The organism is Acidaminococcus massiliensis, from assembly GCF_900095825.1.
GTDB classification, from domain to species: domain Bacteria; phylum Bacillota; class Negativicutes; order Acidaminococcales; family Acidaminococcaceae; genus Acidaminococcus; species Acidaminococcus massiliensis.
Map to the genome: position 1 here is coordinate 1,381,787 of NZ_LT608315.1, position 55,961 is coordinate 1,437,747.

The 55,961-nt window shown below is 52.8% G+C and carries 63 protein-coding genes and 1 pseudogene (2 of these 64 running past the window's edge); 55 read left to right on the forward strand and 9 right to left on the reverse strand.

Annotated elements, in window-relative coordinates:
- From BQ2657_RS06700 to tsaD, 11 genes are all read left to right on the forward strand, one after another.
- A protein-coding gene (locus BQ2657_RS06700; RefSeq protein ID WP_075579942.1) for a DUF819 family protein crosses the window boundary here: on the forward strand, positions 1 to 235 show its 3' end. The gene continues 947 nt to the left of window position 1, outside the view; the window shows 235 of its 1,182 coding nt (coding positions 948-1,182); its start codon lies beyond the left edge, outside the window; its stop codon occupies positions 233 to 235.
- 116 nt (positions 236 to 351) lie between these two features.
- Positions 352 to 672 carry a DUF3870 domain-containing protein gene (locus tag BQ2657_RS06705; protein WP_075579943.1) on the forward strand — a complete coding sequence of 107 codons (321 nt, stop codon included), beginning with the start codon at positions 352 to 354 and terminating at the stop codon, positions 670 to 672.
- Positions 673 to 1,011: 339 nt separating this feature from the next.
- Positions 1,012 to 2,910 (forward strand): type I glutamate--ammonia ligase, encoded by a 1,899-nt coding sequence (locus BQ2657_RS06710; protein ID WP_075581012.1) that lies wholly within the window; start codon positions 1,012 to 1,014, stop codon positions 2,908 to 2,910.
- A 27-nt stretch (positions 2,911 to 2,937) separates the two neighbouring features.
- Positions 2,938 to 3,522: a 3D domain-containing protein gene (locus tag BQ2657_RS06715; RefSeq protein WP_083236194.1), complete on the forward strand. Its 585-nt coding sequence runs from the start codon at positions 2,938 to 2,940 to the stop codon at positions 3,520 to 3,522.
- A gap of 12 nt (positions 3,523 to 3,534) precedes the next feature.
- On the forward strand, positions 3,535 to 4,002 hold the full coding sequence (locus BQ2657_RS06720; protein ID WP_075579944.1) for a PaaI family thioesterase: 468 nt from the start codon (positions 3,535 to 3,537) through the stop codon (positions 4,000 to 4,002).
- Between the two features lie 59 nt (positions 4,003 to 4,061).
- Complete coding sequence (locus BQ2657_RS06725) at positions 4,062 to 5,195, forward strand: acyl-CoA dehydrogenase family protein (protein WP_075579945.1); 1,134 nt, start codon at positions 4,062 to 4,064, stop codon at positions 5,193 to 5,195.
- 203 nt (positions 5,196 to 5,398) lie between these two features.
- Entirely contained in the window at positions 5,399 to 6,958 is a 1,560-nt protein-coding gene (pckA, locus tag BQ2657_RS06730; protein WP_075579946.1) for a phosphoenolpyruvate carboxykinase (ATP), read from the forward strand.
- 102 nt (positions 6,959 to 7,060) lie between these two features.
- Entirely contained in the window at positions 7,061 to 7,537 is a 477-nt protein-coding gene (gene tsaE, locus BQ2657_RS06735) for a tRNA (adenosine(37)-N6)-threonylcarbamoyltransferase complex ATPase subunit type 1 TsaE (RefSeq protein ID WP_075579947.1), read from the forward strand.
- A 4-nt stretch (positions 7,538 to 7,541) separates the two neighbouring features.
- Positions 7,542 to 8,243 (forward strand): tRNA (adenosine(37)-N6)-threonylcarbamoyltransferase complex dimerization subunit type 1 TsaB, encoded by a 702-nt coding sequence (tsaB, locus tag BQ2657_RS06740; protein ID WP_075579948.1) that lies wholly within the window; start codon positions 7,542 to 7,544, stop codon positions 8,241 to 8,243.
- Positions 8,213 to 8,668, forward strand: a complete 456-nt coding sequence (gene rimI / locus BQ2657_RS06745) for a ribosomal protein S18-alanine N-acetyltransferase (protein WP_075579949.1) — start codon at positions 8,213 to 8,215, stop codon at positions 8,666 to 8,668. Before tsaB ends, rimI begins: the two co-directional genes overlap by 31 nt.
- Positions 8,669 to 8,680: 12 nt before the next feature.
- Entirely contained in the window at positions 8,681 to 9,700 is a 1,020-nt protein-coding gene (gene tsaD / locus BQ2657_RS06750; protein WP_075579950.1) for a tRNA (adenosine(37)-N6)-threonylcarbamoyltransferase complex transferase subunit TsaD, read from the forward strand.
- Between the two features lie 80 nt (positions 9,701 to 9,780).
- On the opposite strand, the gene BQ2657_RS13640 is transcribed toward tsaD, so the two are convergent.
- From BQ2657_RS13640 to BQ2657_RS06765, 3 genes are all read right to left on the reverse strand, one after another.
- Complete coding sequence (locus tag BQ2657_RS13640; protein WP_408607743.1) at positions 9,781 to 10,656, reverse strand: IS3 family transposase; 876 nt, start codon at positions 10,654 to 10,656, stop codon at positions 9,781 to 9,783.
- Entirely contained in the window at positions 10,623 to 11,201 is a 579-nt protein-coding gene (locus tag BQ2657_RS13645) for a helix-turn-helix domain-containing protein (protein WP_075578809.1), read from the reverse strand. The genes BQ2657_RS13640 and BQ2657_RS13645 overlap by 34 nt, the downstream gene beginning before the upstream one ends.
- Positions 11,202 to 11,281: 80 nt before the next feature.
- Complete coding sequence (locus tag BQ2657_RS06765; protein ID WP_187119181.1) at positions 11,282 to 12,064, reverse strand: helix-turn-helix transcriptional regulator; 783 nt, start codon at positions 12,062 to 12,064, stop codon at positions 11,282 to 11,284.
- 379 nt (positions 12,065 to 12,443) lie between these two features.
- On the opposite strand from BQ2657_RS06765, the gene BQ2657_RS06770 reads away from it, so the two are divergent.
- The 3 genes from BQ2657_RS06770 to pta all read left to right on the forward strand — a co-directional run bounded on the left by BQ2657_RS06770 (position 12,444) and on the right by pta (position 16,876).
- Positions 12,444 to 14,093, forward strand: coding sequence for a tryptophanase (locus BQ2657_RS06770; RefSeq protein ID WP_075579952.1), 1,650 nt, complete (start codon positions 12,444 to 12,446; stop codon positions 14,091 to 14,093).
- A gap of 175 nt (positions 14,094 to 14,268) precedes the next feature.
- Complete coding sequence (locus BQ2657_RS06775) at positions 14,269 to 15,639, forward strand: sodium-dependent transporter (protein WP_198524528.1); 1,371 nt, start codon at positions 14,269 to 14,271, stop codon at positions 15,637 to 15,639.
- A 223-nt stretch (positions 15,640 to 15,862) separates the two neighbouring features.
- The gene (gene pta / locus BQ2657_RS06780; protein ID WP_075579953.1) at positions 15,863 to 16,876 is read left to right on the forward strand and encodes a phosphate acetyltransferase; all 1,014 of its coding nucleotides are present in this window, start codon (positions 15,863 to 15,865) and stop codon (positions 16,874 to 16,876) included.
- 54 nt (positions 16,877 to 16,930) lie between these two features.
- On the opposite strand, the gene BQ2657_RS06785 is transcribed toward pta, so the two are convergent.
- Positions 16,931 to 17,485: a hypothetical protein gene (locus BQ2657_RS06785; protein ID WP_075579954.1), complete on the reverse strand. Its 555-nt coding sequence runs from the start codon at positions 17,483 to 17,485 to the stop codon at positions 16,931 to 16,933.
- Between the two features lie 143 nt (positions 17,486 to 17,628).
- On the opposite strand from BQ2657_RS06785, the gene BQ2657_RS06790 reads away from it, so the two are divergent.
- Positions 17,629 to 18,276, forward strand: coding sequence for an HAD family hydrolase (locus BQ2657_RS06790; RefSeq protein WP_075579955.1), 648 nt, complete (start codon positions 17,629 to 17,631; stop codon positions 18,274 to 18,276).
- Positions 18,277 to 18,325: 49 nt separating this feature from the next.
- Here the strand turns inward: BQ2657_RS06790 and BQ2657_RS06795 are convergent, their stop codons facing one another.
- From BQ2657_RS06795 to speD, 3 genes are all read right to left on the reverse strand, one after another.
- Positions 18,326 to 19,072, reverse strand: coding sequence for a pentapeptide repeat-containing protein (locus tag BQ2657_RS06795; protein ID WP_075579956.1), 747 nt, complete (start codon positions 19,070 to 19,072; stop codon positions 18,326 to 18,328).
- Positions 19,073 to 19,076: 4 nt separating this feature from the next.
- A complete protein-coding gene (locus BQ2657_RS06800) occupies positions 19,077 to 19,766 on the reverse strand; it encodes an HAD family hydrolase (RefSeq protein ID WP_075579957.1) in 690 nt (229 codons plus the stop codon).
- A 158-nt stretch (positions 19,767 to 19,924) separates the two neighbouring features.
- Positions 19,925 to 20,389: an S-adenosylmethionine decarboxylase gene (gene speD / locus BQ2657_RS06805; protein WP_075579958.1), complete on the reverse strand. Its 465-nt coding sequence runs from the start codon at positions 20,387 to 20,389 to the stop codon at positions 19,925 to 19,927.
- A 142-nt stretch (positions 20,390 to 20,531) separates the two neighbouring features.
- Between speD and recD2 the strand changes: the two genes are divergently transcribed.
- From recD2 to BQ2657_RS06850, 9 genes are all read left to right on the forward strand, one after another.
- A complete protein-coding gene (gene recD2, locus BQ2657_RS06810; RefSeq protein WP_075579959.1) occupies positions 20,532 to 22,697 on the forward strand; it encodes an SF1B family DNA helicase RecD2 in 2,166 nt (721 codons plus the stop codon).
- 158 nt (positions 22,698 to 22,855) lie between these two features.
- Positions 22,856 to 23,437: a ComF family protein gene (locus BQ2657_RS06815; protein ID WP_075579960.1), complete on the forward strand. Its 582-nt coding sequence runs from the start codon at positions 22,856 to 22,858 to the stop codon at positions 23,435 to 23,437.
- Between the two features lie 599 nt (positions 23,438 to 24,036).
- Positions 24,037 to 24,231, forward strand: a complete 195-nt coding sequence (locus tag BQ2657_RS06820; protein ID WP_075579961.1) for a hypothetical protein — start codon at positions 24,037 to 24,039, stop codon at positions 24,229 to 24,231.
- Positions 24,232 to 24,549: 318 nt separating this feature from the next.
- Entirely contained in the window at positions 24,550 to 25,125 is a 576-nt protein-coding gene (locus BQ2657_RS06825) for an RNA polymerase sigma factor (RefSeq protein ID WP_075579962.1), read from the forward strand.
- A 127-nt stretch (positions 25,126 to 25,252) separates the two neighbouring features.
- Positions 25,253 to 25,438 carry a hypothetical protein gene (locus tag BQ2657_RS06830; protein ID WP_075579963.1) on the forward strand — a complete coding sequence of 62 codons (186 nt, stop codon included), beginning with the start codon at positions 25,253 to 25,255 and terminating at the stop codon, positions 25,436 to 25,438.
- On the forward strand, positions 25,404 to 25,715 hold the full coding sequence (locus BQ2657_RS06835) for an rRNA biogenesis protein rrp5 (protein WP_075579964.1): 312 nt from the start codon (positions 25,404 to 25,406) through the stop codon (positions 25,713 to 25,715). Before BQ2657_RS06830 ends, BQ2657_RS06835 begins: the two co-directional genes overlap by 35 nt.
- Complete coding sequence (locus tag BQ2657_RS06840) at positions 25,705 to 26,853, forward strand: DUF2800 domain-containing protein (RefSeq protein ID WP_075579965.1); 1,149 nt, start codon at positions 25,705 to 25,707, stop codon at positions 26,851 to 26,853. Before BQ2657_RS06835 ends, BQ2657_RS06840 begins: the two co-directional genes overlap by 11 nt.
- Entirely contained in the window at positions 26,846 to 27,412 is a 567-nt protein-coding gene (locus tag BQ2657_RS06845) for a DUF2815 family protein (RefSeq protein ID WP_075579966.1), read from the forward strand. Before BQ2657_RS06840 ends, BQ2657_RS06845 begins: the two co-directional genes overlap by 8 nt.
- Positions 27,413 to 27,475: 63 nt before the next feature.
- Positions 27,476 to 29,464, forward strand: coding sequence for a DNA polymerase (locus BQ2657_RS06850; protein ID WP_075579967.1), 1,989 nt, complete (start codon positions 27,476 to 27,478; stop codon positions 29,462 to 29,464).
- Between the two features lie 55 nt (positions 29,465 to 29,519).
- On the opposite strand, the gene BQ2657_RS06855 is transcribed toward BQ2657_RS06850, so the two are convergent.
- The gene (locus tag BQ2657_RS06855) at positions 29,520 to 30,236 is read right to left on the reverse strand and encodes a hypothetical protein (protein WP_075579968.1); all 717 of its coding nucleotides are present in this window, start codon (positions 30,234 to 30,236) and stop codon (positions 29,520 to 29,522) included.
- Between BQ2657_RS06855 and BQ2657_RS13250 the strand changes: the two genes are divergently transcribed.
- The 15 genes and pseudogenes from BQ2657_RS13250 (at position 30,216) to BQ2657_RS06925 (ending at position 41,336) form a co-directional block, all read left to right on the forward strand.
- Positions 30,216 to 30,533 (forward strand): hypothetical protein, encoded by a 318-nt coding sequence (locus BQ2657_RS13250; RefSeq protein WP_143224849.1) that lies wholly within the window; start codon positions 30,216 to 30,218, stop codon positions 30,531 to 30,533. The genes BQ2657_RS06855 and BQ2657_RS13250 overlap by 21 nt on opposite strands.
- 256 nt (positions 30,534 to 30,789) lie before the next feature.
- On the forward strand, positions 30,790 to 31,020 hold the full coding sequence (locus BQ2657_RS06860) for a hypothetical protein (RefSeq protein ID WP_075579969.1): 231 nt from the start codon (positions 30,790 to 30,792) through the stop codon (positions 31,018 to 31,020).
- Positions 30,992 to 31,390 carry a DUF7768 domain-containing protein gene (locus BQ2657_RS06865; protein ID WP_075579970.1) on the forward strand — a complete coding sequence of 133 codons (399 nt, stop codon included), beginning with the start codon at positions 30,992 to 30,994 and terminating at the stop codon, positions 31,388 to 31,390. The genes BQ2657_RS06860 and BQ2657_RS06865 overlap by 29 nt, the downstream gene beginning before the upstream one ends.
- Positions 31,391 to 33,634, forward strand: a complete 2,244-nt coding sequence (locus BQ2657_RS06870; protein ID WP_075579971.1) for a phage/plasmid primase, P4 family — start codon at positions 31,391 to 31,393, stop codon at positions 33,632 to 33,634. It begins immediately after the preceding gene.
- A gap of 138 nt (positions 33,635 to 33,772) precedes the next feature.
- On the forward strand, positions 33,773 to 34,081 hold the full coding sequence (locus BQ2657_RS06875) for a VRR-NUC domain-containing protein (RefSeq protein WP_075579972.1): 309 nt from the start codon (positions 33,773 to 33,775) through the stop codon (positions 34,079 to 34,081).
- A pseudogene (locus BQ2657_RS06880) lies at positions 34,078 to 35,432 on the forward strand (SNF2-related protein). The gene BQ2657_RS06875 and the pseudogene BQ2657_RS06880 overlap by 4 nt, the downstream one beginning before the upstream one ends.
- Positions 35,429 to 35,881 carry a hypothetical protein gene (locus BQ2657_RS06885; protein ID WP_075579973.1) on the forward strand — a complete coding sequence of 151 codons (453 nt, stop codon included), beginning with the start codon at positions 35,429 to 35,431 and terminating at the stop codon, positions 35,879 to 35,881. The pseudogene BQ2657_RS06880 and the gene BQ2657_RS06885 overlap by 4 nt, the downstream one beginning before the upstream one ends.
- Positions 35,882 to 35,991: 110 nt before the next feature.
- Positions 35,992 to 36,378, forward strand: coding sequence for an HNH endonuclease (locus BQ2657_RS06890; RefSeq protein ID WP_075579974.1), 387 nt, complete (start codon positions 35,992 to 35,994; stop codon positions 36,376 to 36,378).
- A gap of 158 nt (positions 36,379 to 36,536) precedes the next feature.
- Complete coding sequence (locus BQ2657_RS06895) at positions 36,537 to 37,064, forward strand: P27 family phage terminase small subunit (RefSeq protein WP_390621268.1); 528 nt, start codon at positions 36,537 to 36,539, stop codon at positions 37,062 to 37,064.
- Between the two features lie 12 nt (positions 37,065 to 37,076).
- Positions 37,077 to 38,333 (forward strand): site-specific DNA-methyltransferase, encoded by a 1,257-nt coding sequence (locus tag BQ2657_RS06900; protein ID WP_075579976.1) that lies wholly within the window; start codon positions 37,077 to 37,079, stop codon positions 38,331 to 38,333.
- Between the two features lie 88 nt (positions 38,334 to 38,421).
- The gene (locus tag BQ2657_RS06905) at positions 38,422 to 39,180 is read left to right on the forward strand and encodes a virulence (protein ID WP_075579977.1); all 759 of its coding nucleotides are present in this window, start codon (positions 38,422 to 38,424) and stop codon (positions 39,178 to 39,180) included.
- On the forward strand, positions 39,164 to 39,397 hold the full coding sequence (locus BQ2657_RS06910; RefSeq protein ID WP_075579978.1) for a DUF4314 domain-containing protein: 234 nt from the start codon (positions 39,164 to 39,166) through the stop codon (positions 39,395 to 39,397). The genes BQ2657_RS06905 and BQ2657_RS06910 overlap by 17 nt, the downstream gene beginning before the upstream one ends.
- 100 nt (positions 39,398 to 39,497) lie before the next feature.
- The gene (locus BQ2657_RS06915; protein ID WP_075581015.1) at positions 39,498 to 40,394 is read left to right on the forward strand and encodes an amidoligase family protein; all 897 of its coding nucleotides are present in this window, start codon (positions 39,498 to 39,500) and stop codon (positions 40,392 to 40,394) included.
- A 172-nt stretch (positions 40,395 to 40,566) separates the two neighbouring features.
- Complete coding sequence (locus BQ2657_RS06920) at positions 40,567 to 40,746, forward strand: hypothetical protein (RefSeq protein ID WP_075579979.1); 180 nt, start codon at positions 40,567 to 40,569, stop codon at positions 40,744 to 40,746.
- A 146-nt stretch (positions 40,747 to 40,892) separates the two neighbouring features.
- Positions 40,893 to 41,336 (forward strand): DUF7698 family protein, encoded by a 444-nt coding sequence (locus BQ2657_RS06925; protein WP_075579980.1) that lies wholly within the window; start codon positions 40,893 to 40,895, stop codon positions 41,334 to 41,336.
- A gap of 249 nt (positions 41,337 to 41,585) precedes the next feature.
- Here the strand turns inward: BQ2657_RS06925 and BQ2657_RS06930 are convergent, their stop codons facing one another.
- The gene (locus BQ2657_RS06930) at positions 41,586 to 42,416 is read right to left on the reverse strand and encodes a class I SAM-dependent methyltransferase (RefSeq protein WP_075579981.1); all 831 of its coding nucleotides are present in this window, start codon (positions 42,414 to 42,416) and stop codon (positions 41,586 to 41,588) included.
- 150 nt (positions 42,417 to 42,566) lie between these two features.
- Between BQ2657_RS06930 and BQ2657_RS06935 the strand changes: the two genes are divergently transcribed.
- From BQ2657_RS06935 to BQ2657_RS07010, 16 genes are all read left to right on the forward strand, one after another.
- Positions 42,567 to 44,168 carry a terminase large subunit gene (locus tag BQ2657_RS06935; protein ID WP_075579982.1) on the forward strand — a complete coding sequence of 534 codons (1,602 nt, stop codon included), beginning with the start codon at positions 42,567 to 42,569 and terminating at the stop codon, positions 44,166 to 44,168.
- Positions 44,169 to 44,180: 12 nt separating this feature from the next.
- Positions 44,181 to 45,446, forward strand: a complete 1,266-nt coding sequence (locus BQ2657_RS06940) for a phage portal protein (protein WP_198524529.1) — start codon at positions 44,181 to 44,183, stop codon at positions 45,444 to 45,446.
- Positions 45,436 to 46,149: a head maturation protease, ClpP-related gene (locus BQ2657_RS06945; RefSeq protein WP_075579983.1), complete on the forward strand. Its 714-nt coding sequence runs from the start codon at positions 45,436 to 45,438 to the stop codon at positions 46,147 to 46,149. Before BQ2657_RS06940 ends, BQ2657_RS06945 begins: the two co-directional genes overlap by 11 nt.
- 12 nt (positions 46,150 to 46,161) lie before the next feature.
- Positions 46,162 to 47,358 carry a phage major capsid protein gene (locus BQ2657_RS06950; RefSeq protein ID WP_075579984.1) on the forward strand — a complete coding sequence of 399 codons (1,197 nt, stop codon included), beginning with the start codon at positions 46,162 to 46,164 and terminating at the stop codon, positions 47,356 to 47,358.
- 21 nt (positions 47,359 to 47,379) lie between these two features.
- Positions 47,380 to 47,664, forward strand: coding sequence for a head-tail connector protein (locus BQ2657_RS06955; RefSeq protein WP_075579985.1), 285 nt, complete (start codon positions 47,380 to 47,382; stop codon positions 47,662 to 47,664).
- Positions 47,664 to 47,984, forward strand: a complete 321-nt coding sequence (locus BQ2657_RS06960; RefSeq protein WP_075579986.1) for a phage head closure protein — start codon at positions 47,664 to 47,666, stop codon at positions 47,982 to 47,984. The genes BQ2657_RS06955 and BQ2657_RS06960 overlap by 1 nt, the downstream gene beginning before the upstream one ends.
- A gap of 3 nt (positions 47,985 to 47,987) precedes the next feature.
- Positions 47,988 to 48,431: an HK97-gp10 family putative phage morphogenesis protein gene (locus BQ2657_RS06965; protein WP_075579987.1), complete on the forward strand. Its 444-nt coding sequence runs from the start codon at positions 47,988 to 47,990 to the stop codon at positions 48,429 to 48,431.
- Positions 48,428 to 48,832 carry a DUF3168 domain-containing protein gene (gene gp17 / locus BQ2657_RS06970; protein WP_075579988.1) on the forward strand — a complete coding sequence of 135 codons (405 nt, stop codon included), beginning with the start codon at positions 48,428 to 48,430 and terminating at the stop codon, positions 48,830 to 48,832. Before BQ2657_RS06965 ends, gp17 begins: the two co-directional genes overlap by 4 nt.
- 1 nt (position 48,833) lies before the next feature.
- Positions 48,834 to 49,316, forward strand: coding sequence for a phage tail tube protein (locus BQ2657_RS06975; protein ID WP_075579989.1), 483 nt, complete (start codon positions 48,834 to 48,836; stop codon positions 49,314 to 49,316).
- An 18-nt stretch (positions 49,317 to 49,334) separates the two neighbouring features.
- Positions 49,335 to 49,709, forward strand: coding sequence for a hypothetical protein (locus tag BQ2657_RS06980; protein ID WP_075579990.1), 375 nt, complete (start codon positions 49,335 to 49,337; stop codon positions 49,707 to 49,709).
- Between the two features lie 56 nt (positions 49,710 to 49,765).
- On the forward strand, positions 49,766 to 50,056 hold the full coding sequence (locus tag BQ2657_RS12825) for a hypothetical protein (RefSeq protein ID WP_075579991.1): 291 nt from the start codon (positions 49,766 to 49,768) through the stop codon (positions 50,054 to 50,056).
- Positions 50,040 to 53,138 (forward strand): tape measure protein, encoded by a 3,099-nt coding sequence (locus tag BQ2657_RS06990; RefSeq protein ID WP_075579992.1) that lies wholly within the window; start codon positions 50,040 to 50,042, stop codon positions 53,136 to 53,138. Before BQ2657_RS12825 ends, BQ2657_RS06990 begins: the two co-directional genes overlap by 17 nt.
- A 367-nt stretch (positions 53,139 to 53,505) precedes the next feature.
- Positions 53,506 to 53,784: a hypothetical protein gene (locus tag BQ2657_RS06995; protein ID WP_075579993.1), complete on the forward strand. Its 279-nt coding sequence runs from the start codon at positions 53,506 to 53,508 to the stop codon at positions 53,782 to 53,784.
- Between the two features lie 34 nt (positions 53,785 to 53,818).
- Positions 53,819 to 54,604 (forward strand): phage distal tail protein, encoded by a 786-nt coding sequence (locus BQ2657_RS07000; RefSeq protein ID WP_075579994.1) that lies wholly within the window; start codon positions 53,819 to 53,821, stop codon positions 54,602 to 54,604.
- 73 nt (positions 54,605 to 54,677) lie between these two features.
- Positions 54,678 to 54,971 carry a hypothetical protein gene (locus BQ2657_RS07005; RefSeq protein ID WP_075579995.1) on the forward strand — a complete coding sequence of 98 codons (294 nt, stop codon included), beginning with the start codon at positions 54,678 to 54,680 and terminating at the stop codon, positions 54,969 to 54,971.
- 95 nt (positions 54,972 to 55,066) lie between these two features.
- On the forward strand, positions 55,067 to 55,961 hold the 5' portion of the coding sequence (locus BQ2657_RS07010) for a hypothetical protein (protein WP_075579996.1). It continues 350 nt past the right edge of the window; the window shows 895 of its 1,245 coding nt (coding positions 1-895); it begins with the start codon at positions 55,067 to 55,069; its stop codon lies beyond the right edge, outside the window.

The following is a 55,961-nucleotide window of genomic DNA, read 5'->3' on the forward strand; positions in this document are numbered from 1 at the left end:
CTTGGCAGTCCATGTGATCGGGATGTATGTGCTCTCTAAACTCTTCCACTGGGATCTGTGCATGGTGTCCACTGCTTCCCTGGCCAATATCGGCGGGGCCGCTTCGGCACCCATTGTGGCTTCGGCCTACAACGAATCCTATGCCGGCATCGGGGTCCTGATGGGGGTCCTGGGGGCGGCCATCGGGAATTTTGCCGGGCTGCTCTGCGGGTATGTTTTGAAAATGATGGCGTAATTGGTATAATGAAAGGGACTGTTGTATGAGCAACAGCCCCTTTTTTGAGGTCTCGAGACGGGGTGCTGCACAGAACGTGCAGCACCCTCACAATCACACCAAAGGAGCATAGGAATATGGACAAACGGACCCTTTACATTACCGGAGAAGCACGGACCAATATGGACAATGCCATCACCAAGATCTATGGGGTGTTCTATATGGCTTTCGAAGTGGTGGAGGAGACCGGAGAAATCGTTGATGTAGACTGCAATGCCACCCTGAAGCTGACCCGGAGTTTCATCCGGAAACTCTTCCTCTGCCATTCCATCCTGGAGGAATCCCAGTTCTTGGAACAGGAAGTGGCCCAACGGTATTTCGGTTCTTCAGGGAAAGCCATCCTAGCCGCTTACCGGGATGCCCGGCAGCATTACCGGCAGATCGTGGGGAAATCTTAAAAGGGGTGTTGCATGTTCTGTGCAGCATCCTCTTTTACTGTACTAAAGTTCGGGAAAACTCATTTATGTAACCTTTTTATCAGTAAAGAATGGAAAAAACATCTTACAAAAGACATAAAATCGAACGATAGAAAAATACCATATAAAAATATTCGAAAAAAGTCCATTTTCCTCTAGGCGATGGAAAAGTTTTGTGCTATAATAAACCACGTAATCGAAGAGAAAAGGATACAGGTTTTGCAAAGGCAAGAGCAAAGGGACCTGCGGCAGGATCTGCCAAAGTCCCAGTCAAAGCCAGGTATTCAAAAAGAGCTATCGAGGGGAAAGGGGTACATGATTATGTACGAAAAAGATTTGCTTTACGTGATTAAACCCAGCGAATTAACACCGGAAACCTTACGCGTTTTACTCAGCCAACATCCTGAGATTAAATTTGTGTCCTTCATGGGCATTGACTTTGCAGGCAACGATACGGATGAAAAAGTTCCCATCAGTGCCCTGCTGGACGATATGGAAACCATGCTCTACAGCCATACGGCACAGACCGACGGTTCTTCCGTGGTGCTGCCTGGGGTTGCTTCCCTGAACGACGCCCGAGTGGACATGGTAGCAGATCTGTCCGTGAATTGGTTCGTGGACTACAACCTGGACCACATCGACCCGGAAACCGGTAAGCTGGTGGGGACCCTGCGTGTACCCTGCTTCCTGAAGCACAACGGGGAATTCGTAGATTCCCGGTATCTGCTGAAGAGCGCTCTGGAATATGTGGGAGATGAAATCCTGAAGGCCATGAAGGCAGAAGGTAAAGTCCCTGGCTTGGCTTTCGATCCGGCCGATGTGGAAAAAGTCACTTCTACCAGTGCTACGGAACTGGAATTCTGGGTCAAGACTCCGACGGAAGATGTTTCCACCGAAGCCCTGTCTTCTTCCCAGATCATGCAGGAACAGTACTGGGCACGGACCCGGGGCAATGTCCGGACCGCTCTGGAACAGGCTGTTGAACTGCTGGGCTATTACGGCCTGGAACCGGAAATGGGCCACAAAGAAGTGGGCGGTGTCCGGGGCCAGCTGGATGCCAACGGGAATATGACCCACGTCAATGAACAGCTGGAAATCGACTGGAAATATTCCAACGGCCTCCAGGCTGCTGATAATGAAATCCTGGTCCGCACCTTGGTGAAGGAAGTCTTCCGTGCCAACGGCCTGGAAGTCTCCTTCTTGGCAAAACCCATCGTAGGGGTTGCCGGCAGCGGGGAACACACCCATGTGGGCCTGGGCTGCATCACCAAGGACGGCAAATTCTACAACCTGATGAGCCCGGCTGATATGACCAAAGATTTCCTGTCCGCTGTAGGCTATGGTGCTCTGATGGGGATCCTGAAGAACTATGAAGTCCTGAACCCCATCGTATCCTGCACCACCGACGCTTTCAAACGGCTGAAACCCGGGTTCGAAGCTCCTATCTGCATCGTGACCTCCCTGGGCAAATCTCCGGATGTCCCCTCCCGGAACCGTACCATCCTGGCCGGCCTGATCCGCGATTTGGACAACCCCAAGGCCACCCGGTTCGAAATGCGTGCTCCCAACCCCTTCACCAATACCTATATGGCACTGGCCGGCTTCTACCTGGCTGCCCTGGATGGCATCAAAGCAGCCCTGGGTTCTGGCAAGAGCACCGATGAACTGTGTGCAGAATTGTCCAAGGAAGCTGGAGAAGAAGGGTTCTACCTGGAAAAAGACAGACAGTACCGTTCTGAAAACGATGTGTTCGAAGACTATACCGAAGATGAACGGAACAAATACTTCGGTGCTCCTCCTGCAACGGTTTGGGAAAACTGCAAAGCTTTCAAGAAGTACCCGGAAAAAGTTGCCGTGCTTACCGCCGGCGATGTCATCAAACCAGTCTACCTGGAATCTTTCAAGACCGGCGCTCTGATCCGTTGGCAGACGGAACTGCTGAAACACATCATCCCCGACTACCGGACCAAGGTGGTCGCCATGAAACCGGTGGCCAGCGAAAGCAGTACTGCCTGGGACGATGGTATGTGGCAGAGAGTCCAGGAACTGCGGGTCCAGATTGCCAAAGATACGGATACCAGTACCAGCCTGTTCACCCAGATCGGCAAGGCCTTTGCTGACGGAGACTTTGACAAGGCTTCCGACCTGCAAAAGACCTTGGACGCCAAGATGGAAGAACTGGAAGGTCTGTATACGGACTACAAGAACAATATCCTGTAAGAAACATGAAAAGGAGGCTGCCGCGCTGTGCAACGCAAGACCTTTGGTCTCCTGCTGGCGCTCCTGCTTCTTTTCCTGATGCCCTTGACTGGGAAGGCTGCTGCCGTGAAACCGGTGGCAGTCTTCGGGTCTAAGGGACAGAAGGTGGAAGAAGTACAAGCTATGTTGTCCAAATTGCACTACTACACTGGCGATATAGATGGAGAGTTCGGAAAAGGGACACAGATCGCTGTAAAAAAATTCCAACAGAAGAACAGGAAACCCCAAACGGGGGATGTGACCTGGTCGATTTACAATTTAATGAGCAAACAGAGTGGCCTGAGTTTTGGTCATTTCCGGAAAACCTGGATCATGGAAACCACGGGATACAGTCCGTCGGATCCGGGGGTCACAGGTGTCACCTATACAGGCGCCATGATGCGCCGGGGTGTGGTGGCGGTGGATCCGGTGATCATCCCTTTGGGCACAAGGATGTACATAATGGGCTATGGCGAAGGAATTGCCTGTGATATTGGTTCAGCCATCAAGGGCAATAAGATCGACCTGGCATTTGACAACCGCGGACAGGCGCTGGAATGGGGCCGTCGGCGGGTACGTGTGTATATACTGTAAAACGCAGGAATCATGGCAGAAAGAAAAGGAGTGAAGGTCTTGCTGACAGCAAAGGAGATCCCCGGTTGGATGGCCCGGAAATTCGAAGAGAACACATTCATGAAACTGGCAGACGTAAAACTGGAAAAGGTAGAATGCGGGTACTGTGAACTGAGTATGGACGCAGATCCGGAACACAAGCACGGCAACCGGTATGGCGTGATCCACGGAGGCGCGCTCTTTACCTTGGCAGATACGGCCATGGGCGCAGTGGGCTACAGCATCGGCTGCAAGGTGGTCACCCTTTCCAGTTCCATCAACTTCCTCAGCAATACCAGTGCAAAAGAGAAAGTATGGGCCAAGGCTTCCCTGATCCATGCCGGACGTTCTACGGTGGTGACACGGGTCATGATCTACGACCATACCGGGAAAGAAATGGCTGACGTGACAGGGACCATGTTTGTCATCGGTCATTTTGACGAAATACCCAAAAAGTGGTAAAATATTCCTACATTTTAGGCTTTACATCGAGAATAAAACCATAAAACAGGAGGAACCTTATGGATTTCGCATTAACCGATGAGCAGTTGGATTTGCAGGCGATGGTGAAAGATTTCGTTGACAAGGAAATCGTTCCCTACACGGAAGAAATGGACCGGGAAAACCATGCAAGACCGGAAATTTTCCAAAAGGCGGGGGATATGGGCCTGCTGAATTTGGTTGTTCCTGAAGAATATGGCGGCCCCGGACTGGACAGCATTACCATTGCGACCATCTATGAAGAACTGGGCAAGGGCTGTGCCGGTATCGCCACCTCCATTGCCGCCAACGCCCTGGCTTCCTACCCCATTTTGCTGGCTGGCAATGAGGAACAGAAAAAATACCAGTGCGACCTGCTGAATGCGGGCAAACTGGCTGCTTTTGCTCTGACGGAACCGAGCGCCGGATCCGATGCAGGGGCAGTAGCCACCAAAGCCGTGAAAGACGGGGACCATTACGTCCTGAACGGGAACAAGGTATTCATCACCAACGGGGGCATCGCCGACAGCTTCCTGGTGTTCGCCAATACCCGGAAAACCGGCGGGATCCGCGGGCTGACGGCCTTTATCGTACCGAAAGGAACGCCCGGTTTCAGTGTGGGCCGGAAAGAAGATAAGATGGGCATCCGTCCTTCCAATACCTGTGAGCTGATTTTGGAAGATGTGGTGGTTCCGGAATCCATGCGGGTAGGCCGGGAAGGCCAGGGCTTCCGCATCGCCATGAACACCTTGGACAGCGCCCGTCCTTTCGTGGCAGCTGTGGCCGTAGGTCTGGCCCAGTCCTGCCTGGATATTGCGGCCCATTATGCTCGGGAAAGAAGACAGTTCGGTCAGCCCATCGCTTCCTTCCAGATGGTCCAGGCCATGATTGCCGATATGGCTATGAAAGTGGAAACCGCCCGGCTGATGGTCCACAAGGCCTGCTGGATGCGTGACCAGGGCATGGAATTCGGTAAGGAAGCTGCCATGAGCAAATGCTTCGCTTCCGATGTGGCCATGGAAGTGGCTACCGATGCGGTACAGATCATGGGCGGCTATGGCTGCATGAAAGATTATCCCATGGAAAAGAAAATGCGGGATGCCAAGATCCTCCAGATCTACGAAGGCACCAACCAGATCCAGCGGATGGTCATTGCAAACAAGATTTTATACTGAGGATAAGGGGTTGCTGCGCAGGCAGCAGCCCCTTTAGTCGCAACAGGGGGTGTGAATTTTTTCACACCCCCTGTTTCTGCTGTAATTTTCTGAATACAGCGGTTGTCAAGGCGGGGAAAATATCATATAATGTTCTATGTATACAAAAATGCGGCTCCTCCGTCTTTGGAGTCCAATAGAGGGATATAGGAGAGAAAAAACAAATGATCAGTGCTGGATTGTTAGCCGAAGCGAAAGAAACTGTAAGGGATTTGAGCGTTCGAGAATTGATCGAAGAAGCCATCCGCAACGGGGAAGGGACTTTTTCTGACCGGGGCGCCCTGCGGGTGACCACCGGGACCCATACGGGCCGTTCTCCTAAGGATAAATTCATTGTGGATACTCCGCTGACCCATGATGTGGTGAACTGGAACAACAATCAGCCCTGCAGCCAAGAAACCTTTGACCGGCTGTACGCCAAATGCGAACAGTACATCAAGACCCACCGTGTCTATGTGAAGAATGTGAAGGCCGGGGCTGATCCCAAATACCAGATCCGGGTGAAATTCATCAATGAAATGGCTTGGCAGACGGTGTTCGTCAGCCAGTTGTTCATCAAGACTGATGAACCCAGCACCGTCCAGGAAGACTTCACAGTGATTTCCCTGCCCAGCGTGGAAGCGGACCCGGCTGTGGACCATACTCATTCGGAAACTTTCATCATCCTGAATTTCGATAAGAAAGTAGTCCTGATCGGCGGCGGCATGTATGCCGGAGAACTGAAGAAATCCATCTTCTCCGTGATGAACTACCTGCTGCCTCTCCAGGATATCCTGACCATGCACTGCTCCTGCAACGAAGGGAAGAAGGGAGATGTGGCCCTGTTCTTCGGTCTGTCCGGCACCGGCAAGACCACCCTGTCTGCAGATCCTCAGCGTGCCCTGATCGGGGATGATGAACACGGCTGGGGGGACAACGGCGTATTCAACATCGAGGGGGGCTGCTATGCCAAATGCATCGACCTGACGGAAGACAGCCAGCCAGAAATCTACCGGGCGGTCCGGTTCGGCGCCGTCATGGAAAATGTGGTGGTGGATCCCAAGAACGGGGTACCTGATTTCTCCGACAGCAGCATTACAGAAAACACCCGGGTGGCTTATCCCCTGGACTATATCCCCAACGCCAAGCTGCCCAGCATGGCCGGCCATCCCAAAAACATCATTTTCCTGACAGCAGATGCCTTCGGGGTGCTGCCTCCCATTTCCAAACTGACCAAGGAACAGGCCATGTACCATTATCTCACCGGCTATACCAGCAAAGTGGCTGGGACGGAACGGGGGATCACTGAACCCCAGGCTACCTTCTCCACTGCTTTTGGAGCGCCTTTCCTGCCCCTGCCTCCGCTGACCTACGCCAAGCTCCTGGGCGAACGGATCGCTAAGCATGAGACCAATGTGTATTTGGTGAACACTGGTTGGAGCGGCGGCCCTTACGGAGTGGGCAAACGGATGAAGCTGGCCTATACCCGTGCCATGATCCATGCAGCACTGGATGGAGAACTGGGCAAAGAAGGTTGGACCACCATGCCTCTGTTTGGGGTTTCCATTCCCAAATCCTGCCCCAATGTGCCCAGCAGCGTGCTGAATCCTCGGAGCACTTGGGAAGACAAGGCTGCCTATGATGAAACGGCCCGGAAATTGGCTCGCCTGTTCCAGGAAAACTTCAAGAAATTCCAGGGCGAAGTGACGGAAGATATCGCTTCCGCCGGCCCGGTGGCGGAATAAGCGGTTTCTGCAGCGCAGAAACCGGAGGGTGTTGCCATTATGCAACACCCTTTTTTTATGTTATAATTATTAATTGCAATCAATGGGAAGGGCGGTGAAGGTATGACAGCTGTCTATTGTCCGGATCCAGGAGCTACGGAAGCACTGGGACGCCGGCTGGGGAGCCTGTGCCGGGAGGGGGATGTTTTCCTCCTGGAAGGGGATCTGGGAACGGGGAAGACCTGTCTGGTGACGGCCGCTGCGGCGGCACTGGGGGTGGATCCCCAGGATGTGACTTCTCCTACGTTTTCTCTGATGAATGTCTACCACGGCAGCAGGCTGAGCATCAAGCATTTCGATCTGTACCGGATCAACTGGCCGGAAGAACTGGAAGATATCGGATTTTCCGAATATGCCGGCGGAGATGGTGTGACTTTCATCGAGTGGGCGGAACTGTTCCCGGAATACATGCCGGAAGAGAATCTGGAACTGAAATTTACCCGCCAGGGAGAGGGGCGGCAGGTTGAGCTGTGCCCCCATGGCGGGCGGTATGAAGAATTGGCCCGGGCTCTCATGGCCCAGAAGGGCCGGGAAGGTTGAAAACGTGCTGACATTGGGAATCGATACGGCGACCCGGGTTTGTTCCGTGGCCGTCTGTGACAACAATAAAATCTTGGGGAGCTTGGAAGTGAATGTGGGGCTGACCCATTCGGAAGGGCTGGTTCCCCAGCTGGAAACCTTGCTGAAATTGGCCCGGGTGGAAAAAGAGCAGCTGGAACTCATTGCAGTGAGCCGGGGCCCCGGTTCCTTTACCGGACTGCGGATCGGTATGGCCACCGCAGAAGCCATGGCCTATGCCTTGGATCTGCCCCTGGTGGCCGTGGATACCCTGGAAGCCATCGCCTATAACCTGCCGGTGGCGGGGGTGCGCCTGATCCCTGTGCTGGATGCCCAGAAGGGAAACCTGTATGTGGGCAGCTACCGTTGGGAAAAAGACCGTCTGGTGGAAACAGAACCGGTGCGGATCGCGGCTGCCCAGGATTTGGCCGCCCAGCTCCAGGCAGGGGAGGGACCGGCCATCTTGATGGGAGAATGCCATCGGGTGCCCGGGACGGATAACTGCGGCCAGGTGACCTTGGCCCCGGAAAGTGCCCGTCTGCCCAGAGGTTCTTCGGCAGCTATCCTGGGAGCTGCCCAGTATGTGCCGGGGGGAGATCTCCATGCCTATTTCGGGATGGATCCTTTCTACATCCGGCGGTCGGAAGCGGAGGAACTATGGGAAAAAAGACATCCGGAAGGACGGTAAGATCCCTTTCTCCGGGAGACCTGGATTGGCTGCTGCCCCTGGATGCCGGATCTTTTGCGGAGCCTTGGACACGGGGGACTTGGGAGGACGAATTGGAAGGCCGGCTGAGCCATTATATTGCCCTCTTGGAGGACGGACAGCCGGTGGCATTCGGAGGCTTTTGGCTGGTAGCCGGCGAAGCCCAGGTCATGCGGTTGGCAGTGGATCCCCGGCGCCGGGGAGAAAAACTGGGGCTGTCCCTCTTGGAAGCCATGCTGGCGGAAGCCGTCCGGCTGGAAGCGGTGGAAATGACCCTGGAAGTCCGGGAAGGGAATCTCCCTGCCCGCCGGACCTATGACCACGTGGGCTTTCAGGAATGCGGCCGGCGTGAGGGGTATTACGGAGACAACGGGGAAGCGGCCATCCTGATGCGCCGGGACCTGTGAAACGAGGAGATTATGACGGAAAAAGCAATCAACATTTTGGGAATCGAAAGCAGCTGTGACGAGACTGCTGCAGCGGTGGTCCGGAATGGACGGGAAGTCCTGTCCAACGTGGTGTCCACCCAGATCCTGGTCCATCGGAAATTCGGGGGTGTGGTGCCGGAAATCGCTTCCCGGAAACATATCGAACATGTGATGCCGGTGATCCACAAAGCCCTGACCGATGCCGGACTGACCCTTCAGGAAGTGGATGCCATTGCGGTGACCTACGGACCGGGGCTGGTGGGAGCGCTCCTGGTAGGCCTCAGCGCCGCTAAGGGCTTGGCCCTGGGCAGCGGGAAACCCCTGATCGGGGTGAATCACTTGGAAGGCCATGTATTTGCCAATTTCCTGGCTGATCCGGAACTGGAGCCTCCCTTTTTGGCTCTGGTGGTCAGTGGAGGCCATACTTCCCTTTTGGTGGTGGAAGATTACAATACCTTCCGGCTCTTGGGCCAGACCCGGGACGATGCGGCCGGGGAAGCTTTTGACAAAATCGCCCGGTTCATGGGGCTGCCTTACCCGGGAGGACCGGAAATCGAACGGCTGGCCAAGAATGGGGATCCAGCGGCAGTGGATTTTCCCAGGCCTCTTTTACCTGGTTGCTTTGATTTCAGTTTTAGCGGCCTGAAAAGTGCCGTCATCAACTACATCCATACGGAAGAACAGCGGCAAAGCGGCTTCCGCCGGGAAGATGCGGCGGCTTCTTTCCAGCAGGCCATCGTAGATGTGTTGGTGAAACGGAGCCAGGAAGCCATCCGGGCTACAGGCTTGAAAAAGATTGTCCTGGCCGGAGGGGTTTCGGCCAACCGGCATCTCCAGGAAGCACTAGCCGAAGGGGCCAGGGCAGCCGGAGCGGAACTGGTCCATCCCACCCCCATCCTCTGCACGGACAATGCAGTGATGATCGGGGTGAGGGGGTATTACCAGTACCTGCACCAAGATTTTGCCAGCCTGGACTTGAATGCGGATCCCAGCCTGAAGTTGGGGGAATGAAAAAGAGGATGTTGCCACTGATGTGACCCCAAAAAGTTAGACCTTAGTAACGAGATGGTTTTTACTGTCTCGTTACTTTTTTATGCTGCCAGCAAAGAAAGCCTGTATTGAACAGGACTTTTCCAGCCCAGTTTTTCCTTGATCCTTTGTTCGTTATAGTATTTGATGTATCGTTCGATAGCGGCTTTTAGTTCTTCGTAGCTGTAGTAGATCACTCCATAATACATTTCCTGTTTCATTAAGCCGAAAAAGTTTTCCATTACAGCGTTATCATGACAGTTACCCTTTCGAGACATGCTCTGAAAAATTCGTTCTTTTTTTAGTTTCCTGGTATAGGCCTTCATTTGGTATGCCCAGCCCTGATCGGAGTGAAACGTTCTTCGATATGGACAATCAGCAGTAATTTCGATTGCTTCAGCTTGAGCTTCCAGTATGCTTTCAGCCGAAGGACGTTTGGCTATTCCATAGCTGATGATTTCATCATCGAACATGTCCAGGAAAGGATCCAGATAAAGCTTGTGCAGGGTCAGATGTCCCTGTGTATCTACTTCATAATATTTGAATTCTGAAGTATCGGTCGTAATCTTCTGATGTGGGATATTCGTCTCAAAACGACGATGTATTCTATTCGGAGCAATGGTCCCTACCTTACCCTTATAGGAACTGTATTTACGGCTTTTCCGGGTAAAGGATGTTACCTGAAGGCTCAGTTTCTGCATGATACGTTGAACTTTCTTCTTGTTCACGCAAATCCCTTGATTCTTCAGCTCACCGGTCATGCGCCGATATCCATAATCTTTATGCTGGCTGCGGATTTCCTGTATTTTGTCCTCTACTTCCTGGTCTGGATTCACGCGGTCAAACCGTTTCTGCCAGTACATATAGGTCGCTTTGGGCATTTGAGTATAGGAGAGAAGGTCTTTCAATTTGAATGATCTTCGGAGACTGGAGATGATTTTCGCAACTCTCTCATTTTTGCTTCGTCCTCTAAACGCAGTCTCCTCAGTTCTTTTAAAAAAGCATTCTCTATACGGAGTTTAAGATTTTCATCCTCTAACTCCTTGACATGTTCCACACTGATGTCGACCATCGGCTGCTGAACCTGGGTATCTGTTTTTTTGGTTTGAGATTTGTTCAAAGTTCTCTTCCTGCCTTTTTTATGTGACCGTAAAGCATCTGGTCCCGCAATTCTAAATTCATTGACCCATCTGGCAATCATTGATGGGTTGTTGATCCCTACTTGAATTGCTAGTTCCTGATATGAGATTTCATTTGTTAAGTAAGACTCTACCACAGAAAGTTTTTCTTTGAAAGAGTATATTTTTTGAGAGCGGGATCTTTTCAGTCCATCATCACCAAATGCCTTGTAAGCAGCAACCCACTTTAGCAGCTGGCTGCTACTTGCCATCCCATATTTACGTGAAATAGAAATACACCCTTCGTCACTGTTCAAATATTCCAGTACTATTTTTTTCTTAAATTCATAGCTGTGTTTTGCCATAAAAAACTGACCCCCAATTGTTAGATTTTTGGTCTAACAATTGGGGGTCAGCTCACACGCCGCGTGCAACATCCTCTTTTTCATTCTTTCTCTTTTTTGATCTGGGTCAGGTACCGGTACATGGTGGCTTGGGAACAGTGGAGGGCTTCCGCTGCTTTAGGGACGGCTCCCTTCAGCAGGAAGAAACCTTTTTGCTCCAGGCCCCGGGTCAGTTCCAGTTTCTTCTTCTGGGTCATTTTGACTGGTTCTGGTGAAGCAGCCAGGTCCTGCCGGAAGACGCTGTCCAGCAGGATATCCAGGGAACTGCCGGCTTCTGCAGGGGCTTCCGCCTCCTGGGAGGGAGCCGGCTCGGCTGTGGCGGCAAAAGAAGAAGCCGGCTCTGGGGTCTTGGGAACGGGCGGTTCCCCTCTGTCTTCCAGATCCATGGTATGGAGATCAGTATAGGAAAAGAAGCTGGGTTCTGCATTGATGTACTGATCTGGATGGCAAAGGCTGTAGACCTTGGAAGAAAGGGCTCGGTACCGGGAATCATCGAAATTGATGCACAGGAGGCCGATCAGGCTCCCGTCCTTGTCTTTGAGGAACATGCTGGAACAGCGGAGCAGATGGCCATTGGCAGAAACCCCTTGATAGTTCAGCTTCCAGTTTTCCTTTTCATAACTTTTTTGGGCCAGCATCTCCCGGGCGGCCTTCGTCATCTGGGCGCCTACGGTCCGGCCGGTGATGTGGCCGTTGGCAATGGCAACCACACAGGGCGTATCCTGTTTCATATCATAGAGGACGATTTCATAATCCGGCCCTAGGGTCAGACTTAAGAATTCTACAAGCAGGGTGAATTTCCTCAGCTGGAAGGGTGACATCATGAGCTCCTTTCTCATTTTGTTTAAGACCTTATTTATTTTATTTTACTATGGATTCCGTGAAAATTCAATGAAGTAATAAAAATATATCAAAAAATCATCAAATAATAAATCTTCCTCTAAAAATAAGAAATAATAAAAAAATAAAAAATATACAAGAAAAGTGTTGACAAATTTCTGATAAAAAGGTATCATAAACATGCAATCAGGAAATGAATAAGAAAATAAACTCAATAAATAATAATTAATTATCACACCCTGATTGTGCCAAACAGATACTGACCGCTCATCGTTATTTGATGCTCTGTGGAGAAGCTGCGATAACCGGGGTGTCTCGTATAATTTATCGGGTGGCGACACCCAATTATAGGAGGTAAATTTTATGAAAACGTATCCACTGAACGTCCCTGCTCCTCATCATTACACTTTCGCTGTACGTGATATCCCTGATGTCACCGTTGAACAGCGGGAACGCGCCCTGAAGGCAACCCACTACAATGAATTCGCTTTCCCTGCCGGCATGCTGACTGTTGATATGCTGTCCGACTCCGGCACCACGGCTATGACCAACCAACAGTGGGCCAGCCTGTTCCTGGGCGATGAAGCATATGGACGGAACACCGGGTACTATGTGCTGCTGGATACGTTCCGGGATATCTTCGAACGGGGCGGAGAAAAGAACTGGAAGAAGATCATCGACCTGGTCCGCACCGACTGCCGGGACGTGGAAAAAATGATGGATGAAGTCTATCTGTGCGAATATGAAGGCGGCCTGTTCAACGGCGGCGCTGCACAGATGGAACGGCCCAACAGCTTCATCATCCAACAGGGCCGTGCTGCTGAATCCGTCCTGATGGAAATCGTCCGGAAGATTTTGGCCAAACGCCATCCGGGCAAAGTGTTCACCATTCCTTCCAACGGCCACTTCGATACCACTGAAGGAAACATCAAACAAATGGGCTCCATCCCCCGGAACCTGTATCATAAGGAAATCCTGTACGAAGTCCCCGAAGGCGGCAAATACGCAAAGAACCCGTTCAAAGGGAACATGGACATCGAAAAACTGGAACAGCTGATCCAGGGCGTAGGTCCGGAAAACATCCCTCTGATCTTCACCTGCATCACCAACAACCCCATCTGCGGACAGCCTGTTTCCATGGGCAACATCAAAGAAATCAACCGGGTTGCCCACAAATACAACATTCCTCTGGTATTCGACGTGGCAAGATGGGCAGAAAACTGCTACTTCATCAAGATGAACGAAGAAGGCTATCAGGACAAATCCATTGCAGAAATCGCTTCCGAAATGTTCTCCTACTGTGATGCCTTCACCATGTCCGCTAAAAAAGACGGTCATGCCAACATGGGCGGCATGCTGGCCTTCCGCGACAGAGGACTGTTCTGGAAGAACTTCTCCGACTTCAACGAAGACGGCTCCATCAAGACCGACGTGGGTGTTCTGCTGAAAGTGAAACAGATCTCCTGCTACGGGAACGATTCCTACGGCGGCATGAGCGGCCGGGATATCATGGCTCTGGCAGTAGGCCTGTATGAATCCTGCGACTTCAACTACATGCATGAACGGGTACAGCAGTGTGAATACCTGGCCCAGGGCTTCTACAAAGCTGGTGTCAAAGGGGTTGTGCTGCCGGCCGGCGGTCATGCTGTGTACATCAACATGGATGAATTCTTCGACGGCAAACGGGATCATACCACCTTCGCTGGGGAAGGCTTCTCCCTGGAACTGATCCGCCGCTACGGTATCCGGGTTTCCGAACTGGGCGACTATTCTATGGAATATGACCTGAAGACTCCGGAACAGCAGGCTGAATTGGCCAACGTGGTACGGTTCGCCATCGACCGCAGCCGTCTGACCCAGGAACACCTGGACTATGTCATCGCAGCTGTGAAGGCACTGTACGAAGACCGGGCAAGCATCCCCAACATGCGCATCGTCTGGGGCCACAAACTGCCTATGCGTCACTTCCACGCCTTCCTGGAACCCTATGCTCCTTCTGAAGACCAAAAATAAGAAATAGGCAACTCCAAAAAGAAGGAACGCCTTACACGCTTCTTTATCCACTGGCTCAGGAGCGATTCCTTACCCCCTAAGGAATCGCTCCTTTCTTAATTGTTTTCGTTTTCTTTCATTTCAAATTATTTCGCAAAATGCTATAATATTTTTATTGTCCTCCAGGAGGAGAAAAATGAACGAAGAAACTACTACTATGACCGGACAAATTGCTGCTGAAGAACAACGGGACGGATTTCAGTCCAAGTGGGGATTTATCTTAGCCTGTATCGGCTCTGCCGTGGGCATGGGGAACATCTGGCGCTTTCCCGTCATGGTGTCGAAATACGGCGGGATGACTTTCCTGATTCCCTTTTTCTTTTTTGTCATCCTGATCGCCGCCACCGGCGTCATCGAAGAAATGTCTTTTGGACGGATTGCCAAAGCCGGCCCCATCGGAGCTTTTGGTACAGCCACGGAGTTGCGCTGGCAGGACCGGAAAAAAGGGGAATGGATCGGCATGATTCCCGTGCTGGGTTCTTTAGCCTTGGCCATCGGCTACACCTGTGTGGTGGGCTGGGTGGTGAAATACACCTATCTGGCCTTTACCGGAGGTCTTTCGGCAATGGGACAGGACCTGCCCCAAATCGCCGGGCTGTTTGAAGCCACTGCTACTTCTTTCGGCAATAATTTCTGGCTGATCGTGGCCTGCCTGGGTTCCTTCCTGATCATGGGGATGGGGGTTGCCAGCGGCATCGAAAAAGCGAACAAGATCATGATGCCGGCTCTCTTCGCCATGTTCCTGTTCCTGCTCTGCTATGTGTTCATCCTGGATGGAGCGGAAGGCGGGTATCGGGATATCTTCACCTTCAACCCGGAAGGCTTGAAGAATCCTTTTGTGTGGGTCTATGCGTTCGGCCAGGCTTTCTTTACCCTGTCCATTGCCGGCAGCGGCACGGTCATCTACGGATCCTATCTCAGCGATAAGGAAGACGTGGTGGGAGCTGCCAAATATGTGGCTTTCTTCAATCTGCTGTCCGCTATGCTGGCCGCCTGCGTCATCATCCCGGCCATGGCCATCACCGGAGAAAAGCTCTCTTCCGGCGGCCCCGGCCTGATGTTCATCCATCTGATCCCTGTTTTCAACGGCATGCCCGCAGGCCGTCTCGTGGTCATCATCTTCTTTATCTGTGTACTCTTTGCAGGGGTCAGCTCCCTGGTGAACCTGTATGAGGCTCCGGTGGCCACCCTGCAGGAACAGTTCGGCTTCAAGCGGATGCCGGCCGTAGCCACCATCGGTGTGCTGGGCTGCGTATCTGCTCTCCTGATCCAAGGCATCGTCTCCGAATGGATGGACGTGGTCTCCATTTACATCTGTCCTTTGGGAGCGGTCCTGGCCGGTGTGATGTTCTACTGGGTCGGCGGGAAGGAATTTGTCCTGAAAGCCGTCAACACCGGGCGCGAAAAACCCATCGGTGCCTGGTTCTATCCTTTGGGGAAATATGTATTCTGTATCATTGCCATCGCTGCCCTGGTCATTGGGGCGGCCCTGGGAGGAATCGGCTAAGACGGATCGTCCGGAGAAAAGGGGTGCTGCACGTTTTGTGCAGCGCCCCTTAGCTGTTGCAGGGACAGCAGCTCTGTTCTATTCCCCTGTATTATCAGAATATTACCTGTTTTAAATTGGGATAAGTTCTGATTTGGCATTGGTGTAAAAAGTGATATAATATAGGCTGTGAAAAGGGGCGCCGTGCGCCAGCCTTTTAATACTTGGGTAGGAGTGATATGGAATGGCATTTATGGACGAACTGAAGGCTCGTGTTAAACCTGCACAAAAGGTGATTGTGCTGCCGGAAAACGACAGTGACAGAGCACTGAAGGCTGCTGCTATCGTTACGAAGGAAGGTTTTGCTAAAATCGTGCTGGTAGGGGATCCTGCTAAACTGCAGAAGGATGCAGAACGTCTGGGCATCAGCTTTGACGGTGTAAAGATCGTCAACCCTGCAACCTATGAAAAAATGGACGAACTGTGTGCTTACTTCGCAGAACGGAGAAAGAAAAAGGGCATGACCGTGGAAAAAGCACGGGAAATCATGCTGAAAGATACCACTTTCTTTGGCGCCGGCCTGCTGGCCATGGGCGATGCTGACGGCGTTGTTTCCGGTTCCACCCGGACTTCCGCCGATACCATCAAAGCTGGGCTGCAGGTTGTGGGTGTGAAACCCGGCAACAAGACTGTATGCAGCGGCTTCATCGTGCTCAGCGACAAAGAAAACCTGGGCGATCATGGCAAGCTGGTGTTCGGTGACTGCGGCGTCATCATCGAACCGACTGCTGAACAGCTGGCCGATATCGCTGTAAGCTGTGCTGAACGGGCCAAGACCACCCTGGAAATCGCAGAACCGAAAGTGGCTCTGCTGTGCTATTCCACCAAAGGATCCGGCTCCGGCGAAGAAGTGGACAAAGTGAAGGAAGCTGTTGAAATCCTGAAATCCCGGAACGTGGACTTCGCATTTGACGGCGAACTCCAGGCTGATGCCGCCCTGGTTCCTGAAGTGGGCGAACGGAAGGCTCCTGGCTCCAAAGTGGCTGGCCATGCCAACGTACTGATTTTCCCGAACCTGTGCGCTGCCAACATCGGCTACAAGCTGGTTGAACGGTTCAGCGGTGCTACCTGCCTTGGGCCTCTGGTACAGGGTTTGGCAAAACCTGTCCTGGACCTGAGCCGCGGCTGCTCCACCCAGGACGTGGTGGACGTAGTGGCAGTCTGCGCCAGCGACGCCATTGCTGCTGAAGGAAAGTAATTTACGTATAAAAAAGAAGAGGCTGCTGCAGGAGCACCAGCCTCTTCTATTTTTTTATTCCAGCGATTCAAAATAGGAGAAACGCCAGCCTTTCAGGGTCTTCACATAGGGGAAGATGGTCTTTTTGGTTTCCACCACATTGGTCTTGCCATGGACCGGATCTTCCATGATGGGTGTGGAAATCTCCAGGTTGATACGGGTGGGGGAGACTCGGACGATGTTGATGGTGGATGTCCCTTTCCGAGGGTCTAGGGCCTTGGCGCTGGGTGCCACATACAGCCGTCCGTCAAATTCCCGGTACATCCGGCTGTCGCTGATGATGAATCCGGCCAGGGCTTCGGTGAAGCATTCGTTGACCCGGGTCTTCAGGGCCAGCATGGTGGGATAGTCCTTGTCAGCCACCGTGTAGTAGATCATATACCCGGTGTCTTTTTTCTCTTTGCCGTCGGTTTCCAGAGGATGGTGTTCGAACCACTCGTAAACGGTATTGGCTTCCTGGAAAGCCTGAGCCACTTCCTGATCCGTGGGAGCTTCCGGAGAAGCAAAGGCCGTCAGGGCCGCCGTCAGTACCAGGATGGCGGATAAAAATAAAGAACGTACGATTTTCATGGACGCACTCTCCTTCTGTTTGATTCTTTTATTGTACCATAATTTGGCAGGATGTGGTATCATCTTCCTTGTAGGCGCGGCACCGTCACTTTAGACGGGGAGCAGCTCACGCTGAATGATACATAAGGAGTGTGGATCCAGCTATGAAATATCAGGCGGTGATCTTTGATCTGGATGGGACCCTGCTGGATACCCTGACGGATCTGTGGAATGCTGTGAATGCAGCTTGCAAAAAATACGGCTGTGCCCCCCGGACCCGGCTGCAGGTACGACGGGCCCTGGGCAACGGACTGGAACGGCTGCTGCGGCTCTCTCTACCCGAAGATATGGAGGAGAACCGTTTCCAAGCGGCTTTCCAGTTTTTTCGGGGATATTATTTGAAACACTGCGATGAAGAGACCCGGCCCTATGAGGGGATCCCGGAACTGCTCCGGAAGCTGCAGCAGAAGGGCATACGGCTGGCCATCGTCTCCAACAAGGCGCATCCGGCGGTACGGGAGCTCCGGGATCGGTATTTTCCGGAAACCATGCAGGTGGCCATTGGAGAAAGCGTGGAGATCCGGCGGAAACCGGCACCGGATACGGTGTTCAAGGCCTTGGAGGAACTGGGGATCCCCAAAGAGCAGGCGGTGTATGTGGGGGATTCGGAAGTAGATAAAAAAACGGCGGACAATGCCGGGATGGACTGTTTCCTGGTCACTTGGGGCTTCCGGGACCGGGATGAACTGGCAGCTCTGGAGCCTGCGGCTCTCATCGACCGGCCGGAACAGATCTTGGAGAAGGTAGTGTAAAAAGGGGCTGTTGCCTGTGTGAAAACCACACAGGTGCAACAGCCTCTTATCATTTCCTATATGCCAGTTCCAAATCTGTGCTGGAGAACTGGGTCCCTTCCAGGTTGGCGTGGCTGAGATCCGCATCATCCAAATTGGCGTTGGTCAATACGGCTTTGCTCAGATTGCTGCCCTCTAGGGTGGAACTCATGAGATTGGCATTCTTAAAAACGGCTTCCGGCAGGCTGGCCCGACGGAGACGGGCGTTGTACAGGTTGGCGGAAGTGAAGTTGGCACCTCGGAGCTGGGTGCCGAAGAACCAGCTCCGTGCCAGGTTGGCAGAAAAGAAATTGGCCATGGCTCCGTTGGCATAGTCAAAATTGCTTTCCCGCAGGTCCGCTGTATACAGATTGGCGAAGGTCAAAAGAGCATGGGAGAAACTGGTCCGGTAGGCGGTGGCTCCCACCAGGGAGCTGCGGTTCAGCACCGTATGGGAAAAATTCGCGTTGGACAGGTCCGCTCCTTCTAAATCAGAACCGGCCATATAGGCATTGCGGAAGTTGGCCTTCTGGAGATTGGTTTCCTTCAAGTTGGCATTTTCCAGGATGGCATTGGTCAGGTTGGCATAGCTCAGGTCCGCGCCCTGGAGATCGGCTCCGGTCAGATCCGCGTCCCGCAGATAGGCTCCCCGCAGATCCCCTCCCGGGCAGGAACGGGTGGCCAGGAGCTGGTCTACATCGCTTTGCTGGTAGGCAAGGGCCGGCAGGGCCGTGGAAACCACCAGCAGGGCAGTGAGAAAATATTTTTTTCCAAACATGGTCTTATGCCTCCTCCAGGATGGCAGAAAGGTCCCGGGGATCTTCCGGCAGTTCCGGGATGATTTTCCAGGGGTGATAGGCTTCCAGCCGCTCCAGCGTGTAGGAAGAACCCTTCAGGACGATCAGGCTCCGGACGCCGATGGCCTGGGCACAGGTGATGTCGTGAGGGGTGTCTCCAATGACGATGAGCTGCTCTGGGGTCACAGCAGGATCCGCTTTCCGGACTTTCTCCCATAGGGCCTGGGAAAGGTCATCCCGGAATTCACTGATTTCCCCAAAGGCGCTGTGGGCATAGTCGAATTCCTTTTCGATGCCGAAATATCGGAGCTTGGCATGGGCTGCCACTTCACAGTTCCCGGTAAGCAGCAGGGAAGTGGTCCCGGGATCCTTTCGGATCCATTCCAAAGTTTCCTGCACATGGGGAAGCAGGCGGCCGTGTTTTTCCACCAGGGAAGCCGGCAGCTTCTGGCCATAGGCTTCCAGCATGTGGGATACTTCTTCCGGGCTGCAATGGCCTTGGATCCCTTCGATGGCTTTGCGGGCGATGAAGGTGTCCGTCCGTCCGGCCATGCCGTAAGTGAATTCGAAATTGTCCAGGCCGTACAGTTCGTTGATGGTGGCTTTCATGGCGGCGACCCCGGCATAATTGGTCAGGAGCAGGGTCCCGTCGATGTCCCAACAGATGTATTTCATGATGTCATTCTTCCTTTGACTGTAAAAGAAGCTGTGAAACAAGGACCGGCAGACAGGCCCGGCAGGGTTTCACAGCTCGTTTTTCCTTCATGTCCAGAGCCAGCTGTGCCGGCTTCCAGTGTCCAGGGGACAGCTGGAAGCTGCCTGCTGGCATCCCTTCATTCCCGGTTCTTCTTCCAGGTCATGAATTTCTTCAGCTTGGCACCGGCATTCTTGGCCCGCCGCATGGTCTTGACCATCTTTTTCCGCTGTGGCTTCATATCTTTGATGGAACCATAGTCGCCCCGTTTCAGGGTGGTGAGCTTGGTCTGGTCAGGGCCGAATTCCTGGCGCAGGAAAACGGCCACCTGTTCCGGACTGGCCGCGCTTTCCAGGGTGAAGACGTCGGCTTCTACATAGCCATAAGTGGGGAATACATGGAGAAAAATATGGCCATTGGTACACAGCATGACAAAACAGAAATCGTCTCCTTCGTCATTTTCTGTGGAATACAGGGCCAATTCCTTCAGGCTGAACCTTTCAGCAGCTTCTTCCAGTACATCTCGGATCTTTTCTTTATCGAATACGATCTCTTCCGCACAGCGGTACATGTCCAGTGCTGCCTGGGTACCTTTTCCAATCACGTAGTGTTCACATCCTTTGGATATCTCGATTTTCGTTCAATTTCAGCTTCCTTATTATACCTTACTTCAATAGAGACTGTCAAAAAAAACGGAAAACTGTGCTATAATAAATAAAACATATGTTCAGGAGGAGCAGTGGGGCATGTCCGGACCAGTATCTATTGAACTTACCATCAAGAATATCGTTTTCCAGGCCGCGGAAGGGACGTTCAGTGTATTCCGGGGAGAAAACCCGGAAGTGGGGACGGTTTCCGTAGTCTACAAGGGACAGGCTCCTTTTGCCGGAGAACAAGTACGGCTTTCGGGAAGCTGGGGGGAACATCCCCGGTTCGGCCGGCAGTTCCAAGCCCAAAGCTGGGAAGCTATCCAGCCCAAGGGAACAGAAGGCTTGGTGAAGATGCTGGGCAGCGGGGTCCTAAAGGGCGTGGGACCGGCCATGGCCCAACGGATCGTGGATCAGTTTGGGGAAGATACCCTGAAGATCTTGGAAAAATCCCCGGAACGGCTGCGGGAAGTCTCCGGGATTGGAAAAAAGAAGGCAGAGGCCATTGTGGCTTCCTATGGGGAACTGAAAGACAGCCGGGAACTGGTATTTTTCCTGGAAAGCCACGGGATCAGCGGAAATTACGCTCCCCGGATCCAGGCTCTGTACGGGAATACGGCGGTGACTCGGATCAGCAACAATCCTTACTGCCTGGCAGAAGACGTGGATGGCATTGGATTTCGGACGGCGGATGCCCTGGCCCGGAACCTGGGGGTGGATGAACATGCTGAGGACCGGATCCGGGCTGGAATCCACTATACCTTGCTTCAGGGAGCCAGCCAGGGCCATACCTGTGTACCTGACCGCTGGCTGGTGACTTTGGCAGCCAAGATCCTCCAGGTGGATCCTTTGGAAGTGGAACAGGTGTTCCAGCAGCTCTTGAAGGACAATCTGCTCCGGACGGAGGATGTGGGGGACCATGTATGTGTGTACCCGGAATACCTTTATCGGGCGGAAGAAGGGGCGGCACGGCGGCTGCTGGCCCTCCGGGACAATGTGAATGCCCTGTGGAAGGTGGATTACCAGAAAATCATCCGGGAATGGGAAAGGGACGAGCGAATCCAGCTGGCCCCGGAACAGGCAGAAGCGGTGAAGGCTTCTGTGGACCATGGGGTATTCGTACTCACCGGGGGACCCGGTACCGGGAAGACCACTGTCATCAAGGGGATCCTTTCAGTGATGGAACAAGCCGGGTGCAAGATCCTCCTGGCGGCCCCCACGGGACGGGCGGCCAAACGGCTGGCAGAAAGTGCCGGAAAGCCAGCGCTCACTGTCCACCGGCTGCTGGAATACACCCCTAACGGAGAAGGAGATTCCTTCTGGGGACGGGATGAGGACAATCCCCTGGAAGCGGACGCAGTCATTGTGGACGAAGCTTCCATGATGGACATCGTGCTCATGTACAACCTGCTGAAAGCGCTGCCCTTGGGCTGCCGGCTGATCTTGGTGGGGGATGTGGACCAGCTGCCCAGCGTGGGGCCTGGCTCCGTGCTCCAGGACATCATCCGCAGCGGTACTATGCCCATCGTCCGGCTGGAAAATGTGTTCCGCCAGGCAGAGCTGAGCCCCATCGTCCGGAATGCCCACCGGATCAACCAGGGCATGATGCCCCAGTGGGAAGGAGAAAATGATTTCAGTTTCCGGGAATTTGCCACGGAAGAGGAAACCATGCACTATATTGTGGACCTTTATGCCCACCTGTCCCGGACCCAGCCCCAGGACAGCCTCCAGGTGCTCACCCCCATGCACAAGAACCTGTGCGGAGTGGAGAATCTGAATAACCTGCTCCAAGCCCGGATGAATCCCCCGGATCCGGAAAAACAGGAGTACCGGGGCAGTTTCCTGCTGCTCCGGGAAGGGGACAAGGTGATGCAGATCCGGAACAATTATGAGAAGAACGTATTCAACGGGGATATCGGCCGGATCCAGAGCATCCAGGGGGCCTATGTGACGGTAGACTTCCCGGACCGGGCAGAAGGGGAAGCGGTGACCTATGAGGGAGCGGAAGTCTCTGATCTGCGGCTGGCCTATGCCATGAGCGTCCACAAATCTCAGGGCAGTGAATATGGGGCGGTCATCATGCCTCTGGTATTGAGCCACTACATCCTGCTCCAACGGAACCTGTTCTACACCGCCATTACCCGGGCCAAAAAGCAGGTATACCTGGCCGGCAGCAAAAGGGCCCTGCGCATGGCTGTGGAAAACGATAAGACCCGGAAACGGTACAGCCTGCTGGCGGAACGGCTGAAAAGATACAGTGAATAAAGAAGTCAGACACGGACCAAAGGGCTTTGAGATGTCAGATTCCATAGAGAACGAAGCAAAGCCGAAGCCAATGCTGATTGCCGACAAAGCTGACTTCTGAAAGCCTCCACAGGAGGTGGGTCTGACGTCTGATACCTGTTCATTTCCGGAGGTGCTCTATGCTGTCATTCATCCTTGCCCTGCTCCACTCCCTGTTCTACCCCCATTCCTGTCCGGGCTGCGGAGAAGAAGTGCGGGGGAAAGGGGTCCTCTGCGATCCCTGCCGGAGGGGAATCTGGCATCCCCGCTCCTTCCAGCCCCTCAGCCTGGATTGTCCCCACCTGGATGGACTGTTCTTCCTGATGGACTATGCGGGGGGCATCCAGAAAGCCTTGCAGATGGCCAAGTTCCGGGGAAGGGAGGACCTGCTGCCCCGGTTGGCGGAAGAATGGAGGCAGGGGGTTCTCCGGGAACAAAGATTCCACTGGCATCTGGTGCCGGAAATCCGGCTGGCAGCCACCGGCATCCCTACGGACCCGGTGCGGAAGAAACAGCGAGGATACGACCTGCCGGAAGAAATCTTCCGGCCCTGGTGCCGACAGGAAGGGTACCTTTGGGAAAACCTGCTGATCCGGAACCGGAGCACCCGGCCCCAGTACGGCCTGACTCCGGAAGAGCGGAAAAAGAACATCAAAGGATGCTTCACCCTGGCCCGGCAGGAAAATCTGCCGGACATCGTGCTGCTCTGCGAGCAAAGATGATTGAGATTGATACAAAATTTTGAATGGTGTGCATAGCTGAAAAGCCCATATATAGCAAGGTTTCCGTCTAGGTCGGCAAGGGGCTGTTCTTTTTTGCTCCAATATTGAGTGGAATTTCAAGGCGAAAGAAAATATTACGAGCAGTAAAATGAATACGGTGATAACGATAGCTTTTTTATTGTTAACGTCATTTTTCGACTGGTGAAGGCTAAGCTGCACGTCAGTACATTCTAAGTAGATGTCTGCAGACAGGAGCTGGATGTTATCAAAAAATAACGCCTGTTAGAATGTCTTAAAAAAGAGGTTCTGGCGGGCGTTATTGATTCACATAGAAAATAAGTCTACAACTATCAAAAAAGTAACAAACAAACTTGTGTTTATTAAAGCATAGATTCAATTTGATAGAGAAAGCTCTGAGAAATAAATTTGTATAGAACAAGATATAGTGCGGGATTATCTCCATTTCTGATGAAAGAGTTTGCAGTTCGAAAAATTGACCTAAAAATACCACTGCTAAAAATCTCATCTTGTGCTATAATAATTTCATAAACGAACATATGTTCGATACAAAACAAAGACAATCCAAGGGGGTAGGCTACATGGGAAAAGTAAGAAAGCACATTAGAAACCTGCACGATGGTACTGAGGATGGAGAAAGAATCTTTGACGCCATCGTGGAAGAAGGAAGGGTGACCATCGAGCTGAAGAACAGTAAGAAACAGCTTGTCCAGGTTCCTTGGGAAGATATCGTAACCCAGGTGGATGCAGTGAGAAATAGAAATTCCAGAAAATAGAAGTTACCTGTGCAGTCCTATTCTTTATACGGAGCTGTCAAACGGAGCTATCTACTTTGACCGAAAGGTCATGTAGATGGCTCCGTTTTTTTGTTTCAGCAAGTTCAAAATGTAACTTGTTGAAACAAGAAAGTACAGCCAGATTCCCGGCTCAAGGTTCATTCCCGGACGCGGGAGTGCCCAGAGCGGCGAGCCGGGCCCTATATACCGTCAGCCTACTGGGGTGGTTGACCATGGAAGCGGAGATGCATTTTATGGTCAATAAAGACAGGCTGCCTGTGTGGATCTTCGCTTCGCATTTTGCGAAGGAGTCCGCACATGGCCAATCAAGAGAAAACCAGAGTCAAACAGCAGTATTTTATTCCCCTGGAAGTAAAGGAGGGAACCATTATCACGAAGGAATATGAAGACGCACCACGAAAATGGTGGAAAATTGGGAACAGGAAGGTTTATGCCATTCTGGTCCAGGTTACCAAAGAGCAGTATGAAGCCTACATGCGGCCGGAGTGGAAGGAAGACAAACGGCAGCAGCGGGTAGTTGAAAAACGCCGGAGACGGGAAATGGCCCAGGCGGAACATCGGGAGGACAAGACCGTCCAGGGCTGGGATACAGCAGTTTCTTTTGAACAGCTGTGTGAAACGGAATATGGATTTCCGGAGGAAACCGGACAGGAGAGTCTGGACGAAATTCTGGAAAAAGAGGAGCTGCTGGCAGCACTCCGGCGGGAACTGGCCAAGCTGGAAGCGCTGGACCGGATTATCTTGCAGATGGCCATGAATGGGCTCAGTGAAGCATCCATCGGCCACAAAGTGGGACTTTCCCAAAAGGGGGTCAATAAAAGGAAGCATCGGCTGCTGGAACAGCTCCGGGAGCAGCTGAAGGACTATCGGTAACGGGAACGAAAAAAACCGGCTGGGAAATTTCTGGCCGGATTTCTAAAAATGGGTACTTATCATCAGAGTACTTGTCCTGTTATGGGTGAAGGGCAAAACAAGAAGCCCCTGGAAAGGAGGACGTGCCATGGAAAATGGACAAATGCTGAGAAACCGAAGGCAGGACCTGGACCGGGAGCTGGTAGGGGTGCTGATGAAAATCAGCGACACAGCGGAACGGGCTGCTCGGAATCTTATGATCCTGCACATGAAGAGAAAATCGAAAGGAGTCAATCTTAATGAAAGAGGAAACGTTGGTCAAATTATCCGTTGAACTGGAAACCTGTGGAAAAGCCCTGCTGAAGATTGCGGAAGCCATGAAGTTCAAGGAGGAAGCTCCGGCTCTGGAACCTCCAAAGAATGAGGTGGTTCCTAAAAAACTCACCTTGGAAGAGGTGCGGAAGGTAGCGGCAGATAAATCCCGTCAGGGATTCACAGATGAAGTCCGTGGGCTGATCCAGAAGTATGGGGCCGACAAGCTGTCCAGTATGGAGCCGGAGAAGTATGAGGCCTTTTTGAAAGACCTGGAGGTGATGGGCCATGCCGGGTAACCATGCGGTGCTCTCTGCTTCGTCCAGTTACCGCTGGCTGGCCTGTCCCCCTTCGGCCCTGGAATGTGCCAAGCTGCCGGATGTGCAAAGCGAATTTGCCCGGCAGGGAACGGAGGCCCATGCGCTTTGCGAATATAAGGTGAAGAAGGCGCTGGGGCAGAAAGAAAAGGACCCCACCAAGACCCTGACCTATTTTGATGAAGAAATGACCGAATGCACCGATGCCTATGCCCAGTTTGTGCTGGAGAGCCTAGCGGCGGCCAAAACCGTCTGTAAGGATCCTCTGGTTCTGGTGGAACAGCGAGTGGATTTTTCACGGTGGGTGCTGGAAGGGTTTGGTACTGGGGACTGCTTGATTGTGGCGGATGACATACTGACTGTCATTGACTACAAACACGGGTTGGGAGTGCTGGTGGAAGCGGAGAAAAATCCCCAGATGATGTGCTATGCCTTGGGGGCTTTGGATCTTTTTGATGGAATCTACGATATCCAGAAAGTCTCCATGACCATCTTCCAGCCAAGGCGGGAAAACGTCAGTACCTACACCATGCCCAAGGAAGAATTGCTTCAATGGGCGGAAACGGTGCTGAAGCCCACTGCAGACCTGGCGGCTAAGGGAGAAGGAGAATACAAGGCTGGTGACCACTGCCGGTTCTGCAAGATACGGGCTACCTGCCGGAAACGGGCCGAGTATAACCTGGAGCTGGCCAAGTACGACTTTGCCATGCCCTCCACTCTGGCAGATACAGAAATGGAAGCCATCCTGGCCAAAGCTGATGAACTGGTGAACTGGGTCGGGGACGTGAAAGATTATGCCCTACAGCAGGCTCTTTCCGGCAAGACCTGGGCCGGGTGGAAAGTAGTGGAAGGCCGGTCCAACCGGAGGTACGTTAATGAAGAAGCGGTTGCCGCCAAAGTGGAAGGGGCAGGATATTCTCCCTATGAGAAGAAACTTCTGGGGATTACGGCCTTGACCAAACTACTGGGAAAGAGACGGTTTGATGAACTTCTGACCGATTTGATTGAGAAACCTCAGGGCAAGCCGGTCCTGGTCCCGGAAACGGACAAACGGCCGGCCATGCATACGGCGGCTGATGATTTTTCTAAGGAAATTGAAGGAGGAAACAAGAATGTCTAAGAATTATGTGAATCCGTGCAAAGTAATCACCGGAGTGAATACCCGTTGGAGTTATGCCAATGTGTGGGAACCCAAATCCATCAATGGGGGAACGCCCAAATACAGTGTCAGCCTGATCATCCCCAAATCCGACACCAAGACGGTGGAAAAGGTCCGGGCTGCTATTAAGGCTGCCTACCAGGAAGGGGAAGGGAAACTGAAAGGGAACAGCCGGGTAGTCCCGACCCTGGAAGCCATCAAGACCCCGCTCCGGGATGGGGATCTGGAACGGCCTGGAGATGATGCCTACAAGGATAGCTTCTTTATCAATGCCAACTCTGCCACCCAGCCGGGCATTGTGGATGCCAACTGCCAGCACATTCTGGAACGCTCTGAAGTGTATTCCGGGGTGTATGGCCGCGCCTCCATCAGCTTTTATGCTTTCAACAGTAATGGGAATAAAGGCATCGCCTGCAGCCTGAACAACCTGCAGAAGATCCGGGACGGAGAGCCTCTGGGCGGCAAGCCTCGGGCAGAGGACGACTTTGCCACGGCGGATGATGAGGATTTTCTTGGGTAAGCGGATAGAAGAACGGAAGGTGGCAGGATTCCAACTGCCACCTTTTTCTATAAGGAGAAAGGTATGAAAACTCTTTCGTTGGATCTGGAAACCTATAGCGATGTGAACCTGGCCAAGTGCGGCGTGTACAAGTATGCGGAATCCCCAGCCTTTGAAATCCTCCTTTTTGGGTATGCGGTGGATGGGGGAGCGGTGCAGGTCATCGACCTGACTCAGGGAGAAAACATTCCGGAAGAAATTCTGTATGCCCTCACCGATGATACTGTCACCAAGTGGGCTTTCAATGCCAATTTCGAGCGCGTGTGTCTCTCCCGGTACCTTACCGATTTGGAGCGGAGCATGGACCCCTTCCAGGATCAGCATCCTCTGTCTCAAGAATGTGCCCGGTTCTTGAGTCCTGCAGGGTGGAAGTGCTCCATGGTCTGGTCCGCCTATATGGGGCTGCCTCTTTCCTTGGAAGGAGTAGGGGCCGTACTGAATCTGGACAATCAAAAAATGAAGGAAGGGCGGGAGCTGATTCGGTATTTCTGCGTTCCCTGCAAAGAAACCAGGATCAACGGCGGCCGGACCAGGAACCTTCCTCGACATGCCCTGGATAAATGGAACCTGTTCAAAAGTTATAACAAGCGGGACGTAGAAGTGGAAATGGCCATCCAGCAGCGATTGCAAAAGTACCCGGTGCCGGAACAGGTATGGGAGGAATACCATTTGGATCAGGAGATCAACGACAGGGGAATTGCCATTGACCTGGAACTGGCCAAACAAGCAGTGAACCTGGATGCCAAAAGCAGGGAAAGCCTGATGGCAGCCCTGAAGGAACGGACTGGCCTGGAGAACCCAAATTCTGTTATCCAGATGTTGGAATGGTTGGAACAGCATGGCTTAAAGACGGATTCCCTGGGAAAGAAAAATGTCCTGGAACTATTGAAAACGGCCCAGGAACCCTTGCGGAGTGTACTGCTTCTGCGGCAGAAGTTGGCCAAATCCTCGGTGAAGAAATATCAAGCTATGGAAATGACGGCTTGTAAGGATGGACGGGCCAGAGGTATGTTTCAGTTTTATGGAGCCAATAGGACCGGCCGGTTTGCCGGCCGGCATATCCAATTGCAAAATCTTCCCCAGAACCATCTGCCGGACCTTTCCGAAGCCCGGGAGCTGGTACGCCAGGGAAACTATGAAGCCCTGGATCTTCTCTACGATTCCATTCCCGATGTGCTGTCCCAGCTGATCCGGACGGCTTTTGTGCCCAGGCCGGGGATGAAGTTTGTGGTTTCGGACTTCTCGGCTATCGAGGCACGGGTCATTTCCTGGCTGGCGGGGGAAAGGTGGAAATCTGAGGCTTTTGCGGCCGGAAAGGATATCTACTGTTCTACGGCCAGCCAGATGTTTGGAGTGCCCGTTGTAAAACATGGCATAAATGGGGACCTTCGCCAGAAAGGGAAAATCGCAGAACTGGCCTGTGGCTACGGCGGGTCCGTTGGGGCATTAAAGGCCATGGGAGCCATCGAAATTGGTATCCCGGAAGAGGAACTGGGCCCCCTGGTCCAGTCCTGGCGCTCGGCTAATCCGCACATCGTCGATTTCTGGTGGCAGGTGGATGGGGCGGTGAAGACTGCCGTTAAGCAGAGAATCCCTGCTTGGGTGAACAACATCCGTTTTTTTTGCCAGAGCGGTATGCTATTCATCGAACTGCCCAGCGGCCGGCGGCTTTCCTATGTAAAGCCTCGGATCGGGGAGAATCAATTCGGTGGAGAATCCGTGACCTATGAGGGCATTGGGGCCACTAAGAAATGGGAACGATTGGAAAGCTACGGACCAAAGTTCGTGGAAAACATCGTCCAGGGAACAGCCAGGGATATCCTTTGCTACGCCATGCAGACCCTCCGGCACTGTGCTATTGTTGGACATGTCCATGATGAACTGATCATCGAGTGCAGTAGGGATGTCAGTGTAGATGCCGTCTGTGAGCAGATGAGCCGGACCCCATCTTGGGCGGAGGGGCTGGTGCTTCGGGCAGATGGGTATGAGTGTGAATTTTATCAGAAAGACTGAAAAATAATAAGAAGCGGCCGCAAGGAAACCATTTTTCTTGTGGCCGCTTCTTATTTCAGTTATCTTTGTTTACCTGTTTCTTCTTCGTTTCATAGAGTGCGATTTGGTCAGGGGATAGGAACTCCGCCAGGCTTAAGGCCGGCAAGGGAGTACCGAATATCCAGGAAAGGCTTCGAATGAAATTCACGGTCTCAACTGACCGGTCAAAATATTTTACTTCTTCATCCAGAACGGACGGGTTGCAGTAGGCATTAAATCTTTCTCGTAAGTAGTTCCGGAGCCTTTCTTTGTCGGAAAAATTTTTCTGCATCTGGAGCTTGAAATAATTGATGGATTTCTTTTTGCTGATTTTGCATTTTCTGGTATGAAAAGAATAGGAAAAAGTAAGGAGACTGGAATCAGCGGTTTTCTCTGAAACGGCTTCTAACCGGAAACAGAGGGCAGGGTCCGTGGTATCGACTTCTTCGAGATGGACCGTTTCATATCCTCTATGAAGGGCATAAAAGAAGGCCAGTATTCCCTTGAGCCCAGGTTCATAGAAGATAAAGTGATCATACGATCTAAGATTCCGCCCTTTATATTTCAGGCGGTACCATTCGCCACCAGATAAATCAAATTGAAATTTCAAGACATCCTGGGTTTCAAAATCAAGGTTGCAGTCAGGGACTTTTGCTTCCTTTGCAAAAAATAAGTCATCCGGAATATGCTGCAGCGACTCATCCATCTTTTCATCCCGAAAAGATTCAGAGGGATGGACTTTCTGTTTTTCCATATTGGTGATACGCCTCCTAAAACAGGAAATCATCAGGCCGAAAAGGCTCTTTTCCATAACAATATCATAGCGAAGCCAATCCGAAAAGACAATCCAAGATTCTGCTCAAAATTTTCTTTTTTACGGAAAAAAATTAAAACAAATGGAGAAAACTGGGTATGCAAATTATCACATACCCAGTTCTGTTATGCAGGAAAAGAAAGTACTCTTCTCTGGTGGCGGCTACCTTCACCAACCGGCTCCGGCGCCGATTCTATTCTGGACAGTAATCCGCCTGACGGAAAAGCTGCAACCTGATATAGATTACTGCTAATCCGCGACGGAAGTCACCGCTCCGCAAAGTGCCGGAAAGAGCGCTGCCCTAAAGCCTAGAAAGAAGAGTACTTTGGAACTGTAATTCTATCAGAGAGCCGAAGAACCGTCAATTAATTTTTGCTTTTCTGGTACTTATCCCAGCGGATTCTGTCCTGTTACAGGTAGAGAAGGGAATCTTCTCAAGTCCATGTAGCGGGATTGGAATCTGCTATTTATTTTTTGAAGGAGTGATAACGCCATGTTTTATGTGAAGGAACCGATTACGGACAATATGGAATTTCAGATGGAAATCACGGACAAGAATGTGTTCTGCCGGTGTCCGGTTTGCGGGAAGGAAGTGCCGGTAAACCTGGAAAAAGTCTTGGGCAAAGGGAAAGGGGACTTGTTCGGGACAGCCATCTTGTGTGAAGACTGTTCCCGGGAACTGATGGAGGTGGGCCATGGAGATGGATCAAAAGCGGAATGCTGAACATTATCCGGATCCCACGGCTTATCAGGCCATCCGGAATACAGAACCGCCCAGGTTTCCTTTTCGACCGGTAGTGTACGTTTGTTCACCTTATGCGGGAGACGTGGAAAGAAATGTCCTGCGGGCTCGACGTTGCTGCCGGTATGCCGCAGACCATGGGTGCATCCCCCTGGCACCCCATCTGTTCCTGCCCCAGTTCCTGGATGAAAAGACGGAACGGAATCTGGCCCTATTCATGGGGATTGCACTTTTGTCCAAATGTGCCGAGCTCTGGATCTTTGGCGAGAATATTTCCCAAGGAATGGAACTGGAGATCCGTTATGCCCAGAAAAAGGGAAAGCCTATCAAGTATATCAGCGAGGTGATCTAGGTGAAATTTACGTTATTTACGGCATCCTGTACGGGGGTAGAATCCAACTGCCGGTATCCTCAGAAACAGGAAATCCAAAATGCTCAGGACCTAAAAGCGGCGGCTCAATTTGACCATGTTTGCGCGGCCTATAAAAACAGCTACCGGAGTCGGGATAACTTCCTTTGGTCCGATGTGGCCGTCATGGATTGCGACAATGACCATACGGAAAATCCTGGAGAGTGGGTGACGGGAGAGAAGTTCCTTGCCATGCTGCCGGGGGTAGCCGTGGCCATTGTCCCTTCCCGGAATAACGAAAAAGCCAAAGACGGACGGAAAGCCAGGCCTCGGTTTCATGCCTATTTTCCCATTCCGAAACTCCAGGATGAAAAAGCCTATTCCATCTTGAAGCAGGAAATTCGGGAGCAGTTTTCCTTCTTCGATGAAGCAGCCCTGGATTCTGCCCGGTTTCTCTATGGAAGCCCAACAGAATCCGTTCAGTGGCAGGAGGGGGAAGAATCCATTCTGGCCATTTTCCAATCTTCCCGGCAGGAAGGCTCCATTCCCCAAGGCCAGCGAAACAATACCATGAGCCGTTTTGCCGGACGCATTGTCAAACGGTATGGAGATTCGGAACGAGCCTACTCCATATTTTTGGAAGAAGCCAACAAATGCAACCCTCCCCTGGAGGCAGAAGAACTGAACAAAATCTGGCAGAGTGCCTTGCGGTTTGGGAAGAAAATCGCGGCCCAGGAAGGCTATGTTAGCCCGGATCAGTACAATCAGGATTTTGGCCAGGGGGAAAGCCTGCGGCCCAGTGACTATTCGGATATTGGTCAAGCCAAGGTGCTCCTGCGGGAATACGGCAATGAACTGCGGTATACGGAAGAAGCTGACTTTATCCGGTATAACGGGGTGTATTGGATGGAATCCCGGCAGGCAGCTGTGGGGGCAGTGGAAGAATTTCTTGATTTACAGCTGGCCGATGCAACGGACCAAGGGGAACAGGCTGTTCGGGAACTGGTCCAGCTGGGGCTGCCTCAAGAGGTAGTCCGGAAAGGTGGAAGGCCCCTGGAAAAGATCATTGAAGTGGGCCAGCAGAAGGCCTATGCAGGGTATCTAGCTGCAGAAGCCTACCGAACCTTTGTGATGAAGCGACGGGATATCCGGTATATCCTGTCGGCACTCCAGGCTCTGAAACCCATGATCCTGCTCCCCATCCAGTCCCTGGATGCTGATGAATTTCTTCTGAATACCCCTTCGGCCACCTATGACCTGCGGCAAGGGATGAAAGGCGGCCGGGAACACCGGGCAGAAGATTTCATGACCAAGTGTACGGCTGTGGATCCGGGGGATGCAGGCCGGGAAATTTGGGAAAAAGCCTTGGGGGCATTCTTCACCCATGACCAGGACCTGATTCAATATGCCCAGAAAATCAGCGGGCTCATGGCCATTGGGAAAGTGTATGTGGAAGCTCTGGTGATTGCCTATGGGGATGGGCGGAACGGGAAATCTACATACTGGAATTCCATTGCCCGGGTATTGGGGACCTACTGCGGTGGCATCTCGGCAGACGCCCTGACCGCCAACGGCAAGCGAAATATCCGGCCGGAAATGGCAGAACTCAAGGGAAAACGGATGGTGATCGCGGCAGAAATGGAAGAAGGGGTGCGGCTTTCTACTTCTGTGTTGAAGCAAATCTGTTCCACCGATGAAGTGGGCGGAGAGAAAAAATACAAGGCGCCCTTCCAATTTGTCCCCTCCCATACCATCGTTCTCTATACCAACCACCTGCCCAGGGTGGGAGCAAGCGACGAAGGGACCTGGCGCAGGCTGATCGTCATTCCGTTTACGGCACAATTTACCGGGAAAAGTGAAGTGAAAAACTACACGGACTACCTTGTGGAGAAAGCCGGCCCGGCCATCCTCCAATGGATCATTGAAGGGGCCCAGAGAGTCATCGAGAAGGACTACCATCTGGATCCTCCTCAATGTGTCCGGGAGGCCATTGAAAAATATCGGGGACAGAATGATTGGCTCCATCATTTCCTGGACGACTGCTGCGAACTGGCGCCTAGTTTCCAAGAAAAATCCGGGGAGCTGTATGGAGCTTATCGGGCGTACTGTCAACAGATGAATGAATACACCCGGAGTACGTCCGATTTTTATGCTGCCCTGGAAAATGCAGGCTTTGCACGTAGGCGTACCAAAGTGGGGCGGTTTGTTACCGGATTGCAGTTAAAAGCAAGTGATTTTTTGGAATAAAAAGCCATGGTGTCACTCAATGACAGTCTCTCCTATAATTCTCCTTTAGGACTGAAAAAATGAAAAAAAGCCTATAGAGAAAGTTTAAGAATAGACCGTCATAGAGTGACACCGGGGAAAACATCGAGGTGATGAAAGTTGCGGGAACGTACCCTGGAATTGAAACTTGTGAAGGAAACCCGGAAACGGGGCGGTGTGGCTCTAAAGTTTGTTTCTCCCTCCTTTTCCGGCATGCCGGACCGATTGGTCCTCTTGCCCCATCAGGTGATGGGATTTGTGGAAGTGAAGGCACCAGGAGAGAAGCCAAGGCCGCTGCAAAAAAGCCGGCATGCCATGCTTCGAGAGATGGGATTTCCGGTGTTTGTTCTGGACCATTCGGATAAAATACCAGTCATCCTGGATCAAATCACTCACGCTCAGGATGGGAAAGGAGGTGAGGCCCAATGAAGTTCATACCCCACGAGTATCAGACATATGCCATCGAGTACATCAAAAGCCACCCGGTGACAGCGCTCCTGCTGGATATGGGCTTAGGTTAGGCAAGACAGTGACCACCCTGACTGCCATCCGGGACCTGATGTACGATTCCTTCGAAGTTCACCGGGTGTTGGTTGTAGCACCTCTCCGGGTAGCCCGGGACACTTGGCCGGAGGAGATTCGGAAATGGGACCACTTGAAAGATCTCACCTGCAGTATCGTGGTGGGGACTGTGACGGAACGAAGACGGGCTCTCCAGAAACCGGCGGAGATTTACATTGTGAACCGGGAAAATCTGGTGTGGCTTTGGAAAAACTGCCGGCTGGATTTTGATATGGTGGTCCTGGACGAGTTGTCCAGTTTCAAGAACCAGCAATCCCAACGATTCAAAGCCATGAAGGCCCTGCGGCCTAAGGTGAAACGGATCGTGGGTCTTACGGGAACTCCCAGCGGCAATGGGCTTATGGACCTGTGGGCAGAATTTAGGCTCCTGGATATGGGAGAGCGGTTGGGAAAGTACATCAGCCAGTACCGGAACACCTACTTTCAGCCGGATAAGCGGAATGGAATGGTGGTCTTTTCCTACAAGCCCCTGCCAGGAGCGGAAGAAGCTATCTACCGGAAGATTTCGGATATCACCGTCTCTATGAAGGCCACGGACTACCTGAAGATGCCGGACCTGGTGAGCGTCCGGACCGAAGTGAATCTTTCAGAGGAAGAACGGAAGCGGTATCATGACTTCAAAAAGTCTCTGGTGATGGAATTGCCAGGTGGGGAAGTGACGGCGGCCAACGCGGCCTCCCTTACCCTGAAGCTGGCCCAGATGGCTAATGGAGCTATCTACACCGATGACGGGAAAACCATCCATCTTCACGACCAAAAGTTGGATGCCCTGGAAGATCTGGTAGAAAGTGCCAATGGCCGGCCGGTGCTAGTGGCCTATTGGTTCCGGCATGACAAGGAACGGATCTGTCAGCGGATGGAAGCCAGAGAACTGAAGTCATCCCAGGATTTTGCAGACTGGAATGCCGGGAAGATTCCGGTAGCCCTCATTCATCCGGCTTCTGCCGGGCATGGCCTCAACCTGCAGCAGGGTGGGTCCATCCTGATCTGGTTCGGGCTCACCTGGAGTTTGGAACTGTACCAGCAAACGGTGGCCAGGCTCTGGCGGCAGGGACAGGAAAGCCGGACGGTGATTGTCCAGCACATTGTGACCAAGGGCACCATTGACGAACGGATCCTGATAGCTCTGGAAAAGAAAGACAGTTCTCAAGCGGCATTGATTGAAGCTGTCAAGGCGGATTTGGAGGGAAAAGCATGAACGCCAAAGAGTATTTGCAACAGGGATTCTACCTGGATAAAAAAATAGAGAGCAACCTGCGGGAAGTAGCCGAATTGCGGCACCTTTGCCTGGGAATCTCTGCAGCCGGGCTGGAAGAAAGCCACAACCCCAACCGGCCTACAGAAGCACCCTTTGTCCGGACCCTTGAAAAGATCTGGGAGAGGGAGCAAGAGATCAACCGGGAAGTGGACCGGCTGGTGGATCTGAAGTATGAAATCGGCCAGGTCATTGACCGAGTGGAGGATGAAGCCCAGCGGTTGGTCCTTCGGGACCGGTACATTCATTTCGATGCCTGGGAGGATATTGCCCGGAGCATGGGCAAAGGAATCCGGTGGGTATACACAGTCCATGGGGAAGGGATGGCATCCGTTGAAAAAATTTTAGAGGCGTGCAGTGAATTGCAGGAAAATGCAGTAGATACACACTAGAATTCAATAGCCCCTTCGTGGTATGATAAACTCACGAGAAAAGGGAATAAAGAGAATCCTTGCAGAGAAATCTGCAGGGCTTTTTTCATGCCCGAAAGGAGGTGGCAGCTGTGCCGAGAAAACCTAAGAGACCTTGTTCTTACCCGGGCTGCCCGAACCTGACGGATGGGCGGTACTGTGAGAAGCACCAGAAGATCATCGCCAAGCGGTACGAAAAGTATGAGCGTAGTCCGGCAACAAAGAAACGGTACGGCAGGACCTGGAAAAAGATCCGGGATGCTTACGTGGCCAGCCATCCTCTCTGCGAAGTATGTCTGAAGAATGGCCGGTACGTGGTGGCGGAAGAAGTTCACCACAAGAAGCCTCTGGCGGAAGGCGGGACCCATGCTTGGAATAACCTGATTGCCCTGTGCAAAGCCTGTCACGCAAGGATTCATGCCCAAAGAGGAGATCGGTGGCACCAAAAAGTCACAAGAAAAAATGGACTATCAGAATGATAAATCTGAAACAAAGTAGTATACCCAGGGGGTGTATGAATCTCTGGAAGCCCGGAAAGCCAGAACGGGCGAGGGGCCACGCGCGCAAAAAACGCGTATTCAAAAAGGGTATTGACCCAGTGAAAAAGGGGGTGTGAAAAATAGCCAAAGACGGAACCATGCGAGGGGGCCTGAGGGTCGGCCAGGGCCGGAAACCCAGGGCCCTCCTGGATAAACTGCCGGACAATCCGGGAAAGCGGCCCCTTAAGGTGATGGACCTGCCTGAAGGGGCGGACCTTTCCGGAGAAGACATGCCGGAACCCAAAGCCTACATGAAAGAGAAACAGCGGAACGGCGGGAAACTGGAAGCCGAAGAAATCTACCGGGAAACCTGGCTGTGGCTCAAGGCCCGGCACTGCGAAAAGCTGGTGAGTCCCCAGCTCATCAGCCAGTACGCCATGGCCGTCTCCCGGTGGATCCAGTGCGAACACGCCATCTCGGAATACGGCTTCCTGGCCAAGCACCCCACCACCAATGCCGCCATCGCATCCCCCTACGTGACCATGAGCCAGAACTACATGAAGCAGGTGAACCAGATCTGGTACCAGATCTACCAGGTGGTGAAGGAAAACTGCTCCGTGGAGTTCTCTGGGAACACGCCCCAGGATGACGTAATGGAGCGGCTCCTGCGGTCTCGAAAGGTATAAAGGGAGGAAAGTATGGAAAAAACGACCAAGGAGATGAAGCTCATCCCCATCGATGAGCTGATCCCGTATGTAAACAATGCCCGGACCCATTCCCCGGAACAGATCAACAAGCTCCGGGCCAGCCTGCGGGAGTTCGGGTTCATCAACCCTGTGATCATCGACAGGGATAAGAACATCATCGCCGGCCACGGCAGGGTGATGGCGGCCCGGGAGGAAGGCATCCGGGAAGTGCCCTGCGTCCTGGTGGACTATCTCACCGAAGCCCAGAAGAAAGCCTACATCCTGGCCGACAACCGGATGGCCCTGGATGCCGGGTGGGACGAAGAAATGCTGCGGGTGGAAATCGAATCCCTCCAGGGAGTCGACTTCGATGTAAGCCTTACCGGTTTTAACGAAGACGAAATCGCTCACATCTTTGACGAAGAAACGGAAGCCAAGGAAGATGACTTCGATGTGGAAGAAGAACTGCAGAAACCGGTTTTCTCCAAAGCGGGGGACATCTGGCAACTGGGCAAGCATCGGGTCCTTTGCGGAGATTCCACCAAACCGGAAACCTATGAAAAACTTCTGGACGGGGTTAAGCCCAATCTGGTCCTAACGGATCCTCCGTACCTGGTGAATCTCCGGAGCACTTCTGGAAAGATCAAAAATGATGATCTGAACGACCAGGAAGGGTACGAATTCCTGAAAAAGGCATTCTCCTGTTTCCATGATGCCATGGCCCAGGACGCTTCCATCTATGTGTTCTATGCCACCATGAAGGCTCGGGTCTTTTACGATGCCTTTGAAGACGCAGGATTTAAAGTGGGGGCCGGACTGATTTGGAAGAAGCACAAAGCTCCGTTTATGCGGACGGATTGGAAGTTCAACATGGAACCCATTATCTTTGGGTGGCGGAAAGACGGGAAACATAACTGGTACGGGGACCAGAAGCAGAAAGCGGTCTTTGAGTTTGACGGCATCAAGAACAGCAAAGAAGACGGTTTTGGCCATCCTTCCAGTAAGCCCGTACTCATGCTGGCTTACCTGATTAAACTGAGCAGCCAGATCAACGGAGTGGTCTTGGATGGGTTCCTGGGATCGGCTTCCACCCTTATGGCCTGCGACCAGCTGGGCCGGATCTGCTACGGGGTGGAACTGGAACCCAAGTTCGTGGATGTAGCGGTGAAGCGGTACCTGGCTTCCCACGAAGGGGAGCAGGACAGCGTGACCGTCCTGCGAAATGGGAAACAGTACACCTATCAGGAAGTAGCGATGGAAGAAAAATAAAGAACAAAAAGGGCTACATTTTGCTTGCTATTATTCGCCTTTAGAGTGATTAATAACAGTACCAAAATACCCTAAGGAGGTATCAATCATGAAGGTCGAATACAACAGACAAGGTGCAGCGAGAAAAGAGCTGGTGCAGGCCATCAGCGCCATTACGGGAGAAAAGGCAAAATACCTTTGCCTTCCCACCAAGGCTTACCAGATTGGCAGCATCATGGTGTGGAAGAACGGCGCCATGGAATGTGAGGACGGAGAGTTGTTCCAGAAGGTGGTAAAAGAACTGGAAGCTAAAGGAATCAAGCCGGAAGAAACGGCTGTGGAAGAACCGGATGCAGAACAGGCAGCACCGGTAGAAAATCCGGAACCAGAACCTTCCCAGGAAACGGCTGAACCGGAAGAAGTGACGGAACCTGAAACAGCTCCGGAGAAAGTCGACACCCTCACCATTTCCCTTCCGGACGATTTCACGGAAGAAGACTTCGAGAAACTCCAGAACCTGGTGGCCTCTAAAGCCGGCCTTTTCAAAAAGGCCCTGGGGACGGATGACCTGACCATCATCCGCAGCGAAGGGAAAATCAACTTCCCTTGGTTCCACGAAGCCGACAGCGCCAAGGTCCAGGCCTACTCCAGACTGGTGACGGCCCTGTGCCAGTTCGCCAAGAACGCCAAACGGGTCACGGCCAAAGAACATGAAGTCCCCAACGAGAAATACGCCTTCCGGTGTTTCCTCCTGCGGTTGGGCTTCATCGGGAAGGAATACAAGGACTGCCGGAAGATCCTGCTGGAAAAGCTCAGCGGGTCGGCGGCATTCCGGAACGGAGGGAAAAAAGATGCGGTTTCCCAATAAAGAGCTGCTGGAATTTCTCCAGCAGGAATACCCTCCCGGAACCCGGGTACGCCTTACCCGGATGGACGATCCCCAGGCACCGCCTTTGGGGACGAAAGGCACGGTGACCGGCGTGGATGATATGGGGTCCCTCCTGGTGGATTGGGACAACGGATTCCACCTCAATGTGATCCACGGGGTGGATGAGGTTCAAAAACTGAATAAAGACACGAAATAATTAATAATTATTCTCGAAATCTCTTGCTATTCTGTGCGTTTAGAGCGATATATACACATGTCAAAGAACACACAAACCTAGCGAAAGGATGACGAGAATGATGAAAACACTGCACTTCGGGATTGAAATGGAAATGACTGGGATTACGAGAGAACAGGCTGCCAACCTGATGGCCGGTTTCTTCGGAACAGGACGGGGCACCTATGAAGGCGGATCCTACGATACCTACACCGCCCTGGATGACCAGGATCGGACCTGGAAAGCCATGAGCGACTCCAGCATCCGGCCTCAGAGAAAGGTGGGAGGCCAGATCGAAGGCGCCACCCGGGACTACCGGACGGAAGTGGTAAGCCCCATCCTTTCTTACGACGACATCCCGAAGCTGCAGGAACTAGTGCGGACCCTGAGAAAAGCCGGGGCTCTGGTGAACACCTCCTGCGGGATCCACATCCATGTGGGAGCCGAGAAGTTCACCCCGAAAACCCTGCGGAACCTGGTGAACCTGGTGGCCAGCAAGGAAGACATGAGCTACCATGCCCTTCAGATTGACGCCCTCCGGGAAGCTAGATACTGCCAGAAGACGGATGAAACCTTTCTCCGGGAACTGAATAAAAAGCAGCCCCAGACCATGACAGAATTTGCCGATACCTGGTACATTCAGGCCCCCTACGGCCGGGATGCCCATTACAACAACAGCCGGTACCACGGACTCAACCTCCACGCCACCTTCACCAAAGGGACGGTGGAATTCCGGCTTTTCAACGGCACCCTCCACGCCGGGGAAATCAAGGCATACATCCAGTTCTGCCTGGCGGTGGCCCATCAGGCTCTGACTCAGAAGAAAGCCTCCGCCAGAAAGACGGAAACAGACAACGAGAAATACGCCTTCCGGTGCTGGATGCTCCGGCTGGGACTCATCGGGGAAGAATTCAAGACCTGCCGGCTGCACATGCTGAAACACCTCAACGGGAATTCTGCCTGGAGAAACGCCGCCTGAAGGCGGTAGCCACAGGCAGGGGAAGGGGCCGTAAGGCCCTGTTCCTCTTTCTTGTATACTTGCATAAATACACAGAATTTGCTTGCTATTATGTGCCTTTAGAGTGATTAATAGACATGCCAAGGGGACAGCCCCCCAAAAGCAAAAAGCACATGAAAGCGAGGAAATACCTATGAGAACGATCATTACCCTGGACGCCAAGAAAATCAGCAAGAAAGCAGCCTGTGAAATGTACGGCGAGGCCGATGTGAACAAAATGATCCGGGAGGCCAAGGAAGCCTTTTTGGAAGACCCGAATGAAGAAAGCACCTGGTGGATGGGAAACGGAATGCTGACCGTCGAGTTCCGGTAAAACAGGGGAAGAACAGGGGCCAATCAAAGGCCCCTGTTCCAGAAAAAATGCATAAATACACAGAATTTGCTTGCTATTATCTGCCTTTAGAGTGATATATGTACATGCCAAAAGGCAAAGCACACAACCATAAGGAGGAAAACAAAATGACAAAGATGGAAAGCATTGAAAGATTCTACGGGCGCAGCGAGGAACTGGAAAAGAAGTTCGATGCAGCAGAAAAGGCCGAGGATGCCCAGACCATGCAGGCCTGCCGGGATGCCTACCAAGTACTGGTGAAGAAAGTCCAGGCAGAAGGGGAAGACTTCGGGAACATGATGCGGCTTTACAGCGACATGAAAAAGCACGGCAACAGCCTTCTGGACCTTTCCGGAACCTACCGGGAACCGAAAAAGATCCTTCAGGTGTTCCGGGAATTCGGGGTGAAAGAATTCACCTTTTCCTCCACCTGGTCCAGCGCCGTCCAGGTTGCCTGGGAATTCACCCAGTTGGGCTGCAGCCTCAAAGGGATGACCGAAATCTACGGATCCGGCCAGAAATTCATGAGCAACGAATACGAAAGAATTCCCGCCTTCATCTTCAGCCTTTGAGGAGCAGGGAAAATCAAAAGAAGGAGCCCCGTGGGCTCCTTCTCTTCTGCCTAATTTATAAAAAAAAGATGGGGAACGCCAATGAGAAATTTCAAAAAAAATACAAGTTTAAAAGATTTAAGAACCAAAAGTAGAAATTCCTAAAAAGACGGAACCCAGCTAACCATCATTACGATGGAACACCGCGAAAGCAATGGGCCGATATGCGTCTATGATGAACGAGGCGTTATTTCGTCTTGAAAAAATTGGTTACCAGACCATTTTGCAGATATTCATTCTGAATAACCAGTCGAAAAGGTAGGCCATACCTCTTAAATGTGGCGGAACGCCCTCTTGCTTCAGATCAACATAGCCTGTAAGATATTTTCGGACGGATACATTGATATCCTTATCCCATGTTAAATCCTTGAGTGGGTTGTTGCAGTAAAACATACCATTTATTCCGTATATTCCCATTTGTTTAAGTGTTTTCTTCATCAATATTTTTATGGCAAGTTTGCCAACGGTGTCAAAAACAAGGCAACCATGAGGAAAGGCATCCTTTACTCTTAAGATAATGCGACGAACATCTTCTTCTTTGAAGTACATAAACACTCCGATAGCAAATAGAAAAATTCCACGGGATGCATCAAGACATTCAATCCAATTATCACTGTTTAAATCGGCGGCAATATTGACTTCTCTATCATTACTCGGAAGGATGTCGTTTCGTATGGCAATAACATCATCTCTATCAATATTGTACAACTTCATCTTCCCATTATCTTTAAGGAGTGGTGTTTGATCAAGCCCGCATCCCATATTTACGATAGACGCATCTGGGTGGCAAGATAAATATTCCTGCATTTCGCAAAGAATATCTTTGCTACGGAGAATGCCTTCCAAGGAGCCAAACTTCCAAGCAAAAGAATATTTCTTTTTATCAAGTATGGAAAAATCATAATCCAATTGAGAGGTTATTTTATCGACATAAGGGTCTTGGAGGATGTGAGGAAAGAGCTCATTGCCTAATTTTCTGGCATAGAGGGGGATAATTAATGTTTCTTGCACCGTATTTTTATTAATATGTATTTTTTTCATACACACTCACATCCTTTTTTGAGATTAGCTAGTATACCTATATTTTACCGAGGAAAAAGAGCGTTTGTAAATCAGTAATTTATGTAGCTATACGGACCACAAGTCGTGTATGACTGAATCTAATTGTAAAGGAAGTGGGAAATCAGACATATGCGGAAACTCAAAAAATACAAGCCGACAAAATTCAAGGCCAAAACGTCTACCTACAACAAGGAACTGGCGGATTATGCTGTGGCCTTTATCGAGAGCTTGTGCCACACCAAGGGAACCTGGGCGGGCCATCCCTTCGAGCTCATCGACTGGCAGGAGCAGATCATCCGGGACCTGTTCGGCACCATAAAGCCCAACGGCTATCGGCAGTTCAACACCGCCTACATTGAAATCCCCAAAAAACAGGGAAAAAGTGAGCTGGCGGCTGCGGTGGCGCTCCTTCTCTGTTGTGGGGACGGGGAAGAAGGGGCGGAGGTCTATGGCTGTGCGGCAGACCGGCAGCAGGCTTCTATCGTATTTGAAGTGGCGGCGGACATGGTTCGGATGTGTCCGGCCCTCAGCAAGCGGGTCAAGATCCTGTCCTCCCAGAAACGGATGGTATTCCGGCCCACCAACAGTTTCTACCAGGTCCTTTCGGCAGAAGCCTACTCCAAGCATGGGTTCAACATCCACGGTGTGGTCTTTGATGAACTCCACACCCAGCCCAATCGGGAATTGTTCGATGTGATGACCAAAGGCTCCGGGGATGCCCGGATGCAGCCCCTGTACTTTCTCATCACCACAGCCGGGACGGATACTCACAGCATCTGCTACGAAGTTCACCAGAAGGCTATGGACATCCTGGAAGGTCGGAAGCATGACCCCACGTTCTATCCTGTTATCTACGGGGCTGGGGAACAGGATGACTGGACCGACCCGAAAGTGTGGAAGAAAGCCAACCCATCCCTTGGAATCACGGTAGGAATCGACAAAGTGAAGGCGGCCTGTGAATCGGCCAAAGAGACACCCAGCGAAGAGAATGTGTTCCGTCAGCTGCGGCTGAACCAATGGGTGAAGCAGTCTGTTCGGTGGATGCCTATGGACAAGTGGGATGCCTGTGCTTTCCCGGTACGGGAGGAAGATCTGGAGGGACGGATCTGCTACGGCGGCCTGGACCTTTCCAGTACCACGGACATCACAGCCTTCGTGCTGGTGTTCCCTCCTTTGGATGACCAGGACAAGTATTGCATCCTGCCGTACTTCTGGCTGCCGGAAGAAACCCTGCCCCTTCGGGTAAAGCGGGACCATGTGATGTATGACATCTGGGCCCAGCAGGGATTCATCCAGACAACCGAAGGCAATGTCATCCACTACGGGTATATTGAAAAGTTCATCGAGAAGCTGGGTGAACGGTTCAATATCCAGGAAATCGCCTTTGACCGGTGGGGCGCGGTACAGATGGTCCAGAACCTTGAGGGGATGGGCTTTACCGTGGTCCCCTTCGGACAAGGATTCAAGGACATGAGCCCTCCTACCAAGGAGCTTATGAAGCTCACGCTGGAGCAGCGGATTGCTCATGGAGGGCATCCAGTCCTTCGATGGATGATGGATAACATCTACATCCGGAGAGATCCTGCCGGAAATATCAAGGCGGACAAGGAAAAGTCCACGGAGAAAATCGATGGAGCCATTGCCACCATCATGGGCCTGGACCGGGCCATCCGGTGCGGGAACAATGCCCATGAAAGCGTCTACGATTCCCGGGGACTGCTTTTTGTATAGAAAGGAACTCCTATGAACCTATTTTCCAAACTCTTTAAATCCAGGGACAAACCCAGGAACAGTCTGCTGGGAGGCGGGCACTGGTTCTTCTTTGGAGGTTCTTCTTCCGGAAAAGCCGTCAATGAGCGGTCCGCCATGCAGATGACGGCGGTCTATGCCTGCGTCCGGGTCCTTTCCGAATCCATCGCAGGCTTGCCCCTCCATCTCTTCCGGTACAACCGGGAGGGAAACGGAAAAGTTCGGGATTTCCAGCATCCCCTGGCGGGGCTTCTCCATGATGCCCCCAACCCGGAGATGACCAGCTTCGTGTTCCGGGAGACCCTTATGACCCACCTTCTTCTGTGGGGGAATGCCTTCGCCCAGATCATCCGAAATGGCCGGGGGCAGGTGGTAGCTCTGTATCCCCTGATGCCGGATAGGATGGAAGTGTGCCGGGATGGGGACGGAGAAATCTACTACCTGTACACCAAGGCCACGGACGAAAATCCCAAAATCAAAGAATACGGCACGGTCCGGCTCCGGAAGGAGAATGTGATGCACATTCCCGGCCTGGGGTTTGATGGCCTGGTAGGGTATTCTCCCATCGCCATGGCCAAGAACGCCATCGGCATGGCCATCGCCTGCGAGGAGTTCGGGGCGAAGTTCTTCGCCAATGGGGCTTCTCCCAGCGGCGTCCTGGAGCATCCGGGGACCATCAAGGACCCCCAGAGAGTCCGGGAAGCCTGGCAGTCCCAGTTCGGGGGCAGCAGTAATGCAGGGAAGGTGGCCGTCCTGGAAGAAGGCATGAAGTATTCCCCCATCGGGATCTCTCCGGACCAGGCCCAGTTCCTGGAGACGAGGAAATTCCAGATCGATGAAATCGCCCGGATCTTCCGGGTACCGCCCCATATGATCGGGGATCTGGAGAAATCCACCTTTTCCAACATCGAGCAGCAGTCCCTGGAATTTGTGAAATACACCCTGGGGCCCTGGGTGTCCCGGTGGGAACAGGCCATGAGTCAGGCACTCCTGACACCGGAAGAACGGACCCAGTATGAGATCCACTTCAACGTGGACGGGCTGCTACGGGGCGACTACGAAAGCCGGATGAACGGCTATGCTGTAGGAAGGCAGAACGGGTGGCTCTCTGCCAACGACATCCGGGAACTGGAAAACATGAACCGGATTCCGGAAGAAGAGGGCGGGGACCTGTATCTCATTAACGGGAACATGACAAAACTGAAGGATGCCGGCCTTTTTGCAGGAACTGGCAGCAAGGAGGGAACCAATGAAACGTAAATTTTGGAACTGGGTGAAGAACGAAGGTGAGGAGGTCCGCACTCTGTATCTTACCGGGGAAATCTCCGATGAAACCTGGTTCGGGGATGAAGTGACCCCTAAAATGTTCAAGGATGAGCTCATGGCCGGCAGCGGGGATATCACCCTCTGGATCAATTCTCCCGGGGGCGATGTGTTCGCGGCGGCTCAGATCTACAACATGCTGATGGACTATCCTGGGAAGGTGACCGTAAAGATTGACGGGCTGGCAGCCTCTGCAGCCAGTGTCATTGCCATGGCCGGAAGCCAGGTGGAAATGTCCCCTGTGGCCATGATGATGATCCACAACCCCATCACCGTAGCCATCGGAGACAGCAAGGAGATGCAGAAGGCCATCGATATGCTGGCGGAAGTGAAGGAAAGCATCGTGAACGCCTATGAAATCAAGACCGGCCTGTCCCGGAACAAAATTTCCAAGCTGATGGACGCAGAATCCTGGTTCAACGCCAAGAAGGCCGTGGAGCTGGGGTTTGCGGATTCCATCCTCTATACGGAAGAACATCCAGAAGAGAATCTGGATGTTGATGCCATGCTGTTCAGCCGGGCGGCAGTGACCAACTCCCTGCTAACCAAGTTGTCCATCAATCAAAAAACAAAAGAACCTGTATCCAACAAGGTCCCCGCAGATAAACTCATGAAGCGGCTGGGCCTTCTTGTGCATTAAGGAGGAATATCCATGAATCAGATCCTGAAACTGAGAGAAGAAAGAGCCAACACCTGGGAAATGGCCAAGGCTTTCCTGGAATCCCACCGGGACAAGGACGGCATGGTCTCTGCGGAAGACAGTGCCGTCTATGACCGGATGGAAGAAAAAGTGGTGGCCCTGGGGAAAGAAATCGAACGGCTGGAGCGCCAGCGGAATATCGATGATGAAATGAATAAGACCATCGACAAGGCCCTGAAAGGCACCCCCGGTGCCGGTAACCTGAAGCCTGACACCAAAGTGGGACGGGCCAGTGACGCCTATACCAAAGCGTTCTGGCAGGCTTTCCGGGGGAAGGGCAATATCCAGGAAATCAAGGACACCCTGACCATCGGCTCCGATCCCGAAGGCGGGTACCTGGTCCCGGATGAATACGAACGCACTCTGGTGGCGGCCCTCCAGGAAGAAAACTTCTTCCGCAGCCTGGCCCACACCATCCGCACTTCTTCCGGGGACCACACCATTCCGGTCGTGGCAAGTCACGGGGAAGCGGCCTGGATGGAAGAAGGCAGCGCCTATCCGGAAAGCGATGACACCTTCAGCCAGGTGAACCTGGGCGCTCATAAGCTGGGAACCGCCATCCGGGTGTCCGAAGAACTGATGAACGACAGTGTCTTCGACCTGGAAAGCTACATCACCCAGGAATTTGCCAGACGCATCGGGACCAAGGAAGAAGAAGCCTTCCTGGTGGGGGATGGCCAGCATAAGCCCCTGGGGGTATTCCAGGGAGCAGAAGTAGGGGTGACCGCCGGAAAGACCGCCATCACCTTCGATGACATGATGGACTTGTACCACAGTCTCCGTACTCCCTATCGGAGAAATGCCTCCTGGATTCTGAACGATTCCACGGTGAAGGCCATCCGGAAACTGAAGGACAACAACGGGAACTATATCTGGCAGCCTTCTGTCCAGGTGGGTCAGCCGGACCGGATCCTCAGCCTGCCGTACCGCACATCCAGCTTTGTGCCGGAACTGGCTGCGGGGAATAAGGTCATTGCCCTGGGGGACTATTCCTACTACTGGATCGCCGACCGTCAGGGCCGGAAGTTCAAGCGGCTCAGCGAACTCTACGCCGCCAATGGGCAGATCGGGTTCCTGGCCAGCGAACGGGTGGACGGCCGCCTGATCCTGCCGGAAACCGTGAAAGTCCTGGAAATCCAGGCCGGCTGATGACCATTTTGGAGGGAAGTGATGAGCATGGCAGTGACGGGACTCATAACGCTTGATGAAGCCAAAACCTATCTCCGGATAGACGGAAACGAGGAGGACGACCTCATTACCCGTCTCATCGCTTCTTCCGAGCGGCTTTGCCTGGATACCTTGCGGAAAGAAGAACCGGAAGAAACGGCGGCCTATAAAATGGCCGTCCTTTTTTCCGTGGCCTATCTCTATGAGCACAGGGAAGATGCAGATTACCACAATCTGCTTCTCACCCTGCGCTCTCTTTTGTTTGGGGAAAGAAAGGAAGCCTTCTGATGAAAATCGGGAAGATGGACAAACGGATCACCCTTCTTAGACCTATCCCTTCCGAAGATGGATACGGAGGCTTTCATACAGACTATGAAGAACAAGGAAAAATCTGGGCCCAGGTGATCCAGACCAACTACGCCGAGCAGGAGGCCCAGGGGACGCCCATGAGCCGGGAGCAGCTGCGGCTCAAGATCCGGCCCCGGAAGGACATCCGGAGAGGGTGGCGGCTTCGGCTTTTGGAAGAACTCTACGAAATCGAGACGGTGGACAATACATACCGGGACAGCACCACGCTAATCGTCCACCGGTATGAACAGGGGGTGTAGGAAGTGCCTTTCTTTACGGTGAAAGTCCCGGAAGGGGAACTGAGCAAGGCTGTCCGGCAGATTGCTGCCTGGGACGGGAAGACGCGGCTTCGGGTGGAAGCGGCCCTGAAAAACGGCACAAATGCGGTAGCCCGGGAAGCCCGGCAGCGGGTCCCGGTCTGGTCGGGGAAACTGAAGAAATCCATCAAGACCCGGTTTTCCACGGTGAAGCTGGAAGGTCAGGTGTACAGCAACGTACCCTATGCCCATCTGGTGGAATTTGGCAGCTGGGCCCATACGGTAAGACCTAAGAAGAAAAAGGCTCTCCGGTTCTTCCGGGGCGGCCCTGTCTTTACGAAACGGTCCCGGATCCCGGCCCAGGCGGGGAAGCCTTTCTTCAAGCCGGCTTATGACTATGTAGAACCCCAGCTGATCCGTGATGTAAAGAAAGCGATCCAGGAACCATGAAGAGATTACCCAATAACGCCGTACATAAGGCCCTGGTGGCCTTTCTCAGAAACCATACAGGACTGGCCGTCTATGACTATGTCCCTCAGGAAGCGGTTCTGCCGTTTATTACCCTGGGAACCATGACGGTCCAGGATAAGTCCACCAAGACCGAGGATATGACCCATCTTTCGGCCCATATCCACATTTACAGCAGCTACAAGGGCCGGTACGAAATCAACACCCTGGCGGAGAAACTGATCAACCTGTTCGGCATGGAGCAGCTGGACCTTTCGGAAGAAGAGTTCTATGTCTCCGCCCAGGGGGTGGATTTCTACGAAACCTACCCGGAGGATGAGACCGGCTACAGCGGGGTGATCACCCTGGAAGTCCTCATCCAGAACATCCATAAGGAGGAATAATATGGCAACTACAACGTTTCCCAGCCGGAGCGAAGCCTCCAACACGGCCACTGCCGGCAAGGATTACCTTATTTATCTGAACGCGGGAGAATCCGACACCAATCCCACCTGGCTGCTACTCGGGGGCCAGCGGAGCGGTGACCTGACCCGGCAGGCGGACGGAATCGACGCCAGCAGCAAAACGTCCAGCGGATGGAAATCTACCATCCCCGGCCTGCGGAACTGGTCCCTGGACCTGGAATCTGTGTATCTGGCCGGAGACAAGGGGGCTAAATTTCTGGAAGCCTCTTTCCTTGCAGGAAAGCAGGTCCACATTAAATTCGAGTATCCGGACAAAAGCTATGTGACCGGCTGGGGCTCTGTGACGGAATGCAGCCTGTCCACCCCTCATGATGACGTGGCTACCCTGTCCGGGACCATTTCCGGGGACGGCCCCTTAAGCGATCTGAAGAGTGCGGACGGTGCGACCGTAACTGGCGGCTGAGAGGAGGAGTAACATTCCATGAAGAAAATCGACTTTGAAGTCTTTGGTCCCGGCCAGTATCTGTATTTCGACATCGGCCGGCTGATCCAGGTGGAAAACATCACGGGCAAAAGCGCCGGGGACATTATCCGGAACCAGGAACTGAACCTGGGAATCCTGACGGCCCTTCTGTCCATTGGCCTCCGGCAGCACGGGATCAAGAACCCCCAGTGGTACGCCAACAAGATGCAGGAACTCATAGATGAGGGGCACGAGATGGAAGAATTCATCCAGCCCGTGGTGAAAGCCATTGCTGGGTCCGGCATCCTGGGGAAAGAAGTGTATTACGCCATCTTTCCGGAAGAAGATCCGGGTAAAGAAACGGCCAAGGGAAAAGCAAAGCCAAAAAACTGACAGCGGGACAGGAAGAAGTCCCGTCTTTCAATGACTGGCTGCGGTGGGCGGAAGAAGTGGCCTATGGGCTGCTGCACCTTCTGCCCGCTCAGTTTTATGCTCTGACTCCCCTGGAACTGGACCGGATGGCCGAGTGCCGGGTCAGGGCAGAGGAACGGAAAAAATGGGAGACCGCCTATTGGGTGGCCTGCCTCATGAGCGTCTACACCCGGAAACCGGTGCGGACGGAGAAGCTGATGAAGCCCTTCCTGCCGAAGAAAACCAGCAGCCAAATCGCAGCCGAGCGGGATGCCTTTTTCGAGGAATTCAGACGGAAAGGAGATGAGGGACATGGCGACCATCGCTGACCTTCTGGTAAAGATTGGGGCGGATACCTCCGACCTCCGGAAAGAACTCAATGCCACCAAACGGCAGATCAAGTCCGCCTTTGGGAGCGAAGCCCTGGACGTGTCCAAGAAATCTCTGGCCGTCTTAGGAGGCATCGGGGCCGGTCTGGCTGCACTGGGGGTGGCATCTGTGAAAGCGGGGGCCAGCCTCCAGAGCACCAAGACTGCCTTCACCAATATGCTGGGGAGTGCGGAAAAAGCACAGGATTTCCTGGGGAAGATGCAGGACTTTGCAGCTAAGACCCCTTTTGAATTCAGCCAGGTGTCCCAGGCGGCCCAGAAGTTCATCGCTTTCGGCTTTTCTGCGGAGCAGGTCATCCCGACTCTTACCGCAGTAGGGGATGCGGCGGCTGGCGTTGGCCTCGGGGCGGAAGGCATCAACCGGATTACCTTGGCCCTGGGCCAGATGGCCGCCAAGTCCAAGGTTCAGGCCGGCGAAATGATACAGCTCACCGAAACGGGGATCCCGGCCTGGAAGATGCTGGCTGACCAGATTGGGGTGTCTGTGCCGGAAGCCATGAGCATGGTGTCTAAGGGAGCCATTGACGCGGCAACGGGCATCACGGCCCTCGTGAGCGGGATGGAGCAGTCCTTCGGGGGCATGATGGATCAGCAGAGTCAGACCATCAGCGGCACCTGGTCCACCTTGATGGACGGCTTAGAACAGTCTGCCGCCCAGGTAGGCCTCCAGATTGCAGAAGCCCTGAACCTTACGGGAATCTTTCAGACCCTGGGGGATATGCTGACGAACTTTGCGGCCACGGTCCAGTCTTCCGGGCTTACGGAAGCCCTTCTGACGGCCATCCCGCCTGAGTTCCAGGCAGGGATTCTTCTCATTGTTTCCACCCTAACCGGCCTCGCCATTCCGGCCATCGGGCTCTTTGTGACGAAAGTGACTCTGATGGCCGCTCCTTTTGTGGCGGCGGTAGCAGCGGCAGCTCCTTTCATTGCTGCAGCGGCAGCGGTGGCCACGGCTCTCTATGCCATCTGGAAAAGCGGGATGACCGTGGAAGATGTGCTGGGGACCATGGGCATCAAGATGGAAACGGTCACCCGAGCCGTGGATGCCCTGAAAGAAATGGTCAGCGCAGCGGCCCAGAACATTATCGCCCATCTCCAGGCCCTGGAACCGGTGTTCACTCTTGTGGCTGCGGTGATGGGAGCCGCCTTCTATGCCTCCCTGCAGATCATCGGGGCCGTTGTGAACGGGGTGCTGAACTTCATCACTGTCCTTAGCGAATGTGTCACCTGGATCTTGAACGCTTTCACGTACCTGGTGGAGGGCATCGGGTCCTGTATCGATGAAGTGGGAAGCATCCTGTCCGACATGGCTGACAGCATTCTTCCCTCCTGGGCTTCCAGCGGTCTTTCCACCATTGCCAACTTTGTCAGCGAAGCCATCAGCTGGCTCTCCAGCCTGATCCAGAAAATCGTGGAAACCAATAATGCCCTGGGTTCCATGGGCGGGGAAGGCGGTGGAGATGGCGGGGGTGGCAGTGCTCCGGCTAAACGGGAATTCAAGCTGCCGGACTTTAGCAACCTCCGGGGCAGGGGAGGAGACATCCCGGTTCCTTCAGGAGGAGGCGGAGGCGGCAGTGGTTCTGGCGGTGGTGGCGGACGGGGCGGAAGCTCCGGAGGTACGGACCAGCTGGCTAGTGCGGCGGCCCAAACCAGCAAGAGCATCGAAGAAGAATGGTTCCGGACCTTCCAGACCAAAAGCGCTCTGGTGGATCGGTGGTATAAGGAAGAAACGGACGAACTGGAGAAATCCAGGTCCGCCAATGAGAACTATGAACGGGATAAGACTCGTCTGGCAGAGCTGTATGCCCAGAAGCGGCTGGATGCCCTTTCTGAAGAACAGACCAAAACGAGAGAGCTGATGAACAAGGCCCGGGACCTGTCCTTCGATGCGGTGACGGCGAAAATCACTCTCTACGGTTCCAAACAGGAACAGGAAGTCATGAAGATGCAGTCCGACATGGAAAAAGCGGTGGCTTCCATTGATGACAAGTACGCCAAGCTGTCCCAAGACTTCATTTCTCTGACGGCCAGTGAAAAGGCTGTGTTCCTGAATGCCCTGAAAGAAAAAGGCATCGCCTACGAACAGGCCAGTGCCAACGAAATCGCCTTTGAAAAACAGGCCAACCTGGAAAAGGCAGCGGCCTACAAAAGCTACATGGAAGAACGGAATGCCTACTTTGCCCAGGGGAAAGACATCCAGGCGGCTCTGGATGAAGCCTACAACCAGAACTCCCTGGCCATGCTGCAGGAAACCCTTACCGCAGAAATGGCCCTTCGGCAAAGCAACATCGATGCGGAAAAATCCCTGATGGATACCTACCAGGAAGCCTATATGAATGCCCATATGGGAACCCTGGAACTCATTGCGGACATGGCATCTACCACCTTAAGCGGCCTGGAGACAGCCTTTACGGATATCCTGACCGGAGCCAAGAACGCCAAGGATGCTTTCCTGGATCTGGGAAAGGCCATGTTGAAGACCATCGCCAGCTATTTCTCCCAGATGCTCTCCGGGATGCTGGTGACGGCTCTCTTCGGGGATAAGCTCAATGCGGCCAGTGCCGCCAAGACGGCCGCCCAGGGAACGGCAGCCGCCGGAGCTCTGGCTCCCGCGGCCTGGCTGAAACTGGTCATCGACCCGTCTGCAGGGCCTGTGGCCACGGGCCTTTTGGCCGGAGGGACTTCTGCGGCAGTTGGCATTGGGATGGCAGCAGCCGCCACCAACAGTGCAGCAGGGACAGCCGGTGCAGGAAACAAGACACCCCATTATGCCAAAGGTGGGTATTTCACCAGACCTTTAGTCGGGGTTCTGGGGGATGCCGGTGATGAAGTGGCCCTGCCTCTCAACCGGGCGGTATTCGACAGCATTGCCGAAGGCATTACGAACTCCAGTGAATCCACGGACAGCCGGGAAATGAACACCACGTTCAATAACTACGGGGACATCAACAATGCCGCCGATCTGGATGATCTGATGGATGGTTTTACGGATGCTGTGTTGGCCGGACTGAGAGGGGCGTGAATAAAAAGATGGTATAATAATATCAAGTTAAAGAGGTGGGACTATGGAAAAGTGGGACAAAATCGAAAAAATTATATTTACGGGTGATAGAGAGACCGTAAATAATTTGAAGTGCCCCGAATGTGGGCATAAATTAGAAATTGAGTTTACGAAGGAGACAATGTCTTTGTCAATCACTTGTCCGGGATGTGGAAGAATGTCAAGAGCTACTGGATGTTTCTATGTCCCTAGATATTTAGAAAATCAATAAAAAGAAAAGCCCCCTGCTCCGGCAGCGGGCTTTTCTTATACCTGAATTTAATAGTTTTGCATAAGGGCACCGGAAAACTGGCTGCCCTATTTTTATACCCAAAAGGAGAGATGCACGATGAAGAATATGAAAGCTATGGCGATGACCCTGGCCCTGGTGGCCGGCATTACGGGAATGGCTTTTGCCGCCGACATCCGGGAAATCGTGGGGGACCCTGGCACCGGAATCACGGACCGGAACCCCACCTGCTACCAGAGTCGGATGGTCAACGGCCACCTGATTGAATCCTACGTGGAAAATGACGTGACCATCACCAAACAGGATGGTGATGTGGTGATTCTGTACGAAATTGATCATGGGGACTTTGTTCCCTTTGACCAGGATTCAAACAACTGATAGAAACGGCAGCGTGGGCCAGGAGGTGAAGCGCATGTTTCCGGAGCGAAGAGAAAACGAACAGAATTTCACCATCACCAAAGATGGGGTGGAATACAAGCTTCCGGTCCACTGGAGCCTGTCGGATAGCGGCAGCTACACCTTCCGGAATAAGCTCCAGTCCCGGGCCTTTGCCCACGGCAGTGATGTGGTGGGGGACGGGAAGATTGACGGCCGGACCCTCCAGGTGGAGTTTTCCATGGAAGGGGCTACGGAAGAAGACCATGATGAGGTGCTGAACGAAGCCTATACCTTCTTTGGCCAGACCGACTATTCCCTGATGGCAGGCCGGCCGGACCGGGTCTACCATGTGGCCTGCCTGTCGAAAATCAAGCACAAGTTCGAGAACGGGTTCAAGCAGAGACGGAGCAACATCACCGTGTCCCTTCTCCTGGCCGACCCCTTCCGGTATGAAGCCCAGGAATCTCGGGTGGTGTTCACTTTTCCCCAGGCTACGGTCCAGGCGGAAATGGTCCTCCACAACCTGGGAAGCGTGGATACGCCTCTTACCTTCCGCTTTATCCCCCTGGACCGGATGACGAATCTCACCGTCTGGCACCAGGAGGCCAAAGAGAAGTTCACCCTCACCGATGCCCTCCTGGTGGCCCTCAAGACTTCCATCGTAAATGGCAGGGAAGGGACAGTCTGGCGGGATAAGGACAACAGCATCAACGCCTTTACCGGAACATTCCTCCACGCCAAGCCGGGAGCCAATCTGTTCCTTTACACAGGGGGAGCCGGGACAGTGGAAATCACGTATACCAACAGGTGGTTTGTGTAATGTATTGTATTAAAACTGCATTGAACAGGAGGTTCCCACTGTGTTATCCTTTGGATAAAGGGGGGCAATGAAAATGCATAATGATACCATTACATTGCCAGAAGCTTTGAAAATTGCTGAAGACTATACTGGAATTAAATATCATCGATATGCTGAATCAAAAGATAGTTTTGCCTTTTCGATAGGAAAACCCGGAGAAGTACTATATGGTCCAAAGTCAGATATAGTATCTAAAATAACTGGAGAAGTTAAACTGGATTCACGTAGTATCTTTGATCCGTGGCCATATGGGGAATGGCATGAAGTAACAGATGATTTAAGAGAAAAAAAGAGCTTTATCAGAAGACTTCTGGATAAATTGAAATAAAGAGGAATACTTGAAGGTCACTGCATTGGCTGCGGCCTTTATTCATAAAAAGAAACGGCAGACCTTCGGGCCTGCTTTTTTGTTGGGTGGAGGAAATGACGAATTTTATCTTTGGACGGGGCCTGTTCGGCCGGTGGATCTTTGCTGGACCTATTGGTGAAGGAGAAGGCAGCAGCGACCGGGGCAAGGTCCATGAGTACTATCCCGGCCAGTTCGTGGTCTATGCCTACAAAAAGGACGGGACCCGGACGGCCATTTTCGGGGGTGGAAGCGAAGCCAATGCCCTGAATGAGGTGACCTTTGAAATCACCAGCACCGGCTGCGGCCAGTGCCAGCTGACCTTTTACCGGCAGCCCGACAATGCCCAGATGGACTATATGCAGCGCATCGACATTCATCTGTATGGAGACCGGAAGCCCTGGTACAGCGGCTACATCATCAGCCGGCCCATCGAGGGGACAACGGACCCCAAGTTCGTGTACAAAGGCTACGGCTTCTACAACCGTCTGGAGAATGTGATGCTCTGGAAGACCTACGAGAACACGGATGTAGGAGACATCGTCCGGGACATCGCCCGGCAGGTGGAGCGCCAGACCCTCCAGGTGGTCTACAACGACAGCAAGATCCAGAGTGTAGGGTACAGTCCTACGAAACTGGTCTTTGACGGGGTGACTGTAAAAGAAGCCCTGAACACCCTGGCAGACTTTGCGGTGGATTATGTGTACGGGGTGGATGAATATCGTTGCCTGTATTTTCGCCGTAGAGAGACTTCCGTCAACGAACAGGCTCGTCTGACCGTGGGAAAACACATCACCTCCTACACTCCTTCCTGGGATGTGTCCAAACTGGTGAACTGGGCACGGATCAAGGGCGGCAGTGTGGACGACCAGGGGGAACAGTGGCTCTGCATTGTGGAAGACAAGGACAGCCAGAACAGCTACGGGGTCCACCAGGCGGTCTGGAATCTTCCGGAAGCCTATGATGCAGCCG

Coding starts and splice junctions, on each gene's coding strand:
- BQ2657_RS06710 (WP_075581012.1), top strand. CDS start 1,012: ATGTACGAAAAAGATTTGCTTTACGTGATTAAACCCAGCGAATTAACA.
- BQ2657_RS06885 (WP_075579973.1), top strand. CDS start 35,429: ATGAACGCCAAAGAGTATTTGCAACAGGGATTCTACCTGGATAAAAAA.
- BQ2657_RS06820 (WP_075579961.1), top strand. CDS start 24,037: ATGGGAAAAGTAAGAAAGCACATTAGAAACCTGCACGATGGTACTGAG.
- BQ2657_RS06850 (WP_075579967.1), top strand. CDS start 27,476: ATGAAAACTCTTTCGTTGGATCTGGAAACCTATAGCGATGTGAACCTG.
- BQ2657_RS06720 (WP_075579944.1), top strand. CDS start 3,535: ATGGCAGAAAGAAAAGGAGTGAAGGTCTTGCTGACAGCAAAGGAGATC.
- tsaE (WP_075579947.1), top strand. CDS start 7,061: ATGACAGCTGTCTATTGTCCGGATCCAGGAGCTACGGAAGCACTGGGA.
- recD2 (WP_075579959.1), top strand. CDS start 20,532: ATGTCCGGACCAGTATCTATTGAACTTACCATCAAGAATATCGTTTTC.
- tsaD (WP_075579950.1), top strand. CDS start 8,681: ATGACGGAAAAAGCAATCAACATTTTGGGAATCGAAAGCAGCTGTGAC.
- BQ2657_RS06840 (WP_075579965.1), top strand. CDS start 25,705: ATGCCGGGTAACCATGCGGTGCTCTCTGCTTCGTCCAGTTACCGCTGG.
- BQ2657_RS13250 (WP_143224849.1), top strand. CDS start 30,216: ATGGACTTTCTGTTTTTCCATATTGGTGATACGCCTCCTAAAACAGGA.
- BQ2657_RS06825 (WP_075579962.1), top strand. CDS start 24,550: ATGGCCAATCAAGAGAAAACCAGAGTCAAACAGCAGTATTTTATTCCC.
- BQ2657_RS06955 (WP_075579985.1), top strand. CDS start 47,380: ATGAGCATGGCAGTGACGGGACTCATAACGCTTGATGAAGCCAAAACC.
- BQ2657_RS06925 (WP_075579980.1), top strand. CDS start 40,893: ATGACAAAGATGGAAAGCATTGAAAGATTCTACGGGCGCAGCGAGGAA.
- BQ2657_RS06930 (WP_075579981.1), bottom strand. CDS start 42,416: ATGAAAAAAATACATATTAATAAAAATACGGTGCAAGAAACATTAATT.
- BQ2657_RS06835 (WP_075579964.1), top strand. CDS start 25,404: ATGAAAGAGGAAACGTTGGTCAAATTATCCGTTGAACTGGAAACCTGT.
- BQ2657_RS06895 (WP_390621268.1), top strand. CDS start 36,537: ATGCGAGGGGGCCTGAGGGTCGGCCAGGGCCGGAAACCCAGGGCCCTC.
- BQ2657_RS06800 (WP_075579957.1), bottom strand. CDS start 19,766: ATGAAATACATCTGTTGGGACATCGACGGGACCCTGCTCCTGACCAAT.
- BQ2657_RS06725 (WP_075579945.1), top strand. CDS start 4,062: ATGGATTTCGCATTAACCGATGAGCAGTTGGATTTGCAGGCGATGGTG.
- BQ2657_RS06980 (WP_075579990.1), top strand. CDS start 49,335: ATGAAGAAAATCGACTTTGAAGTCTTTGGTCCCGGCCAGTATCTGTAT.
- BQ2657_RS06910 (WP_075579978.1), top strand. CDS start 39,164: ATGCGGTTTCCCAATAAAGAGCTGCTGGAATTTCTCCAGCAGGAATAC.
- gp17 (WP_075579988.1), top strand. CDS start 48,428: ATGAAGAGATTACCCAATAACGCCGTACATAAGGCCCTGGTGGCCTTT.
- BQ2657_RS06705 (WP_075579943.1), top strand. CDS start 352: ATGGACAAACGGACCCTTTACATTACCGGAGAAGCACGGACCAATATG.
- BQ2657_RS06845 (WP_075579966.1), top strand. CDS start 26,846: ATGTCTAAGAATTATGTGAATCCGTGCAAAGTAATCACCGGAGTGAAT.
- BQ2657_RS06940 (WP_198524529.1), top strand. CDS start 44,181: ATGAACCTATTTTCCAAACTCTTTAAATCCAGGGACAAACCCAGGAAC.
- BQ2657_RS06775 (WP_198524528.1), top strand. CDS start 14,269: ATGAACGAAGAAACTACTACTATGACCGGACAAATTGCTGCTGAAGAA.
- BQ2657_RS06765 (WP_187119181.1), bottom strand. CDS start 12,064: ATGATGTCACCCTTCCAGCTGAGGAAATTCACCCTGCTTGTAGAATTC.
- BQ2657_RS06920 (WP_075579979.1), top strand. CDS start 40,567: ATGAGAACGATCATTACCCTGGACGCCAAGAAAATCAGCAAGAAAGCA.
- BQ2657_RS06900 (WP_075579976.1), top strand. CDS start 37,077: ATGGAAAAAACGACCAAGGAGATGAAGCTCATCCCCATCGATGAGCTG.
- BQ2657_RS06855 (WP_075579968.1), bottom strand. CDS start 30,236: ATGGAAAAACAGAAAGTCCATCCCTCTGAATCTTTTCGGGATGAAAAG.
- BQ2657_RS06950 (WP_075579984.1), top strand. CDS start 46,162: ATGAATCAGATCCTGAAACTGAGAGAAGAAAGAGCCAACACCTGGGAA.
- BQ2657_RS07000 (WP_075579994.1), top strand. CDS start 53,819: ATGTTTCCGGAGCGAAGAGAAAACGAACAGAATTTCACCATCACCAAA.
- pta (WP_075579953.1), top strand. CDS start 15,863: ATGGCATTTATGGACGAACTGAAGGCTCGTGTTAAACCTGCACAAAAG.
- BQ2657_RS06785 (WP_075579954.1), bottom strand. CDS start 17,485: ATGAAAATCGTACGTTCTTTATTTTTATCCGCCATCCTGGTACTGACG.
- pckA (WP_075579946.1), top strand. CDS start 5,399: ATGATCAGTGCTGGATTGTTAGCCGAAGCGAAAGAAACTGTAAGGGAT.
- BQ2657_RS06945 (WP_075579983.1), top strand. CDS start 45,436: ATGAAACGTAAATTTTGGAACTGGGTGAAGAACGAAGGTGAGGAGGTC.
- BQ2657_RS06865 (WP_075579970.1), top strand. CDS start 30,992: ATGGAGATGGATCAAAAGCGGAATGCTGAACATTATCCGGATCCCACG.
- BQ2657_RS13645 (WP_075578809.1), bottom strand. CDS start 11,201: ATGGCAAAACACAGCTATGAATTTAAGAAAAAAATAGTACTGGAATAT.
- BQ2657_RS06830 (WP_075579963.1), top strand. CDS start 25,253: ATGGAAAATGGACAAATGCTGAGAAACCGAAGGCAGGACCTGGACCGG.
- BQ2657_RS06795 (WP_075579956.1), bottom strand. CDS start 19,072: ATGTTTGGAAAAAAATATTTTCTCACTGCCCTGCTGGTGGTTTCCACG.
- BQ2657_RS07005 (WP_075579995.1), top strand. CDS start 54,678: ATGCATAATGATACCATTACATTGCCAGAAGCTTTGAAAATTGCTGAA.
- BQ2657_RS06770 (WP_075579952.1), top strand. CDS start 12,444: ATGAAAACGTATCCACTGAACGTCCCTGCTCCTCATCATTACACTTTC.
- BQ2657_RS06790 (WP_075579955.1), top strand. CDS start 17,629: ATGAAATATCAGGCGGTGATCTTTGATCTGGATGGGACCCTGCTGGAT.
- BQ2657_RS06860 (WP_075579969.1), top strand. CDS start 30,790: ATGTTTTATGTGAAGGAACCGATTACGGACAATATGGAATTTCAGATG.
- BQ2657_RS06815 (WP_075579960.1), top strand. CDS start 22,856: ATGCTGTCATTCATCCTTGCCCTGCTCCACTCCCTGTTCTACCCCCAT.
- BQ2657_RS06990 (WP_075579992.1), top strand. CDS start 50,040: ATGGCGACCATCGCTGACCTTCTGGTAAAGATTGGGGCGGATACCTCC.
- BQ2657_RS06905 (WP_075579977.1), top strand. CDS start 38,422: ATGAAGGTCGAATACAACAGACAAGGTGCAGCGAGAAAAGAGCTGGTG.
- BQ2657_RS06935 (WP_075579982.1), top strand. CDS start 42,567: ATGCGGAAACTCAAAAAATACAAGCCGACAAAATTCAAGGCCAAAACG.
- rimI (WP_075579949.1), top strand. CDS start 8,213: ATGGGAAAAAAGACATCCGGAAGGACGGTAAGATCCCTTTCTCCGGGA.
- BQ2657_RS06960 (WP_075579986.1), top strand. CDS start 47,664: ATGAAAATCGGGAAGATGGACAAACGGATCACCCTTCTTAGACCTATC.
- BQ2657_RS06975 (WP_075579989.1), top strand. CDS start 48,834: ATGGCAACTACAACGTTTCCCAGCCGGAGCGAAGCCTCCAACACGGCC.
- BQ2657_RS06915 (WP_075581015.1), top strand. CDS start 39,498: ATGAAAACACTGCACTTCGGGATTGAAATGGAAATGACTGGGATTACG.
- BQ2657_RS06995 (WP_075579993.1), top strand. CDS start 53,506: ATGAAGAATATGAAAGCTATGGCGATGACCCTGGCCCTGGTGGCCGGC.